A 57,671-nucleotide genomic window follows, 5' to 3' on the forward strand; every position below is an offset into this window, starting at 1 on the left:
CTACACGAACGAGGTCCTCGAGCCGGGCGAACGCCAGACGGTCGAGACCGGCTTCACCGTCTACGAGGACACCGGCGGCGGAACTGACGAGGGCGAGTATCAACTCCGCGTCGACGGCGTCGAAGTCGGCATGGTCGACGTCCGAGCACCGCTCGAGGTGGTCGAAACCGATATCAAGACCGAAGCCGTCCCGCTCGACGGCCGACTGGACGTCGACGCGACGTTCGAGAACACGGTGAGCGAGGCGCACAACCTCTCGAACCTCGACATCGGTCTCTACGACGAACTCGGCCACCGGGTCACCGGCGGCGTCGACAACCGCTACACGAACGAGCAACTCCAGTCCGGTGAGCGCCAGACCGTCGAGACTGGCTTGACCGTCTCCCGCGACACCGGCGGCGGCGTCGACGCGGGCACCTACGAGTTGCGGATCGAGGGGACACCGGCGGGAACGGTGACGGTGTTCGACGGAGTCGGTCCCGCGGACCGAACCGTACAGGACGAACCGGTCGGAATCGACGACTCCTTCGACGTCTCGGTGACGTTCGAGAACGGGGACGAGTCGACGGCGACGACGAGCGGGATCGAATTCGAGTTGCTCGACGCCGCAGGCGTCTCGGTGGCCAGTTACGAGGCCGACGAGACCGTTGCACTCGGTCCCGACGAGAACGAGACACTCGAGTTCTCGGTCCCTGCCGACGTGGCGGAGTCCGGACTCTACGAGGTGACGGTCGAGGGCGTCCCATCGGGGACGATAGCGGTGCTCGACGGGATGGGACCGACCGAACTGACCAACGTGACCGAGCAGGTCGCTATCGGTGATCGGATCGACGTCGAGATGACGGTCTGGAACCTCGGGAGTGAGGCGCAGAACCTCACCAACGTCGCGACGGAGCTATTCGACGAGAACGGAAACCTGGTCCAGGGAAGCATCGATAACACCCACCACGATCTAAAACTTCAACCTGGCGAGAGTGCGACGGTCCAAACCGGCCACCCGACAGCCCACAACGCCGGTTCCGGGCCCGACAGCGGCACCTACGAGCTGCGGGTCGAGGGAGTCCACGCCGGGTACGTCGACGTGCGTGACCCACACGACGTAGTCGAGACGGACATCGCCACCAGTCGGGTAGCCATCGACGACCGGGTCGTCGTCAACGCGACCTTCGAGAACGTGGTCAACGACGTCCACGGCATTTCGAACATCGACGTCGCACTGTACGATCTCGAGGGCGACCGGCTGATCGGGGGCGTCGACAACCGATACACGAACCTCGAGGTTGAACCGGGCGAGCGCGAGACCGTCGAGACCGGCTTTACGATCCACGGCGACACCGGCAGTGGCTTCGACGAGCAGGGAATCGTCGAACTGCGCGTCCATGGTGTCCACGCGGGCTACGTGGAACTGCGCGAGCCGTTGGACGTGCTGGGAACGAACCTCCAGACAGAACGGGTCACACCTGATGACCCGGTCGAGGTGGAACTGACCGTCCAGAACGCCGTCGGAGAGACCCACGAACTCGGTGCGGTCGACGTGGGGCTGTACGACGCCGACGGGACGCGCGTTCACGGCGAACTGGTTACCGACTACGAGACCGTCACGCTCGAGCCAGGCGATCAGGAGACGGTCGTCGTCTCGATCGATGCGGCCGACGACGGTGGCATCGAGCAAGGAACGTACGAGGTCCGCGTCGAGGGCGAGCGCGTCGGCGACGTGGGCGTACGAGAAGCACTGAAGCTGGTCGGCCACACCCTCGAGACGTCCGAGGTCGCCTTAGACGACCGCCTGGTGGTCAACGCGACCTTCGAGAACGCAGTGAGTGAACCTCACGGCATCTCGAACATCGACATCGGTCTCTACGACGAACTCGGCCACCGGGCCACCGGCGGCGTCGACAACCGCTACACGAACGAGGTCNTCGTGTCAACGGTGTCGAGGTCGGCATGGTCGACGTGCGCGACCCCCACGACGTAGTCGAGACGGACATCGCTACCAGCCGGGTGGCCATCGACGACCGGGTCGTCGTCAACGCGACCTTCGAGAACGTGGTCAACGACGCCCGCGGCATTTCGAACGTCGACATCGGGTTGTACGACCTCGAGGGCGACCGGCTGATCGGGGGCGTCGACAACCGATACACGAACCTCGAGGTTGAACCGGGCGAGCGCGAGACCGTCGAGACCGGCTTTACGATCCACGGCGACACCGGCGGTGGCTTCGACGAGCAGGGAATCGTCGAACTACGCGTGCAGGGCGTCCACGCGGGCTACGTGGAACTGCGCGAGCCGTTGGATGTGATCGAGACGGACCTCGAGACCGAGGTGGTCGCACTCGACGGTCGGCTGGACGTCGACGCCACGTTCCAGAACGAGGTTGGCGAGGCGCACAACCTCTCGAACCTCGACGTTGCCCTCTACGACGACCTCGGCCACCGGGTCATCGGCGGCATCGACAACCGCTACACGAACGAGCAACTCCAGCCCGGGGAACGACAAACGGTTGAGACCGGCATCACCCTCGACCCCGACACCGGCGGCGTCGACCCGGGTACGTACCAGCTTCGGGTCGAAGGTGCTCACGCAGGAATCGTCGACGTCTACGACATGGTAGTCGAGGGTGAGTCGATCCAGGACGCTATCGACGAGGCCAGCGTGGGCGAAACGGTTTACGTCGCCCCCGGGACGTTCGAGGAACCACTCTCGATCGACGTCGAGGGACTGACGCTCGAGACCGTCGGCGACGGCGAGACGGTACTCGAGGGCAACGATTCGCTCGAGACCGCGATCCACGTCACCGCCGACGACGTGACCGTCGACGGCGTTACCGTCAGCAACTACACCGGGCCGTGGACGGACGCGGCGGTGTACGTCGACGGCGTCGAGCGGTTCGAACTGCGCGACAGCAGGGTCACCGACTCCAACGCGGCGGTCGCCCTGCGGAGCAATCCCCACGACTCGGTGCTCTTCGGCAACGAGATCGTCGACAACGAGGGGGTTGGCGTCCACGTCCTCAGCGGCGACGGGCACACGATCGTGGCGAACGAGATCTCGAGAAACGGCGACCACGCGATCACCGGCGAGCAGCCGAACGCCGAGGACGCCCACATCACCGACAACGTCATTGCAGACAACGCGGGCGGGGCGATCCTACTCAATCAGATGAACGACGCGACCGTCGCACACAACGTCGTCACTGGAAACGAGGGCGGGATCTATACGAACCTGCGCAGCACCGTCACCGACAACTACCTCGCGGAGAACAACGCCTCGGTGACCCTGCTACAGGGTGGGATTCGGACCAACCACGACTCGACGATCGCCCGCAACACGGTCGAGAACGTCGAGGGGTACGGCATCGGGCCGAACGCCCGCTCGTCGGTAGTCGACAACGTCGTGATCAACGGGAGCCAGATCGGGATCTCCCTCGACTTCGACGACGTGACCGTCCGAAACAACACCGTCTCCGGGCACGACTCGGATCTGCACATCTTCGACGGCGTCGGTCACACGATCCGGGACAACCGCTTCGAGACCGGTATCTCGTTCTACCGCGTGCCGACCGATCTAGACGAGTCGCCCCACACGATGGAGAACAACACCGTCGGCGGTGACGAGCTGTACTACGCGACCGGCGTCTCCAATCCGACGATCCCCGAGAACGTCGGACAGGTGATCTTCGTCGACGTCACGGACGCGGAGGTCTCGGGGCTCGATCTCGACAGCTCCGTCGCAGGCGTGCAGGTCACCCACAGCGAGGGTGTGATCATCACGGATAACGTGGTCACGACCACGCCCATCGACTACAACTTCTTGAGCGGCGCGATCGGCGTCTGGCACTCCCCGGACGCAACGGTTTCCGAGAACGAAGTCACGGACGTCGATTCCGCAGGAATTCAGGTGGTCGAGAGCGATCGAGCGACGATCTCCGACAACGAGGTTGCGAACGCCTATCGCGCGGCGATCTCGTTCCGCGTCGACATCGGCCACACCTACGAGGGAACGACGACCATCTCGGGTAACACGCTCGAGAACGCCGGATTGGGCGTCCACCTCGTCGGCGTCGAACACGTCGACGTCCTCGAGAACGAGATCGCCGACGCCACCAACGGCGTCTACGCCGACAACGTCGACGGGCTGCTCGTCGACGGAAACACGATCGGCCGCGCGAGCAACCAGGGGATGCGCCTCGGACACGGACCGGCGCTCTTGCGCGTAGACAACACCACCGTCACGAACAACACGGTCACCGACAGCGGTGCCAGCGGGATCGAACTCACCAACCGCTTCGGAACGGTCATCGAAGAGAATACCGTGACCGGCAGCGCCGAGGTCGGAATCGTCGCCGAGATCGACGACGCGGGCGGTTCAGTCACCAACAACACCGTCAGCCACAACGAGGAGGGACTGTCCGTCACCGGCGTCGGCACGACCGACCTCGTGAATACCTCGATCGTTGCAAACACCATCGAGGACAACCACGAGGTCGGTCTCACCGTCGGCGGCGACCAGAACGTCACCGTCAGCGAGAATGCCATCGCGGGCAACGGCGAGGGGCTGTTCTACACCGGCGGGGTCGACGTGCTCGACGCGACGAACAACTGGTGGGGCGCGGCCGACGGACCGAGCGGCGGCGAGCCAGACCCAGAGACGGGTGCCGTCGCCGACGGCAGGGGAGACTCGCTGGCGACCGAGGGCGACTGGGACGATGGATGGATCGCGTTCGACCCCTGGGTCGGCAAGCTGGCGTACTTCACGGTCGACTGTGAGGACGAGACCTGCACGTTCGACGCCTCCGCGGGCGAGTACCCCGGCGAGATCGCCACCCACGACTGGACCTTCGGCGACGGCGCCACCGATACTGGTGAACTCGTCGAGCACACCTACGACGAACCTGGAACCTACACCGTCACGCTGACCGCCGAAGCCGAGGACGGGACGACCGGCACACACAGCGAGACGGTCGGCATCGATGGCGACACTACGGGTTGTGACGTCGTGGTGTCTGCCGGCGACTCGATCCAGACCGGTATCGATGGCGCGGCGGCCGGCGAGACAGTCTGCGTCGAGTACGGCACCTACGACGAATCGGTGACGATCGATTCACCGCTGACGCTAACCGGTGTCGGGACGTCGCCGGTGCTCGAGGGAATCGGTGACGCCGGAATCACGATCACGGAAACGAACAGCGTCACCCTGTCCGATCTCGAGATTCTCGGGTACGATAGCGGTGTGCGCGTCGAAGACGCCGACGGTGTCACCGTCGAACGCCTGGACATCGAACCGGAGACGAGCGGAGTGTACGTCGATGGGGCGACGACCACCACGGTGTCGAACGTCACGAGTTCTGGCGGACTGAACGGCGTCTATACCCACATGGGAACGGCCGACGTGACTGTCAGCGAGTCGACGTTCACGAACACGCATCGCGGGGTGTACCCGCTCGGCTGGAATCTCACGTTCGAAAACAACACGCTCTCGGGGAACGACTACGGCGTCTACCTCGAGGACCACGGTCTCGAGTACGACGAACCGTCGGTGACGATCACTGGGAACGTCTTCGAGGACAGTACGGACGCCGCGATGTGGATCTACGAGTACGGATTCGAGGTGGACCAGTCGGTTCTCGACGCCGTCGAGTTCAGTGACAATTCGCTCGAGGACAACGCGCTCGGCGTCGAGGCGATTCTCAGCGACGGGTTGCAGTTCGACGCCCGAGAGAACTGGTGGGGTGCCGAAAGCGGACCGAGCGGGAACGTCGTCGACCCCGAGACCGGCGTCGTCGCCGACGGAGACGGTGACGCGATCGATCACTGGGAGGAGGCGAACGAGAGTGTTCGCTTCGAGCCGTGGCTCACGGCACTACCGGGACCGACCGGGACGATCACCGGCACTGTCACCGACGCCGAGACCGGCGAGCCAATCGAGAACGCGACGGTCAGCGCCGTCGAGCGACCAATCACGCCACTGGAGACGGTAACCGAATCCGACGGCGCGTTCGAACTCGAGGTCCCCCCAGGCACCTACGCCGTCGACGTCCTCGCAGACGGCTACGAGACGACGGGTGAGACCGATGTCGGCGTCGACGTCGACGGGACGACGACCCTCGACCTCGAACTCACAGAGACGACCGCCTCGCTCACCGGCACCGTCCTCGACGCCGAGACCGGCGAGCCGATCGAGGGCGCGGAACTCGTGATCGTCCAGCAGGAAGGAGTCGGCTACGGCAACATCGGCGACCTCGAGGGCGGGTTCAACACGACGGCCACGACCGACGCCGACGGCGTCTACGACGTGGCCCTGGTCGAGGGTGTGTTCAAGATGGACATCCTGGCGCCGGGCTACGATGACGAGCGTCGGATCAACATCGAAGTCGGCGAGGACGAGCGGGTGCACTACGACCCAATCGACATGGACCCGCTCCCGACGGTCAACGGGACGGTCACGGACGCGACCACCGGCGAGCCGATCGAGGGCGCGACCGTCACCTCGACCGACCTCGATGGAACGGTCGACACGGCCATCACGAACGAGAGCGGCTGGTACGAAGTGAACGTCACCGGCCGCTGGTCGGTCGGCTACGACGCCGACGGCTACGAGTGGCAGTCCCAGATCGTCGATCCGGATACCACCCAGGACGTCGCGCTCGAGCCGGATATCAGCGCGACCCTCGAGCTCACTGCCGTCGAGGCTCCCGCCGAGATCGACGGCGACGAGAACCTCACCGTCTCGACGACCGTCGAGAACGTCGGCGACGCGAGCGCCGACACCGAAACGGTCTCACTCGTCTTACTCGAGGACTCGAGCGGGACGACCCCGCAGCCGCCCGTCGCTCACACCACAGCGCAGGTCAGCCTCGGTCCCGGCGAGAACACTACCGTCACGTTCGATCTCGAGGTCCCACCGCTCGGCGCGGGTGACTACGAGTTCCGCATCGAGACCCCCGACGACGTGGTGACACAGCCCGTCGAGGTGACGGGACCAGCGCTCGAGATCGTCGCGTTCGACGCGCCCACCGAAATCGCCACCGGCGGAACGACGAGCGCAACGGCGACGGTCGAGAACGTCGGAAGCTCGAGCGTCGACGGCATGCCAGTGGTAGCCCTGCTCGCGGAGGAGCCGAGCGGGTCGGGATACCAACAGCCGGTCGCGAACACCACCGAGCAGGTAACGCTCGCACCCGGCGAGAACACTACCGTCGAGTTCGAACTCGAGATTCCGACCCTCGAGCCAGGTGCATACGAGTTGGTCGTCGCCACACCGACGGACTCGAAGACGCGCACGGTCACCGTCGGGTTGCCCGCACCCGAGGTGACGGTCACGTCCGTCACGGGCTCCGAGACAGTCGGGGAGACGGTCTACGCGAACGAGACGGTCACCGTCGAAGGGACCGCCTCGAGCGAGACGACGGTTACGAGCGTAACTGTCCTCGCGCTCTCTGAGAACACGACGTTCTCGGCGTCGGTCGCCGCCGACCGCAACGGCGAGGCGTGGATTGCTGACCTGCCGCTCGACGAGCAGGTCCCCGACGACGGCCACTACACACTCACGGCGGTCGTCACCGACGAGGACGGTGGGACGAACGCCTCGAGTGCGGCTGAGACGGTCGTCGTCGACCGGGAGCCGCCGTCGCTCGCCGCCGCCATCACCGACGGCAGCGGAGAGAACGCAACGCTCGAGATTCGGAGCGACGAGCGGCTGGCATCACCACCGACGGTGACCGTCACGAACCCGAACGGAACCAGCGAGGGGCTGACCGTCGCTCCAGTCGGAGAACGCGCCTGGAACGGCACGCTCGAGTTCGACGCCTCGGGCGAGTACGCGGTCGCCGTCGAGGGCCAGGACCGCGCTGGAAACCCCACCACGGCGACCGCGTCGGTGAGCGTTCGGACGGACTTCGCGACCGAGAACGCCACCGGAACGCTCCTGAACGCCGAAACGGGAACCTTCGTCGAGTTCGACACTGATGGCGACCTCGAAGGACTGTACGCCGCGCTCTCGGAGAACGCCGACGCCTACGAGGAACTCGACGCTTCGCAGGTCGGCGTCGGCTTCCTCACGGCCGACCTCGACGAGCGTCTCGTGGCGAACCTGACGGGCGCGAGGATTCACGTCCCGGTCGACCTCTCCGCGGTCGACGGCGTCGACGAGCCAGCGAACGTCTCGCTCCAGCGCTACAACGCGACGGTCGGGGCGTGGGAACCGGTGGACACGAGCGTCGAGACAGTCGACCGGCCCGACCTCGGACTCACCGGCGAGTACTGGGTCGCCGCGGTCGAGCGCTTCTCGACCTACGGCGTGCTCGCCGAGGACACCGACGCGCCCGCGCTCGAGTCGGTCACCCCGGCCGAGGGCGAGACGCTCGAGGCAGGGACCAACGAGACGACGGTCCGGTTCGAGTACGCGGACGAGACCACCGGCATCGACGTGAGCGCGATCACGCTCACGGTCGACGGTGTCGACGTGACGGGCGAAGAGGCGACACAGCTCACCTCGAGCTGGGCCGAACACACGCTCACCGTCGAGGACGGTGTGAGCTACGAGACCGCCGTCACCGTCGTCGACCTCGCCGGAAACGAGGCGCACTTCGAGACGGCCTTCGCGGTCGACGAGGAGAGCGGCTCCTCCGGCGGCGGCGGAGGAATCGTCCTCCCACCCCCATCGACGCCGGAGCCAACGCCTGTGGCCGACATCTCGGTCACCGACGTCTCGATCAGCGAGACGGTGATCGGCGTCGGCGAGGCGCTGACCGTCGAGACCAGACTCGAGAACACCGGCGATGGAGCGGGGAGCGAGTCGATCACGCTCACGGCCGGTGGCGAGACGCTCGAGAGCCAGTCCGTCTCGCTCGAAGCCGGCGAGTCGGTGCGACTCTCGTTCACCTACGCCTTCGACGAGACGGGTGACTACATCGTGCGCGTCGGGGGTGAGTCCGGCGGCGTCGTGGCCGTCGTCGACACGGTCGAAGACGACGGCGCGACGGAGACGGACGACGACGAGCGGGCGACCGACCCTGCGGACGACGAGCGTGGGGAGGACTCGAGCGACGACGGCGAGCCAGCCGACGCTGACGACGACGAGTCACTCCCCGGGTTCGGCGTCGGGCTCGCCCTCCTCGCCGTCGCACTCGCACTCGCGGTCGGCGTTCGGCGACAGCCGTCGGAGTAGACGCGGTGAGTGCAGTCCGTCGTCCACCGCGGGCGCTCAGGCGTCCGTCGCGACTTCCTTCCGGCCCGTCATCGTCTCTGGCTCGAGCCGAAAGTAGCGAAACGTCACTTCCCGCCGTGGGCGCTCGAAGACGTCGACGGCGGGAATCTCGATCGCCCACATGCCCTGGATCAGCGCCGACTCCGCCGGCGCTTCGGTGACGTCGGTCAACGAGCCGCTAGCGACGACGCTTCGCCAGCCGTGGTCGGTCTCTCGGTGGACGACGAACGAGACCGGTTCGTCGACCAGTTCCTGTTTGCGGCCGTCTTTCGGCGTCGAGAGCTGGAAATAAAAGACCGCCTCGTCGGGGTCGAAGCCGTAGGAGACCGGAATCGAGACCGGTGCTCGGCCGGACTCCGTGGCGAACGAGAGCACACCCGTCCCACCTCGTCCCAGGAACTCGAGTCGTTCGTCGTCGGGTAGCTGGACCCAGCGTAGCCCTTCCATAGCTCCGGTACGACGGCAGGTATCAAAGAACCCGGCCGTGGCTACCACCAGTCGAGAACCGGCCCAGGGGTTCTCGGTGCTCACCAGTGTCGCTCGAGCGCCTCGGCCGCCGCGTCGACTTCCTGAGGGGAGTTCACGGCGTGAACCGAGAGCCTGACCGCGCTCGGAGACGGGAGCGACCGGACGACGATCCCCTCCGAGCCGAGCGCCTCGGTGACCGCCTCCGGGTCGTCGACGGCGACGGTGACCAGTCCAGATTCCGGCTCGCGCGGGCTGAACAGCCGGTCGGCCGGAATCCGTGCGGTGAGCCTGCTCGCGAGCCGCTCGATTCTCGCTTCGACCGTCTCGAGACCGACGTCCTCGAGCGTGGTGATCGCCGTCTCGAGTGCGACGTGCGGGACCAGGGGTCTGGTACCCACCTCGAAGCGCGCCGCTCCGGGGGCGAGTTCGTACGGCGAGGTGTCGGGGTCGACGACGCTCGCGTAGCCGATGGCAGGCGGCTGGAGGCGGTCTGCGGCGTCGGCGTCGACGTAGAGGACGCCCGCGCCCCAGGTGCCGAGGAGCCACTTGTGGCCCGCGAAGGCGACGGCGTCGGCACCCCACGCGCCGACGTCGAGCGGGACCTGGCCCGGCCACTGGACGGCGTCGACGAGGACGAACGCCCCGGTCTCGTGGGCGATCTCGACCAGGTCGGCGACCGGTAGCCGGGTGCCGAACGTCCAGGAGAGCGCACTGACACAGACCAGTGACGCCCCGGCCACCGCCTCGCGGTAGGTCTCGAGGTCCAGACGGCCCGCCTCGCTCTCGACGACGCGCACCTCGACGTCGTGGAGGCGCTCGAGGCGCTCCCAGGGGAGTACGCCGGCCGGGTGCTCGAGGTCGGTCCGGACGACCACGTCGCCCGGTTCCCAGGCGAACGCACCCGCGACGCGGTTGATGCCGTCGGTCGTGCTGGTGGTGAGCGCGATGTCCTCGGGGCGCGCTCCGACGAAGCCGGCGACCGTCTCTCGCACCCCCTCGGCGGTGGCAGACGCTGCGGTATACATCCCCTCGTTCGCCGGAGCATCGAATCCGTGGCGCTCGAGGAACGCCGCCGCGGCATCGACGACCGGCCGCGGTGTCGGCGCGCTCGCGCCGAAGTTGAGGTAGGTGACCGTCTCGAGTGCGGGAATCGACGCGCGAAGGTCCGCACAGTTCACGCCTGTTCACGCTCCGCACGAATCGCTGCGAGCGAACCGGTGCGAGCCGACACGGAGAGGAGAGCGATCATAGTGGCGCTACGGCGGTTCGGTGCTAAAGTATTCGGGAGCGGTCTCACGGGAAGAGACGGGTTCGAGCCGCCACCCCTCCCCCTCCCCAGAAAACCCCTACCAGAGAGGTATTATAATCTGATTATTGTTTCAGTGAGTGGAGAACAGTATCATCGAGTGTGGAGGGATGCGCTGGTAGGAGTACTCAGACGGAAAAATCACTCGAGTACAGACCACATTCACGAGCCTATCCGTCAGTGAGCCGTCCCAGTTCGCTGGCACAGTGAGCCACAGACACGATAGTAACAATTCAGATAGTTCTACAATCTCACTATACAATGATACTGTGAGGTTCGAACGGGTGGGTTCTGTGTACGGGCGCGACTCAGTCGTGGCCGATGACGGCGGTCGGCTCGTACGGTTCCTCGAGGTAGGCGAGGTCCGAATCGGAGAGGGAGAGTTCGGTGGCCTCGACGGCCTCTTCGAGGTGGGAGACGCTCGTCGCACCGACGATGGGCGCGGAGACGCCGTCCTGGTGACAGAGCCACGCCAGCGCGACCTGGGCCATCGAGACGTCCATGTCGGCGGCGAGTTCCTGGAGGCGCTCGTTGATCTCGCGGCCGCCGTTACCGAGGTAGGTGTCGTGGCGAGCGCTGTGGCGGTCGCGGTCGCTGTGGCCACGCTCCGTCGCGGTCAGCTCCTCGTGCGGTCTGGCCGCACAGCCTCGGGCGAGCGGACTCCAGGGGATCATGCCGACGCCCTCGCGACGACACAGCGGGACCACCTCGCGTTCTTCCTCGCGGTACATGACGTTGTAGTGGTTTTGCATCGTCGCGAAGCGCTCGAGTCCGAGGCGGTCTGCGGTGTGGAGGTAGTCGGCGAGCTCGTGGGCCCACATCGACGACGCGCCGAGGTAGCGCACCTGTCCCCGCCGAACCGCGTCGTCGAGTGCGCGCATCGTCACCGCGGGCGGCGTCTCCGGACACCGGCGGTGGATCTGGTAGAGGTCGACCGTGTCGACGCCGAGACGCTCGAGACTCGCCTCGAGGTTCTGTTCGATGGACTTCCGGGAGAGTCCCGAGGCGTTCGGGTAGTCCTCGTCGGTCGGAAAGCGAACCTTGGTCGCGAGGACGAACTCGTCGCGGTCGTACTCGTCGACGACGGAACCCAGGACGCGCTCAGACTCGCCCGCCGAGTAGACGTTCGCGGTGTCGAAGAAGTTGACGCCGAGGTCGATAGCCCGCTCGAGGATCGCTCGCGACTCGTCTTCGTCTAGGACCCAGTCGCGCCAGGACGGCGAGCCAAAGCTCATACAGCCGAGACCGATCTTGCTGACGCTCACGCCAGTCGAGCCGAGTGTCGTATACTCCATGTGGAATCCTCACACGACGCCACCAAAAGCCTTCGCATGGCAGCGCGGTCAGAACAGGCCGCTCGTGAGTGTCTCGAGGACGGGCCAGTAGAGGAGCCAGCTGAGCGTGGCGACGAGTGTGGCGAAGGCGAGCGTCAGCAGGCCGAGGAGGGTTACCTCGAGCAGGGAGAGCGGGCCGCGTTCGTAGGCGATGAGGACGGTCGAGAAGTTGAACGGGAAGATGATCGTCGCCGCGAGGACGAGCAGGAGGGTAAAGGAGAGGAACAGGGCGTTGATCTCGAGGACGGCGGCGAACTCGACGAACACCGGAAAGAGGATCAAGATGGCGGCGGCGATCGAGGAGAAAGAGCTACGCAGACCGATGGCGAAGAGGAAGAGAATCGCCAGGACGACGGCGGTGTGGCTGTCCGCGGGGACGACCGAGAAGACGACCCCGAGAACGAAATCGAAGGCACCGACCGCCTGCATGACCTCGATCAGCGAGAGCATCGTCCCGATGAGAAACAGAAAGCCCCAGCTGAGGGTGCGAAACTCGTCGACAGTGATGATCCGATACCAGGGCAGGGAGAAGATTGCGACGACGATCATCGCCGGAAGGATCGTCGGGATGCCGACGAACGAGCCGACGATCCAGAGGGAGATCGCGAACAGCAAACACGTGACGACGAAGCGCTGGTCGGGAGAGAGTGGCTGGGAGGAGACCGCGTCGGTCTCGAGCGAGTCCCCCGCCGAACCGCCCGCAGCCTCCCCATCGGTCGCCGCGGTCGCGTCCCGCTCGGGCGTGGGCGTGACCGTCACCGTGTCGCCGATCGAGAAGAGGCGACTCGAGGTGAGGACGATGCCGACGTAGAGGGCGACGACCGGCGGAGCCATGAACAGCGCCCACTCGATCCAGGTGATCGGCCGGACCATCGAGTCGATGAGTTCCGCAGTCAGTACCGACATCCCGCCGCCGGTCATCAACGCCAGCGAGACCATCGGGTTGACGTGGCCGACCAGGAAGTAGCCCACGCGCCTGAACGGACTGTCGTCACCGAGACCGTAGGTCTCGTTGATCTGGTCGACGACGGGCATGAACGCGACCGCACGGGCCATCCCCGACGGCATGAGAAACGCCAGGAGGAGGATCGCAGACGAGAGCCGCCAGAACGACGACCGGGGCGTACTCGTCGCGGTCGTGAGCCGGTTGGCGACCCACTCGTCGAGACCGACCTTCGAGACGCTCTTGCCGAGTAGTAACAACAACAGGAGGAAGAAGACGAGCGAGTCCGAGAAGCCGGAGGCCGCCTGTGAGAACGACTCTGCAGTTCCGAGGACGTAGAGTAAGACGACACAGAGGACGCTCGAGATCTCGTAGGGTACCGGTTTCGTGATCCAGAGGACGACCGTCGCGAGGAATACCGCGAGAACGGCCTGAATCTGGGAGTCGAGACCGGACGGGGCGAGGACGCCGACGACGAGGATGGCAGTGGCTCCGGTGATCCCGAGCGACTGGACCAGGCTCGCTGTGGTACGCCTGAAGAGTGTCACTGTTGGTCGAACGTACGCAGAAGGACCAATCTCGAGCACTTAGCGATTCCGGTTGCGCCGAGGACCGTACAGTTATTCACCGGGAGTGCGAGGAGTGGACATGCAAGAGGTCGAAGTCTCGTACGTGATCGAAGGTGCGGTGAGCGACGTCGACGCCGAACTCTCACCGGAACGGATCGTCGAGTACACGGGCGTGTACGAACTCGAGTCGACCGAACGAGTGGGCGAAACGACGGTCGCCCGCGTCTGGCTGAACGAGGTGGAGACCGAACTCGAGTTTCGCTGTGACGATCGGTACTACGCGTTCGAGCAGCGTGGCACCGACGGCGTCTTCTCGGAGATGGGGACCTGGATCACGCTCGAGGAGGTGAGCGAGACCGGAGACGGGGCAGCGACACGCGTCACCGCACGGTCGGCGTTCACCTTCGGCTCGAGGCTGTCGGTTCTCATCGATCGCCTCGCGATTGGCTCGCGCCGTCGCGAACTCGAGCGTATCCTCGACAACCTCGCCGTCGCCGTCACCGAAGATGGACAGTGACAGAGGAGTCAGCGTAGGTTGAAACACCGGTAGCCGGGGTGAGGACTCGAGTGAAAGCGGAGGCGGTGAGGAGAGCGGCGGACGGAAGGGGAGGCGGTGAGGAGAACGGCGGACGGAAGGGGAGGCGGTGAGGAGAACGGCGGACGGAAGGGGAGGCGGTGAGGAGAACGGCGGACGGAAGCGGAGGCGGTGAGGAGAGCGGCGGACGGAAGCGGAGGCGGTGAGGAGAGCGGCGGACGGAAGCGGAGCGTGTCACTCGAGTGCACAGCTGACCGCAGAAAAGCGATGGTCCGCCTCAGGAACGGTTGAGGCGGCGCTTCACTGCCGGCACGACGAACGGTAAGAGCAAGATGGCGACGATCATCAACGTCAGCGAGAGCGAGATCGGGCGTCCGGGGTCGACGAAGATCCACGGTGATCCGCCGGAGATCTGGAACGAGCGGTAGAGGTTCGATTCGACGATCGGTCCCAGGACGACGCCGAGGACCAGCGCGATGACCGAGTAGTTGTGCTGGACGATGAAGTAGCCGAGGATGCCGAAGAGGAACACCGTGATGATGTCCATGAAGTTCCCACGGAGACCGAGACTCCCGAAGATGGCGAGTACCATCACGATCGGCACCAGGTAGTGGGTGTTGATCTTGGTGACGAACTCGATTCTCGTCATGAGCGCCAGGCCGACGATGACGATGATGACGTTCCCGATCAGGAGCGCGACGAAGAAACTGTAGGTCGTCGCCAGGTGGGCCTCTGGAGAGAACAGGTCCGGGCCAGGCTGGAGACCGTGCATCAACAACGCACCGAGCAAGAGTGCGGTCACGCCACTGCCGGGAATGCCGAACGAGAGCGTCGGGATGAGCGAGCCAGCACAGGTCGCACTGTTCGACGCCTCAGAGGAGATGACACCACGGATGTTCCCCGTTCCGAAGGTGCCTGGGTCCGGGTCGGAACGCATCGCTTCGGCGTAGGCGATGAAGTTCGAGACGGACGCCCCGGCACCGGGCATTGCGCCGACGGCCATGCCGATGACGGCGGACTTCGCGACCGTGAGCGGTCTGGTGACAGTCTCCTTCGCACCGTCGAGGATACTGCCGACTTCCGCCGCACCACCATCGGTCGAGGTGTTCTTCGCGATCGATCCACCCTCGCCGGAGAGTTTGATCATCTCGGCGACGGCGAACAGACCGATGAGGACGGCCGCGAAACTGATGCCGTCGTAGAGGTGCATACTGATCGGATAGCGGAAGTTCGCGGACATCGGCGCGATACCGATGCTGGTGATCATCAGCCCGAAACTCCCGACGGTGATCCCTTTCACCATCGAGTCGCCGGAGACGACGGTGATCATCGCCAGTCCGAGGACGGCGACCAGGAGGTACTCGGGCGTCCCGAACGCCAGCACGATGGTGGTGAGAAACGGCACCAGCAGGAACAAGATTGCGATCGAGATCAGGCCACCGATCGACGAGGAGACCGCAGAGGATGCGAGTGCCGTCTTCGCGAGCCCTCTGCGTGACATCGGATAGCCATCGAACGTCGTCGCGGCCGCACTCGCCGTCCCGGGTGCGTTGAGCAAGATGGCAGCGACGCTCCCCCCGTAGAGCGCGCCGAGATAGATCGAGATGAAGAGGATGATCGCGTTCCCCCCACCCAGCGGTGCGCTGATCGGCAGCAAGATGGCGATACCGATGATCGCCCCGAGTCCTGGAATCGCACCCAGCACGATGCCGAGGCAGATGCCGATGAAGACGTACACGAGCGTCGGCCAGCTAAATACGATCTCGAATCCCTGGACGAGTTCGGCGAACGTCATAGCAGGAAGCCTCGATCGATGTTGAAGTTAAACACGTGCAGGAACACCAGCGTGATCACGTAGCTGAGGGCGGTCAGGAACGCGATCAGGTACCACTTGATCTCGAACCAGAGGAGGTACGCGGCGACGAACAACGGGGTGATCCAGACGAACCCGATCGAGAGACCGACCAGGACGTACAGGCCCGTGAGTAACGTGGTGAACAGTTCGTTGCCGATCGGCCTATCGACCGTCTGGTCCTCGAGTTCCGCATCGTCTTCGAGTTCGTCGTCGAACGAGCCAACGCTGATCGACCCGGTGACGACCGTCTGGAGAGCCGAAGGGAGGTGATGGCGCACGAGCAGGAGGCCCGAACCCACCATCGTGACCGTCGCAGTGATCTGCGGGAACATCCTCGTGTTCTCCGGATAGTCGTACGAGGTGACGAACATGTACGCTGCGATCACCATCATCCCGATGAGGAGCGCCTGTTCTGAGTATGCTAGCTTTTTGAAATACATGGATCAGTGATTGTGGTGTACGGTTGATAGTGTGAAACAGTCACCCTCGCACGTGAGTGGTGATAGCCGTGACGACGGTGCGAGGTTAGATTCCCATCTCTTCGCGAAGCATGTCGATGTCGACGGCCTCCGGAATCGCCTCGAGTGCGCCGTGCCAGCTCTCGCGACACTCCTCGATGCCACCGAAGGTGACGTCGTTGCCCGTGTCCTCTGCCCACTCCGCGGTGGCCTCGGAGTTACACGCCTCTTCGAGTGCTTCGGCGATGATCTGCCGGGGTTCCTCGGGAGTTCCCGGTGGTGCGAGCCACGCACGCGAGAGGACGAGGTAGTCCATGTCGTCGAAGCCGTAGTCGGTGACCGAGGGGAGTTCGGTCGTGATACCACCGTACGAGGAGACGTCGGCGATGATGTCGACGCTGCCGTCTTCCATGAACGGAACGGCCGCCGGCTCGGAGACGAGTCCAACCGGAATCTCACCGGAGGCGACCGCCTGTGCGATGTCGCCGGAGCCGTCGTAGGAGACGTACTCCTCCCACGCGAGACCGTGGTTCTCTCGAGCGACGACGGAGGCGACGTGGGTCGCCTGGCCGTGCTGGTGTGCGCCGATGGTGGTCAGGTCGCCGGACTGGTACATGTCGACGGCGTCCTGGTAGTCGATGCCGAGGTCGGGGTTGGCCATGACGACGTTCGTGTTCAGGCCCATGATCCCGACCGGTTCGAAGTTCTCGTACTCGATGTCGAAGTTCTCCGGTGCGGCGACGTAGCCCAGCATCGAGGTGCCTGGGGGGACACCGAAGCCGAGCGTGTGGCCGTCCGGGTCGGAGTTGTACGCGTCGGTCAGCCCGAGTGCACCACCAGCACCTTCGATGTTGTCGATAGCGATCGTCGTATCGATGTACTGTGACGTTTCCGGTGCGAAGTGCCTCGCGTAGATGTCGGTCCCACCACCGGGACCGAACGGAACGACGAGTCGAATGTTCTCGCTCGGGAAGTCGTCACCGCCGCCGTTTCCGTTGCCGCCGTCGTCACTGCCGCCGGAGTCGTCGTCGCCGTTGCCCGTACAGCCGGCGAGTCCGAACGCCGAGACGGCACCGACGCTCGCGAGGAACGCTCGGCGGTTCGCGCGTGACGTGACATCCGCTCTACTACTCTCTGCCTGTGGCTTGTTACGCCCCATAGAGCTATCCATTGCAGTAGCTGTATTTGAACGTTTTGGTTCGATCATGAAGGTTTTCGATAGTGGCGTGTTCGAGATGTTTTACTTTATATGTTGATTGCGTGTGTGCCCAAATGCAAACGATACCACGACCGAGGATCGGTCGTCGCGAGAGACGAGCCAGGGAGTCCCCCGCGTCGACGACTCGAGTGAACGGACGACTCCGACGGCGACTCGACGACCTGGCGGCGACTCGAGGGCGAGTGGATCTCAGAGCGGAAGACGGCGAGAACTCACTCTGAAACTGCAGACCGGACGAGCGACTCGAACTCGTCACCGTCGATCTCGTAGACGGTGTATCCCATGACGGTTCGTTTCTTCAGAATCGGGCCGACCTCCTCGCCGTCGACGACGATCTGCCAGTGGCTCCCCTCGGTCACGTTCTTGCCGACGATGCGAACGTCTGTCTCGAGTTCGTCCGCCAGGTCGCGAACCCGCGAGTAGGCGATCGATCCGTCGAGAAACCGGGAGGGACGAAACGGTCGGAGACCGTACCGTTCGAACTCCTCGATCGCGTCCTGCCACCACGTCGGCAGTTCGTCAACGTCGACCTCCTCGTACGGATCGTCGGCCGTCTCGCCGGCCTCGCGGTGGCGAAGGTCCTCGATACTCGCAGGCTCTGACTCCGGAGGGTCACGTGTCATAGCTGGTTGTACTCTCGCCGACGTATATACCTCTAGGGGAGAAACGCCGTGGGCCTGCAAGCCACACCGTCCGACGGCCACCAGTATGCACACCAGGGAGAACGTGTGAGAGGACACCCGCGGAAAACCACGGGAGATGGCCAAGCGAAGTTTATATGTGGGTCGGATTCGACGGTACAGACCGCAATGTCCAATCTGTGGAGTCAGGACGACTTCGTTCGCTACGCCGACGCAGCGTCGAAGCCGGGTCGTCTGCAAGAGATTATCCAGAACACGCACAAGATCCTCGAGTACCGCCTCACCGGCGAGGAAGAGCGAGCACACATCCTCACCGACACGAACGTCAGCCCGCTCATCTACCACACGGTCGCGGGCATCCTCTCGACGATGGGCGTCGAGCCGACGATTTCGATTATTCAGAAACTCGACGCGCCCAACAACGAACCCACGAAGGAGGTCTCGGCGGGTGTGAAAGAGACCGACGTGATCGTCAACCTGATGACGTTCACCGTCAGCCACGCCGCCGCCGTCGAACACGCACGGTACGACCTCGGCGTCGACTACATTCTCCTCGCCGACCCGACCGAGGACTCCTTCACGCAGGGAGCGATCACCGCAGACCCCGCCGAAGTCGACGGCTTCACCGACGAGGTCGCCGACATTCTGGAGGAAGCCGACTGGATCGAAGTGACCTCGCCGTACGGCACCGACGTCGAGTTCAGTATCGAGGGCCGCCGACAGGTCCGCGCCCGGTTCCCGATGGGTGAGACACCCACCTGTCCGATCGAAGAGACCGTCAACGGCACCATCGTCCACGAGAGCTTCATGATGGGCGTCGGCATCCTCGACGACCCCATCATCTGGGAGGTCGAAGAGGGGCGCATCCAGGAGATCCGCGGCGGCAAAGAGGCGCGCGCACTCGAGCGCTACATCGACCGCCACGGCGACGAGAACTCCTACTGGATCGGCGAGTTCTCCGCGATGACCCAGCCGAACGCCCGCCCGAACGGCAACTACATCGAACACAAGCAGGTCCGCGGCGGCGTCCACTTCGCCTGCGGGACGGGGACGAACCTCGGCGGTCAGTACCGCAGTTCGCTCCACCTCGACGGCATCCAACTCGAGCCGACCGTCGTCGTCGACGGCGTGACGCTCATCGAAGACGGCGAGTACCGACTCGAGAACTTCTAATCCGAACCCACCCACACCACCGACCCCCGTCCAACCCTGGACGTGGACATCCACACACCCACCGTCTCCGGACACGCCGGGGACGGCCCACTGTTGCGCTCACAGCCTCGAGCGATGGTGCGGCTGGCGAGTTCGGACACACTGGGCCAGCGGCCGCTTTCTGTCTCGAGCGTGACTATCGACACATATAACCTCCGAGCCGAGAAGGTATCGGAAGGGTTCGAACAACCATGACAATTACGATAGCCCTATCCGGAGACGCGAACGTCAATCGCCGGTTCTCGATGTGTACCGACGAGCAGTTTCTCGACCTCGTCGAGGTGTTCAGAGACGCCGACGTCGGCATCACCCACCTCGAGACGGTGATCACGGAGTACGACGGCGAAAACGTGTATCCGGCGGCCGAAGCCGGTGGCACCTGGATGCGAGCGCCGCGGTTCATCGCCGACGAACTCGCCTGGGGCGGGTTCGACGCGATCTCACAGGCGTCGAACCACGCGCTCGACTACAGCTACGGCGGTCTCCGAAGCACCTGGGACGCACTCGATGACGCTGGCGTCGCCCACGCGGGCGCGGGTGAGAACCTCGGTGAAGCACGCTCGCCGACGTACGTCGACACCGAGAACGGCCGGGTCGGTCTCGTCTCGATGACTGCGACGTTCACCCCCTGGAGCCGTGCCGGTGAAGCACGCTCAGACATGCGTGGCCGTCCCGGCGTCAACCCGGTCAGACTGTACTACGAGGTCGACGCGGAGACGCTCGAGTCGATCAAGACGCTCGCGAAACAGTTCGGCTGGTGGATCACGAAGGAGGGTGAAGAGATCCTGATCAACAGACACGGACTGCACAACACGGTCCAGCGCTACGTCGAGAACGAGGACGTCGACGGCGCAGAGATGACGCTCAACGCGAACGACGTGGCGGGCAACCTGCGAGCGGTCGCCGACGCCGACAACCGCGCCGACGTCGCCATCGCCCACCTCCACACCCACGAGTTCGCCCCCGACGGCGACATGACCGTCCCACCGGCGTGCATCGTCGAGTTCGCCCACCAGTGTGCCGACGAGGGTGCAGACGTCGTCGTCTGCCAGGGCAGTCACGCACCGATGCGTGGCATCGAACTCTACGAGGGCGTCCCCATCTTCTACGATCCCGGCGACTTCTTCTTCCAGAGCGACTCCGTCGAGCGCCTCCCCGCCGAGTTCTACTACCAGCACCACCACGACCTCGACACCCACCCGCTCGAGGCGACACCCTCCGAAGGCTTCGCCGCGCGTGGACTGGTCTACCCGTGGGGCGAGCCAGCCTCGGACGCCACCGAGTCGGCGTCGTTCGGGACCGAAGAGACGCTGTTGCACCCGTCTGAGGGAATGTTCGTCGGTCCCGGCTGTACCGTCCCCGTCTGCACCTTCGGCGAGGACGGCGTCGAGCGCATCGAAATCTACCCGGCGACCTGGCTCTCGAGTCCCGAGTCTTACGTCGGCATCCCGAAGCGGGCGACCGGCGAGCAGGCGACGGAGATCCTGACCTACCTCGACGACCTCTCCTCGGCGTTCGGTACCTCCATCGACATCGAGGGCGAAGTCGGCGTCGTCTCGCTCTGAGCTGAGCGCCCACACCCGAGAACACTTCTCAGACCTGGTTCAAACGGCCAGACGTCACGTCGACTCGAGAGCAACAGTAAAGTGAGCAGGGTGCTCACTGCGTGCATGGTACTCGTTGCAGCAGTGGATAGAACCGAGCGCGCGGCGACCGTCGTCGACGAAGCAGCACGGCTCGCCGACGCCTTCGACGACGAGGTTCACGTCGTCCACGTCCTGACGCGATCGGAGTTCGTCGACCTCGAGCGGGCGAGCGTCGACAAGACCGGGAGTCCGACCGAGATCGAACGGGTCCGTGAGATCGCCGCCGAAATTGCCGCTGAGGCGGCCGTCGGTCTCGACGTCCCGTACGATGCCGTCGGGTTGGTCGGCAACCCCGCAGAGCGGGTCGTCGACTACATCGACGAGGTCGACGCCCGGTACGTCGTGACCGGCAGTCGGAAGCGCTCGCCGGCCGGCAAGGTGTTGTTCGGCAGCGTCGCCCAGTCGATCCTGCTCAACGCGACCTGCCCGGTCGTGACGACGGTCGACCAGTTACCCGAGTGAACCGGAGTTCCGCGGAGGGCGTGAGAGTGCGAGACTCGAACCGGGAGTGTTCGAGACCGACGACGCGAAGCGGGCGTCTCGCTCGCCTCTACACGGACGATACGTTTTAATAGGATGGAACGTAGTGTCTATCCATGGCGAAAACCAGTAGCCTGCAATCGATGGACGACTTACCAGTCGTCATCGACGCCGACGCACACGTCAGAGAGAGTCAAGAGGACTTCTTCCCGTATCTGGAAGAGCCGTACAACCAGTGGATTCACACCCGCAACAAGCCGTCCGATCCACGCGAAGAAGAGCGTGTCCGGAGCAAGGTCGTCAAGAGCGTCTACCCCTCGCCCGGCGCGATCCACCCGGACTTCACGGGGCGGGCTGACCGAGTCATCGTCAACTCGCCCGAGGACGTCAAAGAGGGTCACTTCGAGAAACTCGGCATCAACAAGGTCGTCCTGACCCCCTCACAGAATCTCGCGCTCGGGGCCGTCCACCACGACGACCTCGCCGCCGCGATCGCGAGCGCCTACAACGAGTGGATGCTCGATACGATCCTCGACGCCGACCCCGACTTCTACGGCTCGATCCTGATCGCCCCGCAGAAGCCCGAAGAGGCCGCCGAAGAGATCGACCGACGCGCAGACGAGGAGAAGTTCGTCGCCGTCCAGTTCCCGAGCGCGGGAGCGAACCCGCTGATGGGCCACGAGCAGTACTACCCGATCTACGAGGCCGCCCAGGACGCCGGACTCGGCATCCACATGCACAGTGCCTCCCAGATCGACATGATCTCGACCTTCTCGTTCATGGCTCGCGGAACCAGCCGCTACCTCGAGACCCACTCGACGCTCCACTCGGCCGAGCAGATGACCAACCTCGCGAGTCTCCTGACTCACGGCGTTCCCGAGCGCTACCCCGACGTCCAGTTCCTGATGCAGGAGGCCGGTATCGGCTGGCTGCCCTACTTCATGCGCCGGTTCGACCACGAGTACACCATCGCTCGAGACGACGCGCCGTGGCTGACGCAGATGCCGAGTGAGTACATCCGCTCGAACTTCCAGATCTCGAGCCAGCCGATGGAGGGGATCGAAGAGCCGGAGTACATCCGGAGTATGATCAACCTCCTCGGACCGGAGAACCTCCTGTTCTCCTCTGACTACCCACACCACGACTTCGACAACCCGGAGGCGCTGTTCAACGTTCTCCGCGGCAGCCTCGAAGAGGCTGACGTCGAAGCGATCTTCGGCGGCAACGCACAGCAGTTCTACAACCTCTAACAACACTACAAGAAGTAATGAGCAACAGTACACGACACCTCGTATCCACGGTCGACGACATCGAAGACGGAGAACGGTTCATCACGGAGATCGAAGGCAGAGAGATCTGTGTGATCAACGCAGACGGCGAGTACTACGCCGTCGCGAACTACTGCATCCACCAGGGCGGTCCCGTCTGTGAAGGCTCGATGGGCGGCTACCTCACCGTCGACGAACGGAAAGAACTCGTCTACAAGGACGAAGAGAACATCCTGTGTTGTCCCTGGCACGCCTGGGAGTTCGACGTCAAGACCGGCAAGCACGTGACGAACGACAACTACCAGATTCCGACCTACGACATCCAGATCGAAGACGACAACATCTACGTCACGGTCTAATCGACGACCGTCGGCGACACCTCAGCCGTTTCTCACACGAATTGCTCTCCCCGACAGCGAGTGCGACGTATCCACGAGTGGATCCACCCACAGCGCGGCGATGGCTGGCTCACCAAGGTATAAGCCCACCCGGGCGCAGTCCTAGGCCATGAACGCGACGACGGACTGGTTCAGCGTCACGGATCTCGGCGGTGGCTGGTACAGGGTTAGCGAAGCCGAGGGCCACTTTCCGTGTCACAGCTACGTCCTCGAAGACGGCGACGAAGCACTGGTGGTGGACACGGGACTCGGCGTCGACGACCTCCGGGGCGTCGTCGAAGACCTCGTCGGAACCGACGTTCGGGTCCTCCTGACACACGCCCACTGGGACCACATCGGTGCGGCCCACCAGTTCGACGACGTACTGATCGACGAGCGCGAGCGAACCCCCGACGGGCGCGTCTCCATCGACGGTCTCACCGACGAGTCGGTCGAACGCCCCGCCCAGTTCGTCGCGGGCTGGCTCGAGGCAGGCAACGAGTTCCCGGAGTCGTTCGACCCCGACAGCTACGAGATCAGGCCCGTCGCCGACGTGGAGGTGGTCACGCCGGGCGAGACGCTCCGCATCGGCGAGCGCGAGCTCGAACTGGTCGCGACGCCCGGCCACTCGCCCGGACAGCTCGCCGTGCTCGACCGAGAGGCGGGTATCTGCCACGGCGCGGACGTGCTCGAGCCCGGCGGGACGCTCTACGCCCACCTCGAGCACTCGGACGTCTCGGCCTACCGCGAGACGGTCGACCGACTCATCGAGTACCGAGAGGCGGGGGCGTTCGACGTACTCACCCTGGGACACGGTGAGCCGATTCGCGGGGGGGACCTCGCGATACTCGAGGACGTCGCGACGGCGCTGGCAGCCATCGAGCGTGACGACGCACCGTTCGAGACCATCGAGACGCACTGGGGACCGACCCGTCGGTACGACATCGGGGGAATCGAGGTACTCACTCGAGCGTGAGCGAGGGCGAGGACGAGAATTGGGGGAACGAACGATCGGAAAGAGATGGTGGCTGCTCTCGAGGAGGCGTGGGGGTGTCGTTCTGGGGTGCCTCTGTCGGCTAGAACGCCTCCGAGTCCAGGTCGAAGTGGCTCGGACCCTGGACGGTCGGGAACAGGCCACCGTTGACGTGGATGACCTGTCCGGTGATAAAGCTAGCTTCGTCCGTGGCGAGGAAGGCAGCCGCGGGCGAGAACTCCTCTGGCTGGCCGAGGCGGCCGAGCGGGGCGCGCCCGCGCCAGACCTTGTAGCGGTCCTCGAGTCCGGGGTAGTTCTCGAGGTTGCGGTCGGTGTCGAAGACGCCGGGGACGAGACAGTTCGAGGTGATGTTGTGTTGGCCGACCTTGCTCGCGAACGCCCGCGTCAGGCCGAACAGGCCCGCTTTCGTCGAGACACAGTGGATGCGCCCGGTCGTCCCGAAGTAGGCGTCGACGCCGGAGATGAACATGAGCCGCCCCCACTCGTTGTCGATCATCTCGGGGAGGACGTACTTCGAACAGAGGTAGCCACCCGTCAGGTTGGTCGCGATGACCCGGTTCCAGTCCTCGAGGGTGATCTCGTCGTAGTCCTCGTGCGGGCGGATACCGACGTTGTTCACGAGGATGTCCGGTGCGGAGAACTCCCGGTTGATCTCGTTGACCGCGTCGATGACGGAGTCCTCGTCGCTGACGTCGAGTTGGACGCCGTAGGCGTCGACGCCGTACTCGGCTTCGACCTCGTCGACCGCCTGATCGAGCACCGAGCGGTCGCGTCGGTTGCTGATGACGACGTCTGCGCCGAGTTCTGCGAAGTCTTCGATCATCTCGCGGCCGAGGTTCTGGGTCGAGCCCGTCACCCAGGCGGTTTTACCGTCTAGTTCGAACATCAGCTAAGAGAGGCGCGGGAGCGACCAAAACGTTTGTGGAAGGCGAACGCCCGACGCTGAAGGGCAGAGCGGCGACTGTGAAAGCTAGCGGGAGACGGACAGAGCGCGTGACGGCCGCTCGAGTAATGGGTAGATTTACGGTCCCCCGCTGGATAGCTACGTTCGATCATGTCCGGAGAGATCACGGGGATCGTTTCACCAGTACTGACACCGTTCGACGAGGAGGGGAACCTCGTCGCCGAGCACATCGAAGCCAGCGTCGACTACGCACTCGAGTGTGGCTGTCACGCCATCGTGGCGGCAGGCACCGGCGTCCAGGAGACCGCAGCGCTCACCGTCGAGGAGCGAAAGACCGTCATCACCGAAACCATCGACGCCGTCGACGGCGCACGGCCGGTACTCGCCGGCGTCTCGTATCCGGCACAGCCTGTTACCGACGACCTCGCCGCACACGCCGAAGCGGCCGGTGCCGACGGCGTACTCGCGATGCCGCCGTGGGGCGTCGCCCCGAGCGAGGACGCCATCGTTCGCTACTTCCAGGGAATCGCTGAGGCGACCGACCTGCCGATGCTCGTCTACAACAACCCCGGCGTCACCATCGACATGTCGAAGGAGACGATGGCCCGCGTCGCCGAGGAGGTCGAGACCGTCGAGTACGTCAAGGAGAGCCTGCGCGACTGGCAGAAGATCGCCTGGCTCTTCGAACGCATCCACCACGAGGGCCACGCGGAGGTCTTCACGACGATGGACGTCCTCCTGCCGACGCTCCAGGCGGTCGACACCGGCGTCGTCACCCCCGCACCGCTCTCGACACCCGCAATGGGCATCTACGAGGCGGTTCAGGAAGGCGACCTCGAGCGCGCCCAGCAGCTCCAGCGGCTCTTCGGTGACTTCCCACCCGAGGCCGCACAGAACGGACTCACAGCAGTGTGTAAAGCAGCGGCACAGATCGCTGGCGTTCCCGTCGGTGATCCCCGGGTCCCGTACGACGCCGTCGACGCTGCGGGTCGCGACGCCATCGAGGCGTGGATGGCCGACGCGGACGTGCCGACCGTCGACTGAGCGGACACACCGCCACATCGGCCGTCCGTTCGGACCGACGATTGTTCTGCTGATACGAGTGTGAGAGCGAGCGCGCTGGAGCACTCCGCCGAGTCGACGCCACTACCGGACAGCCAACCAGCACCTGCCGAGTACTCGAGTAGCTCCGGGCACGGGTGGCCGACGCAGGCTGTTCGACAATGAGAAACATTATATTCCCTCGCGAGAACTGGTAGCCAATGGCACAACCGACCATCGACAGCGAAAACACGGTGAAATCGGTCGAAACGTCGTTCCACATCGTGGAATACCTCAAGGACGTCGACGGTGCTCGCGTGACGGAGGTCGCAGACGCACTCGGCATCGCGAAGAGCACCGTCCACCGCCACCTGGTCACCCTCGTCGAGATCGGCTGCGTCGTGAAAGAGGGCGATATCTACGACGTCGGCTTCAGGTTCCTCGAGTTCGGCGAGTACGCCAAGACGAGAAAGGCGGCCTACGCGATGGCCGAGGAGAAGGTCAAAGAGCTCGCCGCGAAGACCGAAGAGCGCGCCCAGTTTCTCGTCGAAGAACACGGCCAGTCCGTGTTCGTCTACCGCGAGACCGGACGAAACGCCGTCCAGACCGATCCGGGAATCGGCAAACGGGTGCCGATTCACGCCTCCGCCGCGGGCAAAGCGATTCTCGCACACCTCCCCACAGAGGAGGTGCGAGAGATCATCGACCAGCACGGACTGGTCGCACTGACCGAACACACGATCACCGATCCTGACGCCCTCTTCGCCGAACTCGAGGAGATCAGAGAGCGAGGCTACGCGCTGAACAACCAGGAGAACATCGACAGCCTGCGGGCCGTCGGCGTGCCCGTCCTCGGAAACAACGACCAGGTCATCGGGAGTCTGAGCGTCTCCGGCCCGACGCATCGCTTCAAGGGCCAGTACGTCGAGCGAGAGATTCCCGACCTCTTACTCGGCACGGCGAACGAACTCGAACTCAACATCAAGTACTCGTAATCGCCGTCGCGACGACGGGCCGCTCGAGCGAGCATCACCGTGTGGATCGTACTCGCTCGAGACGAGTTCGATGACAACCATAGGATTGTAATGCACCGGAAAAGCGGGCGGGCGTAACCGATCGTGCGATCGAACACCCGTTCAGGTTCGGTCGTCGGGAGATATCGATACCGGGAGTGGCTAGCAGCCCAGTCGACGGAGGGTACTTACAATCCTACGGTTGTAATGAATAAATTCGTCAGACCAGGCGATGGCCCACCAGCCAGTTCCGTGTTACAATCGTATGATTGTAATGTCTTCCGACGAGAGACGTACGTCGTTTCGCTGTGCGGAACCGGTTGGGACGGGGCGGGTCGGGATAACGCACCACTTCACTGGAAGAGAGACGAAACAAACCGTGTGACAACAGCACACGCCATCTCGAGCGACTGCCCCGGGAACGTGAACGTTACGGTTCGTTCTGCAAGCTCGAACCTTATATAGGGGTGCCGGCAGCCGCACCGAAATCACCGGCCGACACTTCGTACCCAGTAGCGACGGCAGTGAAACCACTGGGGTAGTTGCGACCTGTACGAGTGGATGAGCGTCCGTGGGTGCCTCACACAGCGCGCACGCTGTGTGAGAGATATCGATAGCTGAGGAGCGTGCGTCTCGAGTGGCGTCTCGCGATTACTGGCGGCGTTCGGCGTCGCCCATCGTCCGCTTGAAGTGTTCGTACATCTCGGTGTAGTCGCCGTCGGGACCGATGTCGCCTCTGATCTGGGCGATCACTTGTCGAATCGTCCCGCCGACGGTGAACGGCGTCTCGGTCCCCTCGGCGACGGACATCAGCAGTCCCATGTCCTTCTCGACGAGGCTCATCTCGTACTCCATGTCGTAGCGGCCGGTGACGACGTACTCGGGGAATTTGAACGAGGTCGCCGTGTTTCGGCCGCTGCTCGTGTTGAAGACATCGAGCATCGTCTCGAGTTCGAGACCGACCTGCTGGCCGATCATCGTCGCCTCGGAGGTACAGATCATCGCGACGAACGAGAGGTAGTTGTTCACCAGTTTCATCCCGTGGCCGTGACCCGGTTCGTCGCCGACGTGGAAGACGTTCGCGGCGATAGATTCGAACAGCGGCTCGCAGGTCTCGAACGCCGCACGCTCCCCGCCGACCATGACGGCGAGCGTCCCGTCTTCGGCACCCGCACGGCCGCCGCTGATCGGCGCGCCGAGGACGTCGACCGACCGCTCGGTGAGTTCCTCGGCAACCGCGTTCGTCGTCTCCGGCGTCGACGTCGTGAGGTCGACCAGGATGGTTCCCTCCTCGAGATGTGGCTCGAGCTCGTCGACGACGGCGAGAACGTGGTCGGGACCGGGGAGACACATCATGACGACGTCCGACGCGTCTGCGAGCGCTGAAACGTCCGCAGCGGGCTTCGCCCCCTCTGCGACGAGTTCGTCGATGGCCTCCTGACGGAGGTCGAACACGGTGAGGTCGTGTCCGTCCGCGACGATGTTTCGAGCCATGCGGCTACCCATAGTACCGAGTCCAAGGAATCCTATACGATCCATGCACCCCCCTTACTCGGGGTGCACCATAACTGTTGATATCCGATAGTGATTGTATCTGACACGACTTGTTCGATGCTAGACGAGTACCGATTACGTCGCCAGAAGGAGGTATCTCGTCGCCTGGAGAATCGGTCAGGTATCGTACCTATCGAGTGACAGCCGCCGGGAACGACGGTCGAGCTCGCTCACCCACGGTCCCGAAACGGCCGTTCGGGCGCTCAGGAGCGCTCGAGCGTGACGTGCGTCTCGGAGACCTCGCTCACAGTGCCGTCGATCGAGGCGTGCTGGGTGTTGCTGATCGAATCGGGAGCCGGGGTAGCGACGACGTCGCCAGCCGACACCGTATCGCCAGGGTCGACACACGGGACGCTCGGTTCGACGAAGCCGGTGTAGGCGGCGTTCGTGATGAGCGGAATCCGAACCCGGTCCGGTTCGAGACGAGTGGGTTCGGTCTCGTGGTCGCGGTCCCACTCGTGGGCGGTCAGGACGTCGATCTGGCCATCGTCCTGCAGATTGTCGCGCGCGAGGTCCTCGTCGAGAACGAGCACCGCGTTGGTGCGCTTTCTGACGCCGAAGGCATCCGGTTCCGCCTCGATCTCGTAACACCAGCCCGGTCCGCCGTCGGCGAGAATCTCGTTCTCGGCGATCGCACCGTCGTCGACTCCAGCCGCCTCGAGCAGGTCGCTCGCCGGCGTACCGATCGGCACGTCGAGACAGCGGTGACGTGGCGTGTTGCCGTCGACCTGGACGAGTTTTCGGGTCACGGGCGTCCCGTCGCGGAGGGCACGGGCGACGTTGAAAATGCTCTCGGTGTTGTGGACGAGCCAGCCGTGATCGGTCGGGAGACCGTCACCGAGCTGGACGCCCGCGGTCACCATCAACAACACCGACTCCTCGCTGTAGGTGTAGACGTTGGGGGTGTAGACGAGCGCGAGACCCGTCTGTTCGGCGAAGTCGGCTGGCAAGTCCTCGGGCGTGTACACCGCCTCGCCCGCCGCCTCCTCGAGCGGTCCCAGCCACTCCTCGCGGTAGCCCACTTTGGTGCCGACGACGACGCGCTCGAGGGTGTCCTCGAGGAGCGTCTCGAAGAACGCGACGAGGTCGGCGGCGTGCTCGCGGCCGAGCCACTTATCGGCGTAGTAGTTCGGCTCGCTCTCCTGGTGGTTGACCAGCAGTGAGTCGACGTTCGCGAGCGCCTGCCACTTGACGTACGAGGGGAAGCCAGCACCGCCAGCACCGGCGACGCCGGCGGCCTGGAGACGGTCGGGAATCTCGTCGGGTCGAATCGGAGCGTCTGTGTCCATGGCAGGTCAGGGTTCGGGGGCGACCTGGGTGCCGTCGTCGTCGTAGACGATGATCGCGTCGATGGGACAGGAGTGCGCCGCGTCGATGGCCTTCTGTTCGGCGTCTTCGGGAACCTCACGCTCGAAGATGCCGTCGTCGGTCTCTTCGGCCCCGTTCAGGTCGGCCTTTCCGGCGCCCATGTTCATATCGAATTCGTCCCACTTCTGGATGCACTGAAACCACGCAGCACAGGCCATGCGGTTGTACTCGACTCGCATTATAGGAGGGGATATGCCCGCAGGTATATAGGTGATGTGGTAGCGTGAACGGCTCACCGCATCGAACGACGGTCGACGACGAACCCGAACGAGTCAACCGTTCTGAGATCCTCGAGACGGTCGAACACCGCGAGCGCCGCCGCCTCGTCGACGACAGAGCGTGTACACTCGAGGAACTTCGCACGCAACCGGTCGTCGTCGACGGCGAGGTCGTGACCCCCGCCGGAGCGTCCGTAGGAGTCGGTGACGGTTCGTTCGAATTCGCCGTCGTCGGTACGGATGCGGACGGTCGCATCCTGGGAGTTGTACGGCAGGTCGGGGTCGACGTGGAAGGTGACGCGCTCGCGGAGGGTCTCGAGCGCCGGATCGCCAACCCGCTCGTCGTCGAACGCCGAGAGACCGACGTCGCCGTCGGCCAGCGCGTGGGCGACCGTGTAGGGAAGCGAGAACTTCGCCTCGAGTCCGGTCTGCGGGTTCGGGTGTTTGAGAATCTGGGCGGCGTTCTTCGAGCCGAAGACGTCGACCGAGCGGACGTCGTCTGGCTCGAGGTCGTACTCGTCGACGAGCGCGAGCGTCGCGTCGAGGCTGGTCTGGGTGGCCCGACAGCAGGGGTACTTCTTGAGGTAGATGCGGTCCTCGACGAGGTGCCAGCGGTCGACGGCCGGGTCGTGCTCGACCTCGCCGCCGTAGAGCGCCCAGAAGCCCTGCTCGCCGCTGATAGCCGTCGAGTCTGCGGTGACGCCGACGAGTGCGAGTTCGGCGGCGGTCAGCCCCGAGCGGGCGGCGAGACCGACCTGTATCGGCTTCATCATCGAGCCGAAGTTCTCCTTCACGCCGGCGGCAGTCGAGGCAGCGACGGTCAGCGTCGTCTCGAGTTCGTCCGCGGTAGCCCCACGCAGTACGGCCGCGGCGACGGCCGACCCGAAGACGCCGAACGTCGCCGTCGCGTGCCAGCCGCGTTTGTAGTGGTCGGTGACGATCGGTCTGGCGATGGCTGCGGCCGCCTCGAAGCCCGCGACGTAGGCGGTGAGCACGTCCTCGCCGTCGACGCCGGGCGTATCCGAGAGCGCACAGAGCGCTGGCACGAGCGTCGCGCTCGGGTGGCCGCGGATGGCGTGGGTCGTATCGTCGTAGTCGAGGGCGTGTATCGCCGCGCCGATGGCGAGTGCAGCGTCGAACGGGGAGTCGTAGGTCCCGGGAGCCAGGCCGTCGAACCCCCGCACACTGTCGTCCTCGACACCGACGAACGTTCTGGCGCGCTCACCAACCTCGGTCTCGAGGCCGGCGACGGCGACGCCAACCGTGTCGGTGATCGACCGCTCGGCCGCCCTGACTGCGGCTTCCGGTAGCTCGTCGTACTCGAGTCGAGCGAGTCGGTTCGCGAGCGCTCGCTCGAAGTGGTCGGATCGGTCCATGCGTGTGCCACCGTCTCGGTGGCCGACCCAGTTATAGTTGCCTCCGAGGATCGACAGCGGACGTGAATGCGCTCGCGTACGCGAGGGATACGTCGCCCCACCGTGAGAACCCAATAGAGCCAAATAATGAGGGTGCTATCTACGGCCCATGGTCAGGTACGAATCTCTCGAGTGCGACCCGTGGGACTACGAGACCGACGTGCTGGTCGTCGGCTTCGGCGGGGCGGGTGGCTGTGCAGCGATCGAAGCCGTCGACGCGGGCGCCGACGTGCTGGTGATCGAGAAACAACACGAAGACACCTACTACTCGAACACGCGCATCTCCGGTGGCGGCTATCACAGCCCCGACCCGGACGGCGACCGGGAGGCGCTCGTGGCGTACGCGACGGCGATGTTCAGCGGGCACAACCTCCCGTGGAAACTCGAAGGCGAACTCCCGGAAGACCTCGCAGAAGACCTCGCCGAGGCGTGGGCGACCTACGCGCCGGAGAACGAAGCCTGGATGCGGTCGCTCGACCCCGACTACGAGACGGTACTCGAGGGAACCGCGGCGTTTCCGGACTTTCCGGGCGCGGACGCGTGTGCCTACCGCGTCGTGCGCAGTACCTACTCCGGCGGTGCCGAGAACAAGGAGGTGTGTCAGAAGGACGCGCCGAAGGCGGAGAAAGAGGCCGGCGAGGCGTTCTACGCGTGTCTGCGTCACGGCGTCGACGAGCGCGGCATCGACGTCCACTGGGGGGCACCTGCGGAGGAGTTCGTCGTCGACGAGACCGGTGCGGTTCGCGGGGTCGCCGTCGCGCACGACGGCGAGACGGTCTACTACGGCGCGGGTGCGACGGTGTTGACCACCGGCGGCTTCGAGTACAACCGCGACCTCCGGCTGAACTTCCTCGAGGGGGCGGGCGTCGAGGGCTGGGCGTTCTACAGCAACCCGGCGAACACCGGCGACGGCATCGTCATGTCGATGGAAATCGGTGCGTCGCTCTCGAAGGTGGGCAAGAGCGCCTCCCGGATGATCACCGCGATTCCGGTCCGCAAACACGGGCTGAAGATGGGGCTGCGGACGCCTGTCGTCGGCCGGCCGAACGCCATCGTCGTCGACAACGCGGGGCGGCGCTACGCCTCTGAACGGACGATCACGAAGGATCCGAGCAGGTACTTCTTCTACAAGAAGGGCGTCGTCTTCGACATCGAGGCGCTCGTCTACCCGCGCATCCCCTCCTGGCTGATCTTCGACGAGACGCTCCGAAGTCAGCGCTCGGTCGTCGGCACGCGCGAACTCGGCTACCACGGCATCGAGTGGGGCGAGCGCAACGAGACGGCCATCGAGAAGGGGTGGATACTCGAGGCCCCGACGGTCGAGGCGCTCGCCGAGCAAATCGCCGCCCACCCGGACAACCGCGAAGCGATGGACCCGGAGACGCTCGCGACGACCGTCGCCACGTACAACGGCTACTGTGAGGCGGGCGTCGACGAGGCATTCGGCAACGCACCCGAGAACATGGCACCGCTGCGGACGCCGCCGTTCTACGCCGTCCCGCTCTATCCGGGCGGGCCGAACACGAAAGGGGGACTGATGGCGAACGCCGAGCGGGAGGTCCTCGACGCCGACGGTGAGGCGATCACGAACCTCTACTCCGCGGGCGAGATCTCTTCGGCGTTCAAGTTCGTCTACCAGGGCGGCGGGAACCTCGCCGAGTGCATCGCTTTCGGCCGCATCGCCGGGCTGAACGCGGCCGCGGCCGCCTCGAGCGGAGACCGGTCCTGACCGTCTCGGAGCGCCGCGAACGCCCGCAACTCACCCGTCATCCACACGGAAGATGATGTTAATGTTTATGTCTCCCTGTGCCATACGGTGGGCCATGGCACCAACGCAGTCGGGAGGAGAGCTTTCGGTAGACTCGATGCTCGTCGTCGACGCCGACGCGCACCTGCTCGAGAAGGACGAGGACCTGCTACCGTACATGGACGAGTATCCGGGGATGAAACGCTACATCGAGGGGGCGTCGGATCCCTCGGTCCAGATCCGCACACAGATCTACTCGGGACCGAACACCGTCGGCATCTACGACACGGACGCACGCGACCTGACCTCCTCGGTCTACGACAAACTCAAAGACGACGACGAGTCGGCGCACGTCGACACGAAACTCGAGGAGATGAACGACTTCGGCATCGACGTCGGCGTCGTCACCGGGACGACGATGCTCCACATCAACACGGTGAACTACCCACAGGCCGCACTCGCCTACGCGAACGCCTACAACAAGTTCCTCCGACACGAGATCCTCGACGCCCACGAGGGGATCAAAGCCGCCGCACTCGTCTCGCAGTTCGAACCCGAGAAGGGAGCCGAAGAGATCGACGAGATGGGCAGCGAAGAGGACATCGTCGCCGTCGCGATGCCCAACGGCGGGCTGAGACCGCCGTTCGGCTCGAAGGAGTTCGATCCGATCTACCAGGCGGCCGTCGACAACGACCTGCCGATCTTGCTCCACCCAACGACGAGCCTCGGCTTCGACTATCCGGCGACCTACCGCGACTCACACACCTACGCCGAGTCGCGCGTCGTCTCCCAGCCCTGGCGCTGTATGTGGGATCTGACCACCTCGTTGACCCGCGGGCTTCCCGAACGCTTCCCCGACCTGCAGATCGTCTTCCAGGAAGCCGGCATCGCCTGGGTGCCGTACACGCTCTGGCGCCTCGACGACACCTACATGGAACACCCCGACCAGGTGCCGCTGCTCGAGCAGCTCCCGAGTGAGTACGTCGAAGACCGCTACTACTTCACAACCCAGCCGCTCGGGCACACGAGCGGGGCGAACCTGGCGTCGGCGTTCGACCTCCTCGGGCCGGAGTCGATCATGTTCTCCTCCGACCTTCCCCACGGAGCGTTCGACTCGGCCCCGGAGATCCTCAGACAGCTCACCCCCCACTTCGACGAGGAGACGATCCGTGCGATCATGGGCGAAACGGCGGCGTCGGTCTTCGGGCTCGAGTGACGATGGCGAACAGAACACTCATCGCGACGGTTGCGGACCTGCCGGACCACGGCGACCGGATCATTCAGGAAGTTGGCGGCGTCGAAATCTGCGTCTTCAACATCGACGGCGAGTACAGAGCCATCGCGAACTACTGCGTCCACGAGGCAGGGCCGCTCTGTGAGGGGAGCCTGACGGGCCAGATGTGCACCAGCGACGAGGACGAGTGGCACTGGGAGTACGAGCGAGACGGCGAACTCATCGAGTGTCCCTGGCACAGCTGGACGTTCGACGTGAAGACTGGCGACAACGTCAAAGACGACCGCTACTCGGTGCCGACCTACGACGTGGACGTGGAGGACGGAGAGATATTCGTTCTGCTCTGAGCCGCGTCGAGCCAGTCGCTCGTCTCAAACGCGGTGTCGCCGACCTCTCGAGCGACGGCCGTGGGCGCGTCCTCCTCGTCATCGCCGCAGGCTGGTTCCTCTCGATCGGCGTCCGGATGGTCTACCCGGCGCTGTTGCCCTACGTACGCGAGACGTACGGACTCACGCTGACGACATCGGGGCTGCTCCTGACCGTGCTGTGGACGGCCTACGCGCTCGGGCAGTTGCCCGGTGGTATCCTCGCAGACCGCCTCGGCGAGGGGCGGATCATGGTCCTGAGTTCAGTGATCGCGGCACTGACGCTCGCGGTCGTCGTCCTCGCCGGGTCACCGACGGTGTTGTTCGCCGCCACGGCGCTGTTCGGCTTCGGAACGGCGCTCTACGGCATCGCCCGCTTCACCGCCCTCGCCGACATCTACCCGGAGCAGGTCGGTGCAGCGACCGGCGTGACGATGGCGGCCGGCGACGCCGGAAACTCGCTGTTGCCGCCGCTGGCGGTACTGTTCGCGGTCAGCCTCGGCTGGCAGTTCGGCTTCGGCGTGACGATTCCGCTGTTCGTCCTCATCGCCGTCGGTCTCTGGGTCGTCGTCCCCGCGCGAACGTCCGATCCGAACCGGGCCGTCGAGACGGTCTCGCTCGAGAGCGGACGGCTGGTGCTCACCGAGGTGCGTCGGTCGCCGATCGTACTGGCGACGACGATACTGGTCATCGGCAGCTGTATCTGGCAGGCGGTCACCGGCTTCTACCCGACGTACCTCATCGAGATGAAAGGCGTCTCACCGACGGTTGCCGCCGGTCTCTTCGGGCTGTTCTTCGCCGTCGGCATCGCCATCAAACCGCTCGCCGGAGGCACCTACGACCGGGTCGGCGCACGCCGCTCGCTCGTCACCATCATCGCCGTCATCGCCGTCGCGCTGGCGCTCGTCCCCTTCGTCCAGGGGTTCTGGCCGCTCGTCGGCGCGACGGTTCTCTTGAGCAGCCTCCTCGGCTACGCGACGATCGCGCTCTCGTATCTGACCGCGACCCTCTCCGAGGAGGTCCGCGGGACCAGCCTGGGCACCCTGCGAACCGTCTACACGCTCATCGCCGCGACGAGTCCAGCCGCGTTCGGCGCGGTCGCCGACGCCGGCTTCTTCGACGAGGGGTTCTTCGTGCTCGCCGCGATGGCCGGTGTGATGGTGCTGGTCGCGCTCCGGTTACCCGAGCGGTCCGGGGCGTGACACAAGGGTTATCCGCGCGATATGCGAACGGTCCCCATGGAGTCGATCAGCGAGGCGTTCACCGCCGACTATCACGGCTGTGACCTCGTCTACGGCAGCGGGTGCATCGAGCGACTGGGCGCGTACCTCGAGCGGAACGGACTCGAGCGCGCCCTCGTGATCTGTGGATCGAACGTCGGCGCGAACGAGGCGGTGATCGGTCCGCTCCGGCGCGGACTCGGCGAGCGGCTCGTCGGTATCTTCGACGAGACGACGCCGGCGAAGGTCGCGCAGACCGTCTACGACGGCGTGGCGGCCGTCGAAGAGTTCGAACCCGACGTGCTGATCGGTGTCGGTGGCGGGAGCAGTCTGGACGTCGCCCGGCAGGTGAGCGTCTTCGCCGTCGACGGGCGCGCTCGAGCGACCTTCGACGACGCACTCCTCGCCGGTGAGGAGGTCTCACCGGACCCGGACGAGACACAGCGGCCGGTGATCGTCGTCCCCACGACGTTCGCCGGAGCGGACATCTCAGCCGGTGGCTCTATCGAGTTCGTCGACGCGGCCGACTCGCCGTCCGGCCAGCCGCTGTTTCTCAGCGGCGAGGCGATGCCGATCGCGGCGGTCTACGACCCCGTCCTGTTCGAGGCGACGCCGAGCGGAGCGATCGCTGGCTCGGTGATGAACGGCTTCAACAAGGGAATCGAGACGATCTACGGCCGGGACGCGAATCCACTCGCCGACGCGAACGCGATCCACAGCCTGCGGATACTGCGCGAGGCACTCCCGAAGGTCGCAGACGGCGACCGAGCGGGGATGGAGCGTGCGGTCGTCGGGCTGTTGCTCGCCCAGCTCGAGCGCCAGACCTCGGTTATCCACGCCTTCGCCCACGGCCTCTCTCGCAACTACCCCGTCCAGCAGGGAACGATTCACGCCGTGCTCGCCCCGCACGTCCTGCGCTACGTCTTCGAGCGCGTCGACGCCCGCCGGGACGTCCTCGCTCAGGGGTTCGGTCTCGACCCGGACACCCCTGCCGACGAACTGGCCGACTGCATCGTCGCCGAGGTGGTCGCGGTTCGAGACGCCTTCGACCTGCCGACGCGCCTGCGAGAGATCGGGGCCGTCGATCGAGGGGACGTCCCGGAAATCGCGGCGTTCATCCGTGACGACCCGCCGATGGCGCGCGGGCCGACGGAACTCGAGGTGAGCGCCGACGAGATCGAGGCGGTGTTACGCGAGGCGTGGTGAGCACGATCGTGAGCGTGGTGAAGTGGTGATCACGAACGCGACGAACCGGTCCGTGCGACCTCGAGACGGCCGGCCGCTCACTCGTGGCCGGTGATCGGAATCGGCTCGTAGGGTTCTTCGAGGTAGGCGAGGTCGTCACTCGAGAGGTCGATCTCGAGCGCTTCCACCGCGTCGTCTAAGTGGTCGGTGCTGGTGGTGCCGACGATGGGGACGGTGACGCAGTCGGTGTGCAAGAGCCAGGCGATAGCGATCTGGGCCATCGAGACGCCGTGTCGGTCGGCCAGTTCCTCGACGCGCTCGTTGATCTCGATGTTCCCCCCGGCGTCGTAGGGGCGCTCGTGTAAGAGCGAGTCCGTCTCGCCGCGGCTCGTGGCCCTCGTCTCCCGGTGAGGGCGAGCGAGAAAGCCCTTCGCGAGCGGACTCCAGGCCATGACGCCGACGCCCTCGTTCGCACAGAGCGGGAGCATCTCGCGTTCTTCCTCGCGGTAGACGAGGCTGTAGTGATTCTGCATCGTCGCGAAGCGCTCGAGACCCGCCCGGTCGGCGGTGGTGAGCGCCCGCTGGAACTGGTGGGCCCACATGGAGGAGGCACCGACGTAGCGCACCTTGTTGCGCCGCACCAGGTCGTCGAGGGCGCGTACGGTCTCCTCGATGGGGGTGTCGTAGTCCCAGCGGTGGATCTGATAGAGGTCGATGGTGTCCATCCCGAGGCGCTCGAGGCTGGCTTCGACCTCCTGTTCGATCGTCTTCCGCGAGAGACCGCTCGCGTTCGGGTGAGCGTCCTTTGCGGGGTCGTTGTAGACCTTCGTGGCGACGACCATCTCGTCGCGGTCGTACTCCGAGAGGACGGAGCCGAGGACGCGCTCTGAGTCGCCCCACGAGTAGGAGTTCGAGGTGTCGAAGAAGGTGATCCCCAGGTCGATGGCGTGTTCGAGAATCTCGATGCTCTCTGCCTCGCTGAGCGTCCACTCGTACTTCTCGCTCGAGTCGAGACCGAAGGTCATACAGCCCAGACAGATGCGACTCACCTGCATGCCTGTGTTGCCGAGGGTAGTGTACTCCACGCAGGGCCATTCGCGCCGAGGACGAAAAACTAGCCGGTGAGAACACGCGGTGTGGGGTCGGTCTCGGTGGTCAGTCGTCTGCCGGGGCACCGCCCTCGAGCGCCGCCTCAGGGACCGTTCCGTCGTCGTTCCAGCCGCGAGCCTCGTAGTAGGCCGTCAGCGCCTCCTCGAAGCCGGGGAGGTCCTCGGCGTAGGGTAGCGTGTCGTCGGCGCGGTCGAAGCCGCGTTCGTTGTTGAAGCGCCGCTCCATGTCGACGACGCGGCCGCCGATCTCGAGGAGGTCTTCGAACGCGGCGTCGAGCAGCGTCGAGAGACGCTCGGGCGAGACGAAGTTCCGGGAGAACTTACAGAGGACGGCGCTGTCTTTGATCGCGTTCTCGTTTTCCTTCTCGACGACCTTCGGGGGTTTGCCCTCGAGTCCCGCGGGTTCGAGCATCTGGTCCTCGTCGACGAGCGGGTACTCGAGCGGGTAGAACTCGGCGTACATGTGGTCTGCACCGCGGTTCGAGGTGGCGAAGGCGAGACCCTGGCCGTTGAGTTTGCGGCCGTCGTGGGCGGGGAACTCCATGCCCTTGACCGTCCAGTTCTCGACGCCGAGCTCCGTGTGACAGCGGGCGACGCCCTCGGCGAGCGTATCGCCGATGCCCTCGCGGTGGGCGATCTTCTCGACGGTCTCGTGGATCAACGCGGCGTTGCCGAACTCGTCTTCGGCGGCGAGGTAGGCGGCGACGGTGTCGCCACAGGAGATGGTGTCGAGACCGAGTTCGTCACACAGTTTGTTCGACTGCATCACGTCGACGATGTCGTCGATACCCGAGTTCGACCCGAAGGCCATCACCGTCTCGTACTCCGGTCCCTCCGTCACGAGGTCGCGCTCTTCGTCTTTCGTCGGGAGTTTACAGGCGAAGGCACACGCAGAACAGGTTCCCTTGCGGTACTTCTTCTCCTCGACACGGTCGCCGCTGATGCCCTCAGCGCCGTCGAACGACAGTTCCGAGAAGTAGTGCGTCGGCAGCGCCTCGACCTCGTTGGCGAACTCCGTCATCGAGGAGGTGCCCTGGCGACGCATGATGTGGTCGGAGGTCGCCGCCTCGCGGTGGACGTCCATCTGGAGCGCCGGGAGGTCGACCGTCCGCGTCGAGTCACCGTCGAAGGTGATCGCCTTCACGTTCTTCGAACCCAGGACCGCGCCGAGACCACCACGGCCGAAGGCACGTTCTCTCGAGGTCATCAGCGAGGCGAAGCGCACGAGATTCTCGCCCCCGGGACCGATACAGACGTTGTGGTCCTCGGCGAGACCGTACTCCTCCTCGAGATAAGCGCAGGTCGCTGAGGTCTCTGCGCCCTCGAGTTCGGGGACGGGGTGGAACTCGACGCCCTCGTCGGTGACGGAGACGACGAGGAGGTCGTCGCTCGCGCCGGTGATTTCGACGGCTCCGTAGCCGGTCGCGGTGAAGTTCCGCGAGAGAAAGCCCCCAGCGTTCGAAGAGAGCAGGCCGTTCGTCAGCGGCGAGACGCTGGTGGCGGACATCCGCCCGGTGAAACTCATCGTCGCGTGCTGGAACGGTCCCGTCGCGAAGACGACCCGGTTCTCCGGTCCCAGCGGGTCGACGTCGAACGGCGTTCTGTCGTAGACGAGTTTCGTTCCGACTCCCCGGCCACCGATGTAGTTCTCGAGAACGTCGTCGATCTCTTCTGTGTGGTACTCGCGCGACCCGACGTCGATAGACAGGAGTGGTCCCGCCGTGTGTTTCATGGACGGTGTATCCACCCGAACCCGCAAAACGATACCGGTTCCGAGAGTGTCCGGTCGGGGCGAGACGACCGCATGACAGATGGTTCACAACGAAGACAAGTCTATTATAAATGATGAAATAGTATCTGATAGGTTTTGGCTGATCCACTCGCGATCGACGTACACGAATCGCCCAGACAGGTTCGAGAAACGGGCCGAAAAAACCTCGATCGAGGGCATCACGAGGGAGCACCCTCGAGCACCGGCACCGGGGTGTTGTGCGGTAAAGTGTGGGTTCACGAGCAGACAGTCCTTCGTGTCCGACCGGAGCCAGGGGTGAGGATACGACGAGAGGTCCAGCCGAATTGTCCAATAGTTCGTAGTTATTCTATAAATAGACATTTTCACAATATATGCGTATTATCGATACTATCCGCCGGGCCAGTGCGGTGTCGGCTCCGAATGCAGCGCACTCGAGCCGAACCTGACAACGAACCTGACACAACGACCATGTATGGCCCGCTCGAGCGTCCGGTATGAAGCGCCACCTCGCACTCGTGCTCGTCGCGGTGTTGCTCGTCCTCGCAGGCTGTGCGGAGGGCGTCGAGACGGGCGGGGACGACCTCGGAGGGGGAGTCGACGTGCCGGGTGACGAACCGGCGGCCGACGCCGAGAGGGCGGAAGGCGACGGCGGCGAATCTGAGGAGACCGCGGCCGTCGACGGCGAACTCGAGATTCACCACATCGACGTCGGCCAGGCCGACGCGACACTGTTCGTCGCGCCCTCCGGCGAGACGATGCTCGTCGACTCCGGCGACTGGCGCAACGGCGGCGCCGACGTGATCGCCTATCTCGAGGCGCGCGGAATCGAGCGTCTCGACCACCTCGTCGCGACGCACGGCCACGCCGACCACATCGGCGGCCACGACGCGGTGATCGAACACTTCGAGACCGAGGGCGAGGGCATCGGGCGGGCCTACGATTCGGGCGTCGCGGCCACCAGCCAGACCTACGAGCGCTACCTCGACGCGGTCGAAGCGCACGACGTAGACCTGGTACTCGTCGAGGAGGGCGACCAGTTCACCCTCGGCGAGGCGACCGTCGAGGTGTTCAACCCGCCCGCCGGTGACAGCGGGACGGACCTCCACTACAACAGCGTGACGCTCGCGGTGCACTTCGGCAGCGTCACCTACCTCACGACGGGCGACGCAGAAGACGACGCCGAAGCGCGGATGGCTGAGTCGGTCGGCGGCGGCCTGGCGGCAGACGTCTACCACGCTGGCCACCACGGCTCGTCGACCTCCTCGACGCCGCCGTTTCTCGAGCACGTCGTCCCCGAAGTGGCAATCATCTCGAGTGCGTTCGACTCACAGTACGGCCACCCACACGACGAGGTGCTCGAGGCGTTCGCCGAGCGGGGCGTCGAGACCTACTGGACCGGTGTCCACGGCGATATCGTCCTGCGGACCGACGGTGAGAGCTACGAGGTAGAGACCGAACACGCGTTCTCGAGCGATGCAGGGGACCTCTTAGCCGAGAAGCCTCGAGACGACGCGCAGGCGTCGCTCGGGCCAGTCGGTGGCGTCGCTGCGACGCCGGTGGTGAGCCGATGAGCGAGACCTACACGGCGACGCTGGATCGGATCGTCGACGGCGAGTGGGCCGTGCTGTTGCTCGAGGACGAGGGTGAGACGGTCGACCAGCTCGACGTCCCCCTCGAGCGGCTACCCGCGGAGGGGCGAGACGAGGGAGCGGTGTTCGAGGTGCAACTCGAGGCGGGTAACCTCCGTGAGCTTCGGTACCGGGACGAGGAGACACACTCGCGCCGGGCGCGCGCCCAGGAGCGTCTCGAGCGACTCTCGGAACGGCTCTCTGAGCGAGACTCCTAACTGAGCCGCGGCAGCCACCGGGGAACGCGCTCACAGTAGCGCTCGAAGGTCTCGCCGTGTTTCTCCCGCAGGTGCGGCTCTTCGTAGCCGACGACGCGGTTGTGAAAGCCGAGCGCGCAGCCAGCGGCCCACCAGCAGACGAACAGGGAGCGATACAACAACGCTTGGCCGACGACACAGAGGACGACCGCGACGTACATCGGATTGCGAACGTGGGCGTACACCCCGCCAGCGACGAGTTCCTCGGGTTCGTCGACCGGGGCTGGCGTCCCCTCGCCCTCGTCGGCGAAGCGCCAGGCGGTGTGCGCGTACAGCACGAGTCCGCTGACGAGCGAGACGACGCCGAGTACGTCACTGAGACGGCTCTCGAGCGGAAACTCGAGGCTGTCCGCTCGAGCGAGCACCCAGGGGATCAGTCCGGCGACGACGCCGGGGACGGTCAGTGAGAACAGCACTGTCTTCAGGAGCTGGAACGGTGTCGGCATGGACGAGCGTACGACGGCGCTACCAAGGAAGGTTGCGGCCCCTGCAGGCTCGCCCGAGACCGGTCGGTAGGGAAGGAGAAGCCAGAGAGTGCAGACAGCCCTTCCGTGTTAAATTATATATAGCATTGGTAAAATATAAGTAAAATAGTCATGGGATTCGACACGATGGGCGACGGCGAGCCGGACCGGGACGGGCGGCCGCAGCAGGGCGAACACACGGACTCGAGGTCTCGAGAGAGTGTGACGTCCCGGCGGGCCGTTCTGAACGCACTCGGGGTGAGTACGGCCGTCGCAGTGGGGGCAGGCACCGTCCAGGGAGTAACGGCGGAACCGACGGCCGCCGGGAGTGAGACGGCCGGGCCGACACCACCGACGAACCTCGAAGCGAGTCCGCCGCCGGCGGGAGAGGGTATCGAACTCTCGTGGGATGGAGTCGACGAGCCGTGTCGCGACTCGCTCTCACACTACGTGATCACGCGAACAGGTGACGCGGTGGAGACCGTCCCCGCGGGAGTCACCCGGGCGCGAGTCGACGCGTCGGCCAGCGACGGGCAGACCGTCTACGGCGTGAGCGCGGTCGACGAGTACGGACTCGAGTCGGAAGCGGCGACGGTCGAGGCGACGGCCGCGGCCACGACGCCCGACGCACGGGTGAGTCTGGTTCCGGGAACCGACATGCTCGATGTCGATGAGATCGACGTCGGCGACTCGGTCCCCGCCGAACTCGTCCTCCGTCCGAGAGCGGGCGAGACGGTCGACCTCGAGGGGTTCAGCGCGGACGTGTGGGCGTCGACGCCGTGTGCGGTGGCGTTCACGTCGATGGGGTACGGCGACGGGTTCACCTCGGTCGAACCGCCGGCGTACTCGAGCGACAACGATGGGGTCGTACTCACCGCTGGCGGCTTCACCGGCGAGGTCGACGACGAGGTGGTGCTCGCGACGATCCTGGTCGAGGGACGGGGCGTCGCAGCGACGGAACTGTACGTCGAGAATCTCGAGGTCACAGCCGACGGTGGAGAGTCCATCGACGCGGCAAACGACTGGACGACGCTCCCCGTCGAAGCGCCGGCAGAGGAGGTTCCCGACGCGCCGTCGAACCTCGAAATTCGGCAGGGCATCAGTACCAGAGCCGACGTGTTCTGGGACGGCGTCGACGACCCCTGTGACCCCTCGCTCTCACACTACTCGATAACCATCGACGGCGTCGAAGCGAAGACGGTCCCAATCGGCACCGAGTCGGCGACGATCAGGCTCCAGGCAGACACCTTCACCGTCGGTGTCGAGACCGTCGACGGAGACGGCAGGACGTCGGTCGCGGCGACCGATACGTTCGGAGGTCTCGCCGTCGCAGATCCGGGAACACTCCTCCGGGTCGAACTCCCCCGCGAGCGGATCGAACCCGGCGAGACCATCGAGGCACCGATCGTCCTCAGCGAACTGATCGGAACGATCCCACCCCACTTCGGGTTCGAGATCGACGTCAGCGTGAGCGCACCCTGTGCGGCGACGATCACGGATGCGTCGTACCCGCGTGCGTACCCGATCCCGGACGATCTCGACCTGCCGGAGGACCCCCTCGAGTACCCGGAACTGCTCCCGTACGACGACGATCCGTACGTCGTCGAACCGACGCCGCCAGCGGTCGCCGACGACGGGTCGTCGGTAACGCTCGCCGTCGACCTGTTCAGCCGCGGGCTCGAGACGGCCGATCTCGTGATCGCGACCGTCGAACTGACCGGCCAGGCCGACGGCCACACGGAGATCGAAACCAGCGTGAGAGCGCTCGACGCCGACGCACCGATGAACGTACTGCCCCGCTGGGAGACGCTCGAGGTCGACGACAGCCCGACACCTCCACCGATCGGCGACAACGAGAATCCCCCGCAGGACCTCGACGGTGACGGACGCTACCGCGACGTCAACGGCAACGGCAGGCTCGACTTCGACGACGTCGTCACGTTCTACCAGCACATCGACGAGCCAGCGGTGACGGCGTACCCCGACGCCTACGACTTCGACGGCAGCGGCGAACTCAGTTTCAAGGATGTGATTGCGTTGGTCGAACGGGTGTAAGCCGTTCGTGCTCACTGAGCACCGCTCAGTGGTGTTCGAGCGCGTGTAGCGCTCGAGCTAACGAGACGGCAGTCTCGTTGTGTTCGAACGGGTGTAGCGTTCGAGTCGGGAAACACCGGTCGGTCCCGAGGAGGAGGTGGCCTACCCCTCGAGCGTCCAGCGCAACAACACCCCCTCGTCGAGACGCTCGACGCCAGCCAACTCGAGATCCGGAAAGTCGGTGACGAAGCCGTCGCCGTCGGCGAGCGTGGGGGCGTCACGGCCGCCGATCAGCGTCGGGCCGACGAACACCGAAAGCTCGTCGACCAGACCGCACTCGAGCAGCGAGAAGATGAGTTCGCCGCCGCCTTCGACCATCACGGTCTCGATACCTGCGTCCGCGAGGGCGACGAACGCGGGCAGGAGGTCGACGCGTTCCTCCCCGGCGGTGACGAACTCGACGTGGTCGGCCGCGAGCGCCGCCCGCCGCTCGAGGTCGGCGCGCTCCGTGACCAGCAGGTAGGTGGTCGCCGCCTCGTCGAGAATCCGTGCGTCGGGCGGGGTGCGGGCGCTCGAGTCGACGACGACGCGTGCCGGGTGCGGTGGCCGTCCCGCCTCGCGTCGTCGCTCGATCAGCGCCGGATCGTCGAGCGTCAGGTGGGGGTCGTCGGCGAGGACGGTGCCGACACCAACGACGACGGCGTCGCTCTCGGCGCGCAGGCGGTCGACGCGGGCGAAGTCCTCGGGACCGCTGATACGGATCTGCTCGCGGCGTCTCGAGGAGAGTTTCCCGTCGGCGCTCATCGCGGCGTTGACGACGATGTGCATGGGCGTCGTTCGCGCCTCCGGGATAACGGTGTTGCCGTTCGAGTCGACGGGCGACCGCGAGATGACTCGAGCGACTCACCCGAAACCACCCTCGAGCACCCGGCCGGGCGGAAAGGGCGGCCGAGTGAAAGCGTTAGGTCGAGTCGGAGATCAGTAGCAGTATGGAACCGGAGGATACAGAGCGGGACGAGCCACCGTCGGTCCGATCACAGCTACTGAACGCCCCCTCACTGTTACGTTTCGCCGCGTTCGCGCTCGTCATCGGCGGCTTCCTGGGCGCACTCGAGACGGGTGCGTCGCCGATTGCCGGTGACTCGGCCTTCAGCCTCCTCTTCTACGCGGGTATCGCCTGTGCAGTCGGCTCGATCTACCTGGGAATCTTCCAGCACGACCTGAATTCGTAGCGTCGGGTACCAGCGGGTGCTGATAGCCACATCCGTGCGTCGAATCAGGGAACCTCATTCGCTATCACAGAACAAGTTATTTGAGGACTCGAGTCCAATCGGTGGCTATGGCAGAGCCCAAACACCCGGTCCAGACGGTCGACAGGATGCTCGACATCGTCGAGATCATCCACGAGCAGGACGGCGCGGGTGTCTCCGAAATCGCAGAACAGGTCGAACTCGGCAAGAGCGCGGTCCACAACCACCTGACGACGCTCGCAAACCGCGAGTACGTCGACAAAGACGGCGATCAGTACCACATCGGTCTCTCGTTTCTCAGCCTCGGGGCGTACGCGCGTAACAGAACACCGATCTACGAGACCGGACGATCCCAGGTCGACACGCTGGCCGACCGGACGGGCGAACTCGTGAACTTACTGGTCGAGAAGAACGGCATGGGCGTCTACCTCTACCAGGCTAAAGGCGAGAACGCCGTCGAACTCGACACCCACGAGGGCAAACGCGTCCCGCTCCACTGCACCGCCGTCGGCAAGGCGATGCTCGCCTTCCGCCCGACCGAGGAGGTCGACGAGATCCTCGACACTCACGGGATGGAGCCGGTGACCGCCCACACCATCACCGACCGTGAGGAGTTCCACGCCCAGCTCGAGGAGATCCGCGAACGCCGCTACGCGATCGACAACGAGGAACGACTCAACGGCCTGCGCTGTATCGCCGCCCCCATCACCGACGACCAGGACCGCAGCGTCGCCGCCGTCAGCGTCTCCTGTCCCGTCCACCGCGTCGGCGACGCCCGCTTCTACGAGGACCTCCCGGACGCCGTCCTCGGCACCGCGAACGTGATCGAACTCGAGCACAACTACTCCTGAGCCGGTCGGACAGGTTCCGGGATACGAACGCTCATGACGCCGGGTGCGCTGGCTCAGCGTATGGAGTATGCACACACGCCAGTGACGGTCGCGGGCAAACGCGCGGTCGTCGTCGGCGGCACCAGCGGCATCGGCCAGGCGATCGCGTGCGGCTTCGCCGCCGACGGCGCGGACGTCATCGCGACCAGTCGCCGTGAGACACCAGTCGAGGAGACCGCGAACGCACTCGAGGAACTCGGCGCGACCACCGCGCGCGTCACCTGCGACGTCACCGACCGGGACTCACTCGAGGAGGTGCGCTCGGTCGCCGAATCGACGCTCGGCGGCGTCGACATCGTCGTCGCCTCGCAGGGAGCCATCTCGCGCGAGACGGTGTGCGGGATCGGTGACGAGGAGTGGAACCGGGTGCTCGAGGTCGCACTCACCGGCGTCCGCAAGGTGACGCAGGCGTTCGCGCCAGCGATGGAGGAGGACGCGAGTTTCGTCTTCATCTCCTCGCTCGCCGCCAGGCTCTCGATGGCGAACCTGCCGGCGTATTCGGCGGCGAAAGGCGGCGTCGAGGCATTCACCCGTGCCGCCGCGAAGGAACTCGCCCCCGAGATTCGCGTCAACGCCATCGCGCCGGGGTTCGTCCTCACGCCACAGAACGCGGAGGTCTACGCCGAGGGAACCGCGAAGCGAAAAGCGATCGACGAGCGAGCGCCGCTCGAGCGCGTCGGTGAACGCGAGGAGATGGTCGGTGCGGCCGTCTTCCTCGCGAGCGACGCCGCCTCGTACGTCACTGGCGAGACGCTCACCGTCGACGGCGGCTTCGCCGATAGCGCGCTCTAAGTGACCGCGGGCGCTCGAAACACGCGAGGAGATAGCTTGATGTAGCAACCACTGAAACTCAGGGTCATGGCACTCGAGAAGATCGCCGACACCCACAACGCGACGGGCGAAGGACCGATGTGGCACCCCGACGAGGAGTGTGTCTTCTGGGTCGACATCCCGCCAGGACACCTCTACCGCTACGACCCCGAGACCGACGACCACGAGCGCGTCTACGAGACGCCCGACGGCGCACCGCTCGGCGGCTACACCATCGAAGCCGACGGCGCGCTGTTACTTTTCACCGACGACGGCCGCGTCAGCCGCCTCGAGATCGGTGCCGAGACGGCCGACCTCGTCACCCGGGTCGACGGCCCGACGACCCGGTTCAACGACGTCATCGCCGACCCCGAAGGGCGCGTCTTCTGCGGGACGATGCCCGGCGAGGACGGTCTCGGCGACCTCTACCGCCTCGAGATCGACGGCACCGCAGAGCGCGTCGTCGAGGGCGTCGACATCGCCAACGGCATGGGCTTTACGAGCGACCTCGAGTCGTTCTACTTCACCGAGTCCGAGGCGAGTCAGATCTACGTCTTCGACTACGACCGCGAGAGCGGCGGCCTCTCGAACCAGCGCACCTTCGTCGAGACACCCGAAGGCGACGGCGTCCCCGACGGGATGACCGTCGACGCGGAGGATCACGTCTGGTCGGCGCGCTGGGACGGCGGCCGTGCGGTCCGCTACGACCCCGAGGGCACCCCGGGCGAGGAGATCGAACTCCCCGCGAAGAAGGTCTCCTCGGTGACCCTCGGCGGGCCCGACTACGACGAACTCTACTTCACGACCGCCCTCGACGGCGGCGACCGTGAGGAAGAAGGTGACGGTGCGGGCGCACTCTTCCGCTACACCGGCGTCGACGTTCCCGGCGTGCCGGAGTTCCGCTCGGGCGTCAGCCTGTGAGGGTCTCGCCGATCTGACCGGTTCGAACAGGGAACTCGCAACCGCGTCGTCTATAGTAGCCACTGCAAGTCAGTGCACACCTGATCGCCAGACGGGGGCGGCGATCAGTGGGTAAATCGTCGCAGTCGTTACTATACCTCTGGAAAACTCACGACCCGATCGGGAGCTGTGGCCGGGCGCAAACAAGCATTACACCGGTTTTTCGTTTCACGGGGATCGCCCGCAGTTATACCCTCCCGCGCGTCGAACGAGGGCACAGTGGCACACTCCACCGACCCCGCTGTCTCCTCGAAACCCGCCAGCGGGGACCCGAACACCGACTGGCACTCGAGACCGCTCGAGGAGGTCTACGAGGAACTCGGGTCGTCGGCGGCGGGGCTAGAGCCGAGCGAAGCGCGGGATCGACTGGCGCGTGTCGGACCGAACGAGATCGAAGGGGAAGAGGGGACCTCCCCGCTCCGAATTCTCGCAGAACAGTACTCCTCGGCGCTGATCTGGGTGCTGATCGTCGCCGCTGGCGTGATGGCCGCCGTCGGTCACACGATCGACGCCGCCGTCATCGCCGGCATCGTCGTCTTCATCACCCTGTTCGGGTTCGCTCAGGACTACCGGGCCGAGCGGAGCATCGCGGCGCTACAGGAGCTCTCGACGACATACGCCCTGGTCAGACGCGGCGGTGAGAAAGTCGAACTCGACGCCACGAAACTCGTCCCCGGCGACGTGGTCTTCGTCGAATCGGGCGACATCGTGCCGGCAGACGCGCGGGTCGTCTCCGAGTCGAACCTCAGCGTCGACGAGGCGGCTCTCACCGGCGAGAGCGTCGGCGTCTCGAAGGAGGCTGGCGTCGTCGAGCGCGAGGTTGCACTCGCCGAGCGCGAGAACATGCTCTACAAGAACACCGTCATCGCACGTGGGTCCGCGAGCGCCGTCGTCGTCGAGACCGGGTCGGCGTCCGAGGTCGGACAGATCGCGACCGCGCTCGAGAGCGCCGAAGAGCGGGACACACCCTTCCAGACCGAGATGGACCGCCTCGGCAAGATCATCGCCGTCGGAGTCATCGCGGTGGTCGCGATCATCGCACTCGCCGAACTCGTCGTCGGTGACACCGAGCCGTTGCAGGTGTTCTTGACGGCAGTTGGTATCGCGGTGTCAGCCGTCCCGGAGGGGCTGCCCGCAGTCGTGACGCTCTCGCTGGCGCTCGGCGCGAGGCGGATGGCCGAGAAGAACGCACTGGTTCGGCGACTCCCGATCGTCGAAGCGCTGGGATCGGTCGACGTCATCTGTACCGACAAGACCGGGACGCTCACCGAAGAGGAGATGACGGTAACCAGGATCGCCGCCAACGGCGAGCAGTACGAGGTGAGCGGCACCGGCTACGACATCGAGGGTGCGTTTCGGCGGGATGGCAGTCCAGTCGACAGCTCACGCGTTGCGGAGGTGCTCCGCTGTGGCATGCTCTGTAACAACGCCGACATCGGGACCCGCGAAGCCGACGCCGAACGGACCTACCTGGGCGATCCCACCGAAATCGCGCTGTTCGTCGCCGCACAGAAGGGCGGGTTCGACCACCGCGAACTCACCGACGAGTACCCCCGGCTGGGGGAGGTCGACTTCACCTCCGCCCGAAAACGGATGACGACGGTCCACCGGACGCCCGACGGCGACACGGTCGCGTACACGAAGGGGGCTCCCGAGACCGTCCTCGAGCGGTGTGACCGCGAACTGGTCGACGGCCGCATCGTCGACCTCACCGACGAGCGCCGGGCGGAGATCAACGCACAGAACGAGGCGTTCGCCGAAGACGCACTCCGCGTGATGGGGTTCGCGTTCCGTCCTAACGTTCCCGACAGTCAGGTCGAAGCCCCCGACGAGGACCTCGAGCGAGGGCTGGTCTTTCTCGGTCTCCAGGGGATGCTCGACCCGCCGCGTCCGGAAGTTCCGGGTGCGATCGCCGGCTGTCTCGACGCCGGCATCGACGTCGTGATGATCACCGGTGACAACGCGGTGACCGCACGGGCCGTCGGGACGGAGGTCGGTCTCCGGTCGGCGCAGGTGATCACGGGACCGGAACTCGAAGCGATGGACGACGAGGAACTCGCGGCAGTCGTCGAAGACGTCGACATCTTCGCCCGGACGTCGCCCGAGCACAAGACGCGGATTCTTCAGACGCTCCAGGAGAAGGGGCACACGGTGGCGATGACCGGTGACGGCGTCAACGACGCACCGGCGGTCAAGAACGCCGACGTCGGCGTCGCGATGGGGATTCGCGGCACCGACGTCACCGAGCAGGCGTCGGACATCGTCCTGCTGGACGACAACTTCGCGACCATCCGCGACGCCGTCCAGGGTGGCCGACGAATCTTCGACAACGTCCGGAAGTTCGTCAACTACCTGCTGTCGGGCAACGGCGGTGAGGTGACGATGATCTTCACCGGGTCGATGGCTGGACTCGGTCTCGTCATCACCCCGATTCAGATCCTCTGGATCAACGTCGTCACCGACGGCATTCCGGCGGTCACGATGGGCGTCGACCCGGCCGCAGACGACATTATGGAACGGAGACCACGGCCACCGGAGGAGGGCGTCATCACGAGACGGATCGTGGCTTCGATCGTCGGTATCGCGCTGTTCATGACGGTCTGTCTCCTCCCACTGTTCACGCTCAATTACTACGGAGAACTGATTCCCGGATACGACGTCACGGGCGCCCTACTGGGGTGGTCGCCAGGGTACGAGGTGAGCAGGGAACTGGCCCAGACGATGGTGTTCACCGGCTTCGTCGTCTTCGAAATCGTCCGCATTCAGGCGATCAGGTTCCGCTACGGTCTCGGCATCCTCTCGAACGGCTGGCTCGTCCTGGCCGTACTCGTAGCGCTGACCCTCCAGCTGCTGGTCCTGTACACGTCGGCCGGCCAACTGCTGTTCGGCGTCGAGCCGCTGGCGCTCGTCCACTGGGCTCAGATCGCCGTCGCGGCAGCACTCTTCACCCTGTTGATGGCCGTCTTCGTGAACGTACAAGACCGGTACTTCGATCGGTACTAGCTCGCCCCCACGGACCACTCGAGTCTCACACCCATCGCGAGGACCACGGCGTTCCTCGAGCGGGTCGACGACCGGTCTAGCCGAGGCGTCGAACGGCCACAGGCAGGTATCGAGGAGACCAGCCTCCCACCCCCTTCACCGCGATAGATGTCTCGAGAAAACGCCTCGCGAGACGGGGAGGCTGGCGATGCCGTCAGTTCGCCCACTGACCACGGAGACGACCCAACAGATTCACCCGGGACCCGCTCGCCCGGTTGCGAGAGCGATACCGAGACGCTACCAGAGGTCCCACTGGCGGCGGATCGTGCTGTGCTCAAAAGGCAGTCCAGCCACCGTCGACCGGGATGTTTGCACCGGTGATGTAGGAGGCACCGTCGGAGGCGAGAAACGCCGCCAACGGCGCGATTTCCTCGGGTTCAGCCGCTCGGTTCATCGGTGTTCGAGTCCTGACGAAGTCGTAGAAGCTGTCGTCCTCGAGGATGTCCTCGGTCATCGGCGTCCGGACGAAGCCCGGACAGATGCCGTTGACACGGACGCCCTCGGCGGCGTAATCGACTGCAACCTGCTGGGTGAAGTTGACGGTTCCACCTTTCGCCGCGGAGTAGGCTGCTGCTCCTTTGCCACCGCGAAGCCCGTAGATCGACTCGATGTTGATGATACACCCCTCGGACTCGAGGAGGTGTGGCAGCGCCGCTTTCGAGCCGTGCATGACGCCATCGAGATTCGTCGAGATGACGTCGCGCCACTCCGAAATCGGCATCTCTCCGAGACCGGTTGTGCTCCCGATCCCTGCACCGTTGACGATGACGTCGAGCGTGCCGTACGCGTCGGCCACTCCATCGACGAGCGCCTCCACCTGTTCGTACTCAGATACGTCACACGGTTCGAACTCACAGTCGAGTTCCGCCGCTGTTTCCATCCCCCGTTCCTCGCCACGGCTCGCGATGACGACTTCGGCGCCATCGTCGAGGTACTCCGCTGCAATTGCCTTACCGATGCCGGTCGACCCGCCCACGACGATCGCAATCTTTCCGTCGAGCATATCCATGCCACACGTCGGACTGTGATAGCTCTGTGGATCAGTCTCTGTCGTTGACAACAGTGTCCGGACGGCTCGAGCGAGTAGGCCGCCTCGCACGATCTCGGCGGTGGGCTGTTAGTCGCGTGGCTGCCAGGCGTGGCCGACCACGTGGCCGTCGTACGTGAGCGTCACGTGCTCGACCTCGTCGGCATCGAGAGTAATCGTCTCACCCTCGGAGAACGCCTCACCCGGGTCTTCGACCGAGACGGTCTCGAGGTCGTCGGCGGTCCGAACCCGCAGTTCGAGCCGTTCGACCGGGAGGGCGGGCCCGCCGACGTGTGCGAGTTCGGAGCCGCCCTCACGGAGCTCGAGGTCGACTGACGGGGAGGCGCTGAACCCGGTGACGCGCACCTCGTCGTCACCCCAGACGACGACGCCGTTCGTGCCGACGTCGACGTCCTCGAGCGTGACCGTCGCCCCGTCTTCGACGGTGGTCCCCTCGTCGGCCCACTGGCGAGCGGCCGGTTCGTCCTCGACGAGGAGGGTGAACTCACTCGCCGGGCGCGACTCCTCGAGTTCGAGGGAGACCGAGAGCGTCTGCGCCTCGTAGTCGTAGTCGGCCGTCGCGAAGCCCGGCGGACGGGGCTGGTGGGAGAAAATCGAGTCACCGCGTTCGTCTCCCTTCCAGCCGACGATGGCCCGCTGGCCGGGGGAGACCCCCTCGAGTGAGGCGCTAGCGCCTTCGGCGAGGACCTCGCCAGCCCAGGGTTGGCTCGACTCGAGGGGCGGGTCACGGAAGTCGGCGTCGGCGCCGAAGACGGCGAGGTGGAGGTGGTCGCCGTCGAGCGGGTGGTCGTCCTCGTAGGTGAGTTCGAGCGTCTCGCTCTCGAGGTCGTAGGCGGTGTCGAAACGGAAGGTCGAGAGGAGAGTCGTCCCACTCGAGCTCCCGCCGTACTCGAACTCGTGTCTGAGCCGCAGGCTCAGGTTTGGTTCGACCTCCTCCATCGCGATCCGGATCGTATCACCTTCCGCGATGGTATCTTGCCCGTCGGTCCAGATGTCGGGGTCGTACGCCTCGTCACCCACCTCGAGTGTGAGTTCCTCGACGGGGGTCGGGTCACCCTGGGTGATCTCGAGTTCGACGTAGTCGGCGTCGAAGTCTATCTCACGCGGCGACCGGAACCGTGGGCTGTCGGTCTCCTGGCGGCGTTCCTCGGCCTCGCGCATCGCGACGAGGTCGAGCGTCGTCGAGGCGACGACGAACGCGTCGTCGACGGTCACCGTCGGTTCGTCGTGTCCGGGCTGGCCAGCCAGGTCGTCCTCGAGACGCTCGAGGACGTCGTCGGTGACGTCGTCCGCGTCGTCGAACTCGACGGCGAGAGTGATCTCCATCGTGTCCGGGTCGACGACGGTGATCGCGTGCGTGGCGAAGCGAACGGCCGCAGGGTCGAGCACGTCGTCGGGTTCGTCGTCCGGGCCGGGGAGGAAGACGTGCTGGCGGTCGGCGTCGGGGACCGCCTCGAGTGCGTCCGCGAAGACGGGTTCGGCGTCGGCGAGGTGAACACCAGCGCCGCTGCCAGCCTCGAGTGACTCCTCGAGGCGTGTTTCTGACTCCGCGATGACGAGCGCATCCTCGAGCGCACCGGCGACCCGCTCGTCGCCCTCGTAGAACTCGTAGGTGACGCCCGCCGACGTCTCGCGAGCGTCGCCGTCGTCCTCGAGCGTGACGTTGCCGCCGAGGACGGTGATCGGATTCGAGTACTCCGCCTGGTTCTCGACGGCGACCATGGTCGTGATCGACGATTCGTCGACCGCGAAGTCGCCCACGATCGAGGGCGTTCCGCCCATGTACGGGTCGTCAACCTCACTGAGTGTCGATACGTCGAGGGCGAACAGCACGATCTCGTCGCCGAGTGAGGCGGGGAGGTACTCGAGCAACGGCGTGAACTGGTCGTCGTCGGTCTCAGAGGCGGCTGCATCGCCGTCGTCAGCGTCGTCTTCGGCAGCGTCGTCTTCGGCGTCGGACTGACTCGAGTCGTTTCCGGGGGCGGTCGATGCACCGTCGTCCGGTCTCGAGAGACAGCCAGCGACACCGAGGGTGATCGTCGTACCGATACCACCGAGGAGGGAGCGGCGGGGACACTTGTCCATGCGTGATAGTTCAACCGTCCGACTATTAATCCGTCGATCCACTGGCAACACGGTGTGGAAAGTGAGAGACGGGACGGACAGAACGGATCAGTCGTCGGCGGAGAGGTCCGGGCGGTAGGCCCGACTGATCGCCTTCCACTTGCCGGTCGCGAAGCGGTGGTAGTTGATCGCCGCGGGCACCGCGGTCTCGGCGACGAACGCCAGGTAGAGACCGGTGATGCCGAGTGCTGGAATCGAGAACCCGCCGACGAGCGGGACCGCGACACCGCCGAGGTACGGCAGGGATACGGAGACCGGAATCGAGAGACCGACCGCGCCGAGGTACGCGATGGGAATCGAACAGCCGAACATGCCGAGCGCCTGGCTGTAGAAGATCCAGTTGGTGTCGCCACTGGCCTCGAGTGCGCCCCCTGCTGCGGCGTCGACGCCCTTGAAGACGACGGCGAAACAGGCCGCCCAGACGAGCGAGACGGCGATGGGAATCGACGGGTCGCTGGGATCGCCGACGAAGCCGCTCACGATCTGTTCGGCGAAGACGAAGACGATGATCGCCGAGACGAGGTAGGTCACCGCCGCGAAGCGGATGATCTCGCGCGCGTAGCGTTCGGCGTTCGCCTCCGCACCGCTGCCGAGTTCCTGGCCGACGAGGCTCGCGGTCGCGATGCCGAAGCCCCAGCCAGGGACGTTCATCAGTCCCCAGATGCGCCGGGCGATGACGTACGCCGCGACGGTGTTCTGTCCGAAGACGTCCACGATGGCGAGCATCGGGAACTCGGCCATCGTCCAGACGAGGTTTCTCGCCATGACCGGCGTCCCGATACGGATCAGGTCGCGGATGGTCTCGCCGTGGAGGTAGGTTCCCGTCGGATCGATCCGTGCGGGAAAGCTGCCGACGACCGGCAGTCGCCCGGTGACGAGCGCGATGGCGAACGTCGTCGAGACGACCGCGTTCGCGAGCACCGTTCCGAGCGCCGCCCCGACGACACCCATGTCGAGACCGAAGATCAGGACGGCGTTGAGCACGATGTTCGCGACCGCACCGCCCGCACGGAGCACCATCGGCGTCCAGGCGTCGTCGATGCCGACGAAGACGCGGCTCCCGATGAGGTTGAGTCCGGCGAACGGGATACCGAGACCGACGATCCGCAGGTAGTCGGCACCGTACTCGATCGCCTGCTGGTCGTTACTGATCAGCGAGACCAGTTCCTCGGGATAGTGCCAGAACAGCGCCACGACCGGCAGCGAGGCGATCACGACCAGCGCCGTACTCGAGCGCACCGCCTGGGCGAGTTCGCCGAACGCACCCGCGCCGTAGCGCTGGGAGACGAGCGCGATGGTCCCCCCGGCGACACCGCCGCCGATAGCGAACGCCAGACCCCAGAACGGCGAGGCGAAGCCGACGCCAGCGATGGCGGCCGGGCCCAGCGCGATACCGACCATCGCGACGTCGACGGCGTTCTTCGACATCCGGGCGAGACCGGTGACGATCCGCGGCCAGGCGAGGTCCGTCGTCCGGCGCGCCCGCTCGCGGTCGATCAGACCGAGGCGGGCGAGACCCAGTCCGATGTAGAGGATCGTCAGGCGGATCGGATTGGGAAACCGGTCGAACACAGGTTACCCGGCCTTGTCCACCGGTGCTAAAAGTCCTTCCAGACGCGGCAGGGACGACCGGTTTCGATTCGATATACGCTACCGGCACCCACAGTGTGAGACTACGCGCCAGAACCGGGGCTGCCGGTCGCTTCGAGCCGTTCTCGGTACTTCTCGAGCGAACACTCGAGCGCCTCGCTCGCGTCGATGTCGAGGGCGTTCGCGACCGACAGCAGCGAGAAGAGCGCGTCGCCCAACTCGTCGGTCGCGATCTCGAGGTGCTCCGGTTCGGTGCCGTACGCCGTCGACTCGGTGACTTCCTTCGCGAGTTCGCCGACCTCCGAGGCGAGGTCGAGCACGCGGTAGGCTGGCTCACTCTCGAGGTCGTACTCGGCGAAGAAGTCGGCGACTGCATCCTGTTCGTCCATAGGCGATACGAGTCGGCCGTGTGAGAAAAATCGTCCGCTACACGAGCGCACTCCTGCCGACGACCGGCGTCACTCGACGACGAGGACGGGCACCGAGGCGGCGTCCGAGACGCGCTCTGAGACCCGGCCACGGAGGAAGCGCTCGAGACCCCGGTTGCGGCCCATGACGATGAGGTCGACGTCGTGGTCCGTAGCGTAGGTCAGGATCGCCCGGGTACGGAGCCCGTGAGTGACGCTCGTCTCGGTGGCGACGCCAGCGGCGCTCGCCCGGTCGGCGACGTGAGAGACGGCCCGCTCACCGATCGACTCGAGGTCTTCGAAGTCGATACCCGGAGCCAACGCCGCCGAGTTGATCACGTAGAGGACGTAGAGCGTCGCGTCGTGGACGTTCGCGAGACCGATCGCCTCTTCGATGGCCCGTTCGGTGTGCTCGCGGCCGTCGGTCGGGACGAGAATCCGATCGTACATACGCCACGGTTCGGGGGCGCAACACAAAGATGTGTTCCGAGCGGCCGCGTGGGATACTGTTATTTCGCCCTCGTTCGAACGG

The 57,671-nt window shown here is 65.3% G+C and carries 45 protein-coding genes; 23 read left to right on the forward strand and 22 right to left on the reverse strand.

Annotation, left to right across the window (positions count from 1 at the left end; all coding sequences use genetic code 11):
- Positions 1-1,944: 1,944 nt before the first annotated feature.
- Positions 1,945-9,165, forward strand: a complete 7,221-nt coding sequence (locus N0B15_RS10410; protein ID WP_263019640.1) for a right-handed parallel beta-helix repeat-containing protein — start codon at positions 1,945-1,947, stop codon at positions 9,163-9,165.
- A gap of 36 nt (positions 9,166-9,201) precedes the next feature.
- Here the strand turns inward: N0B15_RS10410 and N0B15_RS10415 are convergent, their stop codons facing one another.
- From N0B15_RS10415 to N0B15_RS10430, 4 genes are all read right to left on the reverse strand, one after another.
- Positions 9,202-9,651 (reverse strand): pyridoxamine 5'-phosphate oxidase family protein, encoded by a 450-nt coding sequence (locus tag N0B15_RS10415; RefSeq protein ID WP_263019641.1) that lies wholly within the window; start codon positions 9,649-9,651, stop codon positions 9,202-9,204.
- Positions 9,652-9,731: 80 nt separating this feature from the next.
- Entirely contained in the window at positions 9,732-10,850 is a 1,119-nt protein-coding gene (locus tag N0B15_RS10420; RefSeq protein ID WP_263019642.1) for an aminotransferase class V-fold PLP-dependent enzyme, read from the reverse strand.
- 436 nt (positions 10,851-11,286) lie between these two features.
- Positions 11,287-12,273, reverse strand: a complete 987-nt coding sequence (locus N0B15_RS10425) for an aldo/keto reductase (RefSeq protein ID WP_263019643.1) — start codon at positions 12,271-12,273, stop codon at positions 11,287-11,289.
- 48 nt (positions 12,274-12,321) lie between these two features.
- Positions 12,322-13,803, reverse strand: a complete 1,482-nt coding sequence (locus tag N0B15_RS10430) for an SLC13 family permease (protein WP_263019644.1) — start codon at positions 13,801-13,803, stop codon at positions 12,322-12,324.
- Positions 13,804-13,903: 100 nt separating this feature from the next.
- On the opposite strand from N0B15_RS10430, the gene N0B15_RS10435 reads away from it, so the two are divergent.
- Positions 13,904-14,341: a hypothetical protein gene (locus tag N0B15_RS10435; RefSeq protein WP_263019645.1), complete on the forward strand. Its 438-nt coding sequence runs from the start codon at positions 13,904-13,906 to the stop codon at positions 14,339-14,341.
- 295 nt (positions 14,342-14,636) lie between these two features.
- Here the strand turns inward: N0B15_RS10435 and N0B15_RS10440 are convergent, their stop codons facing one another.
- The 4 genes from N0B15_RS10440 to N0B15_RS10455 all read right to left on the reverse strand — a co-directional run bounded on the left by N0B15_RS10440 (position 14,637) and on the right by N0B15_RS10455 (position 18,514).
- Positions 14,637-16,154, reverse strand: a complete 1,518-nt coding sequence (locus N0B15_RS10440) for a tripartite tricarboxylate transporter permease (RefSeq protein ID WP_263019646.1) — start codon at positions 16,152-16,154, stop codon at positions 14,637-14,639.
- Positions 16,151-16,654, reverse strand: coding sequence for a tripartite tricarboxylate transporter TctB family protein (locus N0B15_RS10445; RefSeq protein WP_263019647.1), 504 nt, complete (start codon positions 16,652-16,654; stop codon positions 16,151-16,153). Before N0B15_RS10445 ends, N0B15_RS10440 begins: the two co-directional genes overlap by 4 nt.
- A gap of 85 nt (positions 16,655-16,739) precedes the next feature.
- Positions 16,740-17,831, reverse strand: a complete 1,092-nt coding sequence (locus N0B15_RS10450; protein ID WP_263019648.1) for a Bug family tripartite tricarboxylate transporter substrate binding protein — start codon at positions 17,829-17,831, stop codon at positions 16,740-16,742.
- A 272-nt stretch (positions 17,832-18,103) separates the two neighbouring features.
- Positions 18,104-18,514, reverse strand: coding sequence for a hypothetical protein (locus N0B15_RS10455; protein ID WP_263019649.1), 411 nt, complete (start codon positions 18,512-18,514; stop codon positions 18,104-18,106).
- A 186-nt stretch (positions 18,515-18,700) separates the two neighbouring features.
- Here N0B15_RS10455 and N0B15_RS10460 point away from each other — a divergent pair, with 186 nt between their 5' ends.
- The 6 genes from N0B15_RS10460 (at position 18,701) to N0B15_RS10485 (ending at position 24,491) form a co-directional block, all read left to right on the forward strand.
- Entirely contained in the window at positions 18,701-19,705 is a 1,005-nt protein-coding gene (locus tag N0B15_RS10460; protein WP_263019650.1) for an aminopeptidase, read from the forward strand.
- Positions 19,706-19,935: 230 nt separating this feature from the next.
- On the forward strand, positions 19,936-21,309 hold the full coding sequence (locus tag N0B15_RS10465; RefSeq protein ID WP_263019651.1) for a CapA family protein: 1,374 nt from the start codon (positions 19,936-19,938) through the stop codon (positions 21,307-21,309).
- Between the two features lie 105 nt (positions 21,310-21,414).
- On the forward strand, positions 21,415-21,852 hold the full coding sequence (locus N0B15_RS10470) for a universal stress protein (protein ID WP_263019652.1): 438 nt from the start codon (positions 21,415-21,417) through the stop codon (positions 21,850-21,852).
- Between the two features lie 134 nt (positions 21,853-21,986).
- Entirely contained in the window at positions 21,987-23,120 is a 1,134-nt protein-coding gene (locus N0B15_RS10475) for an amidohydrolase family protein (RefSeq protein WP_263019653.1), read from the forward strand.
- Positions 23,121-23,137: 17 nt separating this feature from the next.
- Positions 23,138-23,497 carry a Rieske (2Fe-2S) protein gene (locus N0B15_RS10480; RefSeq protein WP_263019654.1) on the forward strand — a complete coding sequence of 120 codons (360 nt, stop codon included), beginning with the start codon at positions 23,138-23,140 and terminating at the stop codon, positions 23,495-23,497.
- Positions 23,498-23,645: 148 nt separating this feature from the next.
- The gene (locus N0B15_RS10485) at positions 23,646-24,491 is read left to right on the forward strand and encodes an MBL fold metallo-hydrolase (protein WP_263019655.1); all 846 of its coding nucleotides are present in this window, start codon (positions 23,646-23,648) and stop codon (positions 24,489-24,491) included.
- A 100-nt stretch (positions 24,492-24,591) separates the two neighbouring features.
- Here N0B15_RS10485 and N0B15_RS10490 read toward each other — a convergent pair whose 3' ends face one another.
- Complete coding sequence (locus N0B15_RS10490; protein ID WP_263019656.1) at positions 24,592-25,395, reverse strand: SDR family NAD(P)-dependent oxidoreductase; 804 nt, start codon at positions 25,393-25,395, stop codon at positions 24,592-24,594.
- Positions 25,396-25,563: 168 nt separating this feature from the next.
- Here N0B15_RS10490 and N0B15_RS10495 point away from each other — a divergent pair, with 168 nt between their 5' ends.
- Together N0B15_RS10495 and N0B15_RS10500 are read left to right on the forward strand one after the other, a co-directional pair.
- Positions 25,564-26,457, forward strand: coding sequence for a dihydrodipicolinate synthase family protein (locus N0B15_RS10495; RefSeq protein WP_263019657.1), 894 nt, complete (start codon positions 25,564-25,566; stop codon positions 26,455-26,457).
- 218 nt (positions 26,458-26,675) lie between these two features.
- The gene (locus N0B15_RS10500) at positions 26,676-27,449 is read left to right on the forward strand and encodes an IclR family transcriptional regulator (protein ID WP_263019658.1); all 774 of its coding nucleotides are present in this window, start codon (positions 26,676-26,678) and stop codon (positions 27,447-27,449) included.
- Positions 27,450-28,118: 669 nt separating this feature from the next.
- Here the strand turns inward: N0B15_RS10500 and N0B15_RS10505 are convergent.
- From N0B15_RS10505 to N0B15_RS10520, 4 genes are all read right to left on the reverse strand, one after another.
- Complete coding sequence (locus tag N0B15_RS10505) at positions 28,119-29,006, reverse strand: NAD(P)-dependent oxidoreductase (protein ID WP_263019659.1); 888 nt, start codon at positions 29,004-29,006, stop codon at positions 28,119-28,121.
- A 218-nt stretch (positions 29,007-29,224) separates the two neighbouring features.
- Positions 29,225-30,310: an NADH dehydrogenase subunit gene (locus tag N0B15_RS10510; RefSeq protein ID WP_263019660.1), complete on the reverse strand. Its 1,086-nt coding sequence runs from the start codon at positions 30,308-30,310 to the stop codon at positions 29,225-29,227.
- Positions 30,311-30,316: 6 nt separating this feature from the next.
- Complete coding sequence (locus tag N0B15_RS10515) at positions 30,317-30,568, reverse strand: ferredoxin (RefSeq protein WP_263019661.1); 252 nt, start codon at positions 30,566-30,568, stop codon at positions 30,317-30,319.
- A 53-nt stretch (positions 30,569-30,621) separates the two neighbouring features.
- A complete protein-coding gene (locus tag N0B15_RS10520; RefSeq protein ID WP_263019662.1) occupies positions 30,622-31,983 on the reverse strand; it encodes an MmgE/PrpD family protein in 1,362 nt (453 codons plus the stop codon).
- A 148-nt stretch (positions 31,984-32,131) separates the two neighbouring features.
- Here N0B15_RS10520 and N0B15_RS10525 point away from each other — a divergent pair, with 148 nt between their 5' ends.
- The 5 genes from N0B15_RS10525 (at position 32,132) to N0B15_RS10545 (ending at position 37,794) form a co-directional block, all read left to right on the forward strand.
- The gene (locus N0B15_RS10525) at positions 32,132-33,751 is read left to right on the forward strand and encodes an FAD-dependent oxidoreductase (protein ID WP_263019663.1); all 1,620 of its coding nucleotides are present in this window, start codon (positions 32,132-32,134) and stop codon (positions 33,749-33,751) included.
- A 94-nt stretch (positions 33,752-33,845) separates the two neighbouring features.
- Positions 33,846-34,985, forward strand: a complete 1,140-nt coding sequence (locus N0B15_RS10530; RefSeq protein WP_263019664.1) for an amidohydrolase family protein — start codon at positions 33,846-33,848, stop codon at positions 34,983-34,985.
- Between the two features lie 2 nt (positions 34,986-34,987).
- The gene (locus N0B15_RS10535; RefSeq protein WP_263019665.1) at positions 34,988-35,350 is read left to right on the forward strand and encodes a Rieske (2Fe-2S) protein; all 363 of its coding nucleotides are present in this window, start codon (positions 34,988-34,990) and stop codon (positions 35,348-35,350) included.
- Entirely contained in the window at positions 35,347-36,570 is a 1,224-nt protein-coding gene (locus N0B15_RS10540; RefSeq protein WP_263019728.1) for an MFS transporter, read from the forward strand. Before N0B15_RS10535 ends, N0B15_RS10540 begins: the two co-directional genes overlap by 4 nt.
- A gap of 36 nt (positions 36,571-36,606) precedes the next feature.
- The gene (locus tag N0B15_RS10545; protein ID WP_263019666.1) at positions 36,607-37,794 is read left to right on the forward strand and encodes an iron-containing alcohol dehydrogenase family protein; all 1,188 of its coding nucleotides are present in this window, start codon (positions 36,607-36,609) and stop codon (positions 37,792-37,794) included.
- 77 nt (positions 37,795-37,871) lie between these two features.
- On the opposite strand, the gene N0B15_RS10550 is transcribed toward N0B15_RS10545, so the two are convergent.
- A complete protein-coding gene (locus N0B15_RS10550) occupies positions 37,872-38,858 on the reverse strand; it encodes an aldo/keto reductase (protein WP_263019667.1) in 987 nt (328 codons plus the stop codon).
- A 70-nt stretch (positions 38,859-38,928) separates the two neighbouring features.
- On the reverse strand, positions 38,929-40,614 hold the full coding sequence (locus tag N0B15_RS10555) for an aldehyde ferredoxin oxidoreductase family protein (protein ID WP_263019668.1): 1,686 nt from the start codon (positions 40,612-40,614) through the stop codon (positions 38,929-38,931).
- Positions 40,615-41,129: 515 nt separating this feature from the next.
- Here N0B15_RS10555 and N0B15_RS10560 point away from each other — a divergent pair.
- Both N0B15_RS10560 and N0B15_RS10565 read left to right on the forward strand, forming a co-directional pair.
- Positions 41,130-42,206, forward strand: a complete 1,077-nt coding sequence (locus N0B15_RS10560; protein ID WP_263019669.1) for a ComEC/Rec2 family competence protein — start codon at positions 41,130-41,132, stop codon at positions 42,204-42,206.
- Positions 42,203-42,481, forward strand: a complete 279-nt coding sequence (locus tag N0B15_RS10565; RefSeq protein ID WP_263019670.1) for a DUF3006 domain-containing protein — start codon at positions 42,203-42,205, stop codon at positions 42,479-42,481. Before N0B15_RS10560 ends, N0B15_RS10565 begins: the two co-directional genes overlap by 4 nt.
- On the opposite strand, the gene N0B15_RS10570 is transcribed toward N0B15_RS10565, so the two are convergent.
- A complete protein-coding gene (locus tag N0B15_RS10570) occupies positions 42,478-42,966 on the reverse strand; it encodes a methyltransferase family protein (RefSeq protein ID WP_263019671.1) in 489 nt (162 codons plus the stop codon). The genes N0B15_RS10565 and N0B15_RS10570 overlap by 4 nt on opposite strands.
- A gap of 150 nt (positions 42,967-43,116) precedes the next feature.
- Here N0B15_RS10570 and N0B15_RS10575 point away from each other — a divergent pair, with 150 nt between their 5' ends.
- Positions 43,117-45,039 carry a hypothetical protein gene (locus N0B15_RS10575; protein WP_263019672.1) on the forward strand — a complete coding sequence of 641 codons (1,923 nt, stop codon included), beginning with the start codon at positions 43,117-43,119 and terminating at the stop codon, positions 45,037-45,039.
- 141 nt (positions 45,040-45,180) lie between these two features.
- Here the strand turns inward: N0B15_RS10575 and N0B15_RS10580 are convergent, their stop codons facing one another.
- Positions 45,181-45,846, reverse strand: coding sequence for a 2,5-diamino-6-(ribosylamino)-4(3H)-pyrimidinone 5'-phosphate reductase (locus N0B15_RS10580; protein ID WP_263019673.1), 666 nt, complete (start codon positions 45,844-45,846; stop codon positions 45,181-45,183).
- A 161-nt stretch (positions 45,847-46,007) separates the two neighbouring features.
- Here N0B15_RS10580 and N0B15_RS10585 point away from each other — a divergent pair, with 161 nt between their 5' ends.
- The 5 genes from N0B15_RS10585 to N0B15_RS10605 all read left to right on the forward strand — a co-directional run bounded on the left by N0B15_RS10585 (position 46,008) and on the right by N0B15_RS10605 (position 51,931).
- Complete coding sequence (locus N0B15_RS10585) at positions 46,008-46,250, forward strand: hypothetical protein (protein WP_263019674.1); 243 nt, start codon at positions 46,008-46,010, stop codon at positions 46,248-46,250.
- Positions 46,251-46,357: 107 nt separating this feature from the next.
- A complete protein-coding gene (locus tag N0B15_RS10590) occupies positions 46,358-47,119 on the forward strand; it encodes an IclR family transcriptional regulator (RefSeq protein ID WP_263019675.1) in 762 nt (253 codons plus the stop codon).
- 60 nt (positions 47,120-47,179) lie between these two features.
- Positions 47,180-47,950 carry an SDR family NAD(P)-dependent oxidoreductase gene (locus N0B15_RS10595; protein ID WP_263019676.1) on the forward strand — a complete coding sequence of 257 codons (771 nt, stop codon included), beginning with the start codon at positions 47,180-47,182 and terminating at the stop codon, positions 47,948-47,950.
- 66 nt (positions 47,951-48,016) lie between these two features.
- Entirely contained in the window at positions 48,017-48,889 is an 873-nt protein-coding gene (locus tag N0B15_RS10600) for an SMP-30/gluconolactonase/LRE family protein (protein ID WP_263019677.1), read from the forward strand.
- A 258-nt stretch (positions 48,890-49,147) separates the two neighbouring features.
- Positions 49,148-51,931 (forward strand): cation-translocating P-type ATPase, encoded by a 2,784-nt coding sequence (locus N0B15_RS10605; RefSeq protein ID WP_263019678.1) that lies wholly within the window; start codon positions 49,148-49,150, stop codon positions 51,929-51,931.
- A gap of 313 nt (positions 51,932-52,244) precedes the next feature.
- Here N0B15_RS10605 and budC read toward each other — a convergent pair whose 3' ends face one another.
- The 5 genes from budC to N0B15_RS10630 all read right to left on the reverse strand — a co-directional run bounded on the left by budC (position 52,245) and on the right by N0B15_RS10630 (position 57,589).
- Positions 52,245-52,973 carry a meso-2,3-butanediol dehydrogenase gene (gene budC, locus N0B15_RS10610; protein WP_263019679.1) on the reverse strand — a complete coding sequence of 243 codons (729 nt, stop codon included), beginning with the start codon at positions 52,971-52,973 and terminating at the stop codon, positions 52,245-52,247.
- Between the two features lie 114 nt (positions 52,974-53,087).
- Entirely contained in the window at positions 53,088-55,103 is a 2,016-nt protein-coding gene (locus N0B15_RS10615) for a hypothetical protein (protein WP_263019680.1), read from the reverse strand.
- A gap of 87 nt (positions 55,104-55,190) precedes the next feature.
- Entirely contained in the window at positions 55,191-56,714 is a 1,524-nt protein-coding gene (locus N0B15_RS10620; protein ID WP_263019681.1) for an MATE family efflux transporter, read from the reverse strand.
- Between the two features lie 101 nt (positions 56,715-56,815).
- Complete coding sequence (locus N0B15_RS10625) at positions 56,816-57,121, reverse strand: MazG nucleotide pyrophosphohydrolase domain-containing protein (RefSeq protein WP_263019682.1); 306 nt, start codon at positions 57,119-57,121, stop codon at positions 56,816-56,818.
- A gap of 69 nt (positions 57,122-57,190) precedes the next feature.
- On the reverse strand, positions 57,191-57,589 hold the full coding sequence (locus N0B15_RS10630) for a universal stress protein (protein WP_263019683.1): 399 nt from the start codon (positions 57,587-57,589) through the stop codon (positions 57,191-57,193).
- Positions 57,590-57,671: the final 82 nt, after the last annotated feature.

Source organism: Natronobiforma cellulositropha (assembly GCF_025629245.1).
GTDB lineage: Archaea > Halobacteriota > Halobacteria > Halobacteriales > Natrialbaceae > Natronobiforma > Natronobiforma cellulositropha.

What these genes read in the sequence shown, in the direction of transcription:
- N0B15_RS10500 (WP_263019658.1), top strand. Translation starts at nt 26,676, where the DNA reads ATGGCACAACCGACCATCGACAGCGAAAACACGGTGAAATCGGTCGAA.
- N0B15_RS10555 (WP_263019668.1), bottom strand. Translation starts at nt 40,614, where the DNA reads ATGAAACACACGGCGGGACCACTCCTGTCTATCGACGTCGGGTCGCGC.
- N0B15_RS10575 (WP_263019672.1), top strand. Translation starts at nt 43,117, where the DNA reads ATGGGATTCGACACGATGGGCGACGGCGAGCCGGACCGGGACGGGCGG.
- N0B15_RS10625 (WP_263019682.1), bottom strand. Translation starts at nt 57,121, where the DNA reads ATGGACGAACAGGATGCAGTCGCCGACTTCTTCGCCGAGTACGACCTC.
- N0B15_RS10410 (WP_263019640.1), top strand. Translation starts at nt 1,945, where the DNA reads ATGGTCGACGTGCGCGACCCCCACGACGTAGTCGAGACGGACATCGCT.
- N0B15_RS10585 (WP_263019674.1), top strand. Translation starts at nt 46,008, where the DNA reads ATGGAACCGGAGGATACAGAGCGGGACGAGCCACCGTCGGTCCGATCA.
- N0B15_RS10510 (WP_263019660.1), bottom strand. Translation starts at nt 30,310, where the DNA reads ATGGACACAGACGCTCCGATTCGACCCGACGAGATTCCCGACCGTCTC.
- N0B15_RS10515 (WP_263019661.1), bottom strand. Translation starts at nt 30,568, where the DNA reads ATGCGAGTCGAGTACAACCGCATGGCCTGTGCTGCGTGGTTTCAGTGC.
- N0B15_RS10450 (WP_263019648.1), bottom strand. Translation starts at nt 17,831, where the DNA reads ATGGGGCGTAACAAGCCACAGGCAGAGAGTAGTAGAGCGGATGTCACG.
- N0B15_RS10490 (WP_263019656.1), bottom strand. Translation starts at nt 25,395, where the DNA reads ATGTTCGAACTAGACGGTAAAACCGCCTGGGTGACGGGCTCGACCCAG.
- N0B15_RS10565 (WP_263019670.1), top strand. Translation starts at nt 42,203, where the DNA reads ATGAGCGAGACCTACACGGCGACGCTGGATCGGATCGTCGACGGCGAG.
- N0B15_RS10525 (WP_263019663.1), top strand. Translation starts at nt 32,132, where the DNA reads ATGGTCAGGTACGAATCTCTCGAGTGCGACCCGTGGGACTACGAGACC.
- N0B15_RS10440 (WP_263019646.1), bottom strand. Translation starts at nt 16,154, where the DNA reads ATGACGTTCGCCGAACTCGTCCAGGGATTCGAGATCGTATTTAGCTGG.
- N0B15_RS10570 (WP_263019671.1), bottom strand. Translation starts at nt 42,966, where the DNA reads ATGCCGACACCGTTCCAGCTCCTGAAGACAGTGCTGTTCTCACTGACC.
- budC (WP_263019679.1), bottom strand. Translation starts at nt 52,973, where the DNA reads ATGCTCGACGGAAAGATTGCGATCGTCGTGGGCGGGTCGACCGGCATC.
- N0B15_RS10415 (WP_263019641.1), bottom strand. Translation starts at nt 9,651, where the DNA reads ATGGAAGGGCTACGCTGGGTCCAGCTACCCGACGACGAACGACTCGAG.
- N0B15_RS10530 (WP_263019664.1), top strand. Translation starts at nt 33,846, where the DNA reads ATGGCACCAACGCAGTCGGGAGGAGAGCTTTCGGTAGACTCGATGCTC.
- N0B15_RS10630 (WP_263019683.1), bottom strand. Translation starts at nt 57,589, where the DNA reads ATGTACGATCGGATTCTCGTCCCGACCGACGGCCGCGAGCACACCGAA.
- N0B15_RS10455 (WP_263019649.1), bottom strand. Translation starts at nt 18,514, where the DNA reads ATGACACGTGACCCTCCGGAGTCAGAGCCTGCGAGTATCGAGGACCTT.
- N0B15_RS10580 (WP_263019673.1), bottom strand. Translation starts at nt 45,846, where the DNA reads ATGCACATCGTCGTCAACGCCGCGATGAGCGCCGACGGGAAACTCTCC.
- N0B15_RS10545 (WP_263019666.1), top strand. Translation starts at nt 36,607, where the DNA reads ATGGAGTCGATCAGCGAGGCGTTCACCGCCGACTATCACGGCTGTGAC.
- N0B15_RS10595 (WP_263019676.1), top strand. Translation starts at nt 47,180, where the DNA reads ATGGAGTATGCACACACGCCAGTGACGGTCGCGGGCAAACGCGCGGTC.
- N0B15_RS10495 (WP_263019657.1), top strand. Translation starts at nt 25,564, where the DNA reads ATGTCCGGAGAGATCACGGGGATCGTTTCACCAGTACTGACACCGTTC.
- N0B15_RS10445 (WP_263019647.1), bottom strand. Translation starts at nt 16,654, where the DNA reads ATGTATTTCAAAAAGCTAGCATACTCAGAACAGGCGCTCCTCATCGGG.
- N0B15_RS10480 (WP_263019654.1), top strand. Translation starts at nt 23,138, where the DNA reads ATGAGCAACAGTACACGACACCTCGTATCCACGGTCGACGACATCGAA.
- N0B15_RS10470 (WP_263019652.1), top strand. Translation starts at nt 21,415, where the DNA reads ATGGTACTCGTTGCAGCAGTGGATAGAACCGAGCGCGCGGCGACCGTC.
- N0B15_RS10425 (WP_263019643.1), bottom strand. Translation starts at nt 12,273, where the DNA reads ATGGAGTATACGACACTCGGCTCGACTGGCGTGAGCGTCAGCAAGATC.
- N0B15_RS10465 (WP_263019651.1), top strand. Translation starts at nt 19,936, where the DNA reads ATGACAATTACGATAGCCCTATCCGGAGACGCGAACGTCAATCGCCGG.
- N0B15_RS10435 (WP_263019645.1), top strand. Translation starts at nt 13,904, where the DNA reads ATGCAAGAGGTCGAAGTCTCGTACGTGATCGAAGGTGCGGTGAGCGAC.
- N0B15_RS10615 (WP_263019680.1), bottom strand. Translation starts at nt 55,103, where the DNA reads ATGGACAAGTGTCCCCGCCGCTCCCTCCTCGGTGGTATCGGTACGACG.
- N0B15_RS10460 (WP_263019650.1), top strand. Translation starts at nt 18,701, where the DNA reads ATGTCCAATCTGTGGAGTCAGGACGACTTCGTTCGCTACGCCGACGCA.
- N0B15_RS10590 (WP_263019675.1), top strand. Translation starts at nt 46,358, where the DNA reads ATGGCAGAGCCCAAACACCCGGTCCAGACGGTCGACAGGATGCTCGAC.
- N0B15_RS10520 (WP_263019662.1), bottom strand. Translation starts at nt 31,983, where the DNA reads ATGGACCGATCCGACCACTTCGAGCGAGCGCTCGCGAACCGACTCGCT.
- N0B15_RS10535 (WP_263019665.1), top strand. Translation starts at nt 34,988, where the DNA reads ATGGCGAACAGAACACTCATCGCGACGGTTGCGGACCTGCCGGACCAC.
- N0B15_RS10505 (WP_263019659.1), bottom strand. Translation starts at nt 29,006, where the DNA reads ATGGATCGTATAGGATTCCTTGGACTCGGTACTATGGGTAGCCGCATG.
- N0B15_RS10560 (WP_263019669.1), top strand. Translation starts at nt 41,130, where the DNA reads ATGAAGCGCCACCTCGCACTCGTGCTCGTCGCGGTGTTGCTCGTCCTC.
- N0B15_RS10475 (WP_263019653.1), top strand. Translation starts at nt 21,987, where the DNA reads ATGGCGAAAACCAGTAGCCTGCAATCGATGGACGACTTACCAGTCGTC.
- N0B15_RS10600 (WP_263019677.1), top strand. Translation starts at nt 48,017, where the DNA reads ATGGCACTCGAGAAGATCGCCGACACCCACAACGCGACGGGCGAAGGA.
- N0B15_RS10485 (WP_263019655.1), top strand. Translation starts at nt 23,646, where the DNA reads ATGAACGCGACGACGGACTGGTTCAGCGTCACGGATCTCGGCGGTGGC.